This is a genomic window from Pseudoalteromonas sp. APC 3358 (assembly GCF_030408075.1).
GTDB classification, from domain to species: Bacteria; Pseudomonadota; Gammaproteobacteria; order Enterobacterales; family Alteromonadaceae; genus Pseudoalteromonas; species Pseudoalteromonas arctica.
On sequence record NZ_JASDCE010000014.1, the window covers coordinates 1 to 57671 of the forward strand.

45 protein-coding genes, 2 rRNA genes and 1 pseudogene are annotated in these 57671 nt (G+C 39.9%); 22 read left to right on the plus strand and 26 right to left on the minus strand.

The genetic code is table 11. The features are described 5' to 3' along the window. Positions 1-105 (plus strand): 23S ribosomal RNA (locus tag QL995_RS17930); the annotation flags it as partial. Between the two features lie 150 nt (positions 106-255). Then, positions 256-370 (plus strand): 5S ribosomal RNA (gene rrf / locus QL995_RS17935). 351 nt (positions 371-721) lie between these two features. On the opposite strand, the gene QL995_RS17940 is transcribed toward rrf, so the two are convergent. Next, positions 722-1249 (minus strand): sugar O-acetyltransferase, encoded by a 528-nt coding sequence (locus tag QL995_RS17940; protein ID WP_197184210.1) that lies wholly within the window; start codon positions 1247-1249, stop codon positions 722-724. A 159-nt stretch (positions 1250-1408) separates the two neighbouring features. On the opposite strand from QL995_RS17940, the gene QL995_RS17945 reads away from it, so the two are divergent. The 4 genes from QL995_RS17945 to QL995_RS17960 all read left to right on the plus strand — a co-directional run bounded on the left by QL995_RS17945 (position 1409) and on the right by QL995_RS17960 (position 6788). Continuing rightward, the gene (locus tag QL995_RS17945) at positions 1409-2173 is read left to right on the plus strand and encodes a DeoR family transcriptional regulator (RefSeq protein WP_290294754.1); all 765 of its coding nucleotides are present in this window, start codon (positions 1409-1411) and stop codon (positions 2171-2173) included. A gap of 46 nt (positions 2174-2219) precedes the next feature. Beyond that, positions 2220-4040, plus strand: coding sequence for a glutamine--fructose-6-phosphate transaminase (isomerizing) (gene glmS / locus QL995_RS17950; RefSeq protein ID WP_007580413.1), 1821 nt, complete (start codon positions 2220-2222; stop codon positions 4038-4040). A gap of 111 nt (positions 4041-4151) precedes the next feature. Continuing rightward, on the plus strand, positions 4152-5339 hold the full coding sequence (locus tag QL995_RS17955) for an alpha/beta hydrolase-fold protein (protein ID WP_290294755.1): 1188 nt from the start codon (positions 4152-4154) through the stop codon (positions 5337-5339). 147 nt (positions 5340-5486) lie between these two features. Beyond that, positions 5487-6788: a DEAD/DEAH box helicase gene (locus QL995_RS17960; RefSeq protein WP_290294756.1), complete on the plus strand. Its 1302-nt coding sequence runs from the start codon at positions 5487-5489 to the stop codon at positions 6786-6788. A gap of 97 nt (positions 6789-6885) precedes the next feature. On the opposite strand, the gene QL995_RS17965 is transcribed toward QL995_RS17960, so the two are convergent. Both QL995_RS17965 and QL995_RS17970 read right to left on the minus strand, forming a co-directional pair. Beyond that, a complete protein-coding gene (locus tag QL995_RS17965) occupies positions 6886-8283 on the minus strand; it encodes a 5-methyltetrahydrofolate--homocysteine methyltransferase (protein ID WP_290294757.1) in 1398 nt (465 codons plus the stop codon). A 32-nt stretch (positions 8284-8315) separates the two neighbouring features. Further along, a complete protein-coding gene (locus QL995_RS17970) occupies positions 8316-10721 on the minus strand; it encodes a TonB-dependent receptor (protein WP_290294758.1) in 2406 nt (801 codons plus the stop codon). A gap of 141 nt (positions 10722-10862) precedes the next feature. Between QL995_RS17970 and QL995_RS17975 the strand changes: the two genes are divergently transcribed. Together QL995_RS17975 and QL995_RS17980 are read left to right on the plus strand one after the other, a co-directional pair. Then, the gene (locus QL995_RS17975) at positions 10863-11279 is read left to right on the plus strand and encodes a MerC domain-containing protein (RefSeq protein WP_290294759.1); all 417 of its coding nucleotides are present in this window, start codon (positions 10863-10865) and stop codon (positions 11277-11279) included. 146 nt (positions 11280-11425) lie between these two features. Further along, the gene (locus QL995_RS17980; protein WP_290294760.1) at positions 11426-12259 is read left to right on the plus strand and encodes an alpha/beta hydrolase-fold protein; all 834 of its coding nucleotides are present in this window, start codon (positions 11426-11428) and stop codon (positions 12257-12259) included. A 452-nt stretch (positions 12260-12711) separates the two neighbouring features. Here QL995_RS17980 and QL995_RS17985 read toward each other — a convergent pair whose 3' ends face one another. The 8 genes and pseudogenes from QL995_RS17985 to QL995_RS18020 all read right to left on the minus strand — a co-directional run bounded on the left by QL995_RS17985 (position 12712) and on the right by QL995_RS18020 (position 18329). Continuing rightward, the gene (locus tag QL995_RS17985; protein ID WP_290294762.1) at positions 12712-14253 is read right to left on the minus strand and encodes a BCCT family transporter; all 1542 of its coding nucleotides are present in this window, start codon (positions 14251-14253) and stop codon (positions 12712-12714) included. Further along, positions 14240-15145 carry a homocysteine S-methyltransferase family protein gene (locus tag QL995_RS17990; RefSeq protein WP_222713901.1) on the minus strand — a complete coding sequence of 302 codons (906 nt, stop codon included), beginning with the start codon at positions 15143-15145 and terminating at the stop codon, positions 14240-14242. The genes QL995_RS17985 and QL995_RS17990 overlap by 14 nt, the downstream gene beginning before the upstream one ends. Before the next feature lie 168 nt (positions 15146-15313). Beyond that, entirely contained in the window at positions 15314-15562 is a 249-nt protein-coding gene (locus QL995_RS17995; protein ID WP_002963088.1) for a DUF3297 family protein, read from the minus strand. Between the two features lie 231 nt (positions 15563-15793). Beyond that, positions 15794-16003, minus strand: coding sequence for a cold-shock protein (locus QL995_RS18000; protein ID WP_010554515.1), 210 nt, complete (start codon positions 16001-16003; stop codon positions 15794-15796). 187 nt (positions 16004-16190) lie between these two features. Next, the gene (locus QL995_RS18005; RefSeq protein WP_010554515.1) at positions 16191-16400 is read right to left on the minus strand and encodes a cold-shock protein; all 210 of its coding nucleotides are present in this window, start codon (positions 16398-16400) and stop codon (positions 16191-16193) included. Between the two features lie 186 nt (positions 16401-16586). After that, entirely contained in the window at positions 16587-16796 is a 210-nt protein-coding gene (locus tag QL995_RS18010) for a cold-shock protein (protein WP_006792548.1), read from the minus strand. A 425-nt stretch (positions 16797-17221) separates the two neighbouring features. Continuing rightward, a pseudogene (locus tag QL995_RS18015) lies at positions 17222-17338 on the minus strand (putative sulfate exporter family transporter); the annotation flags it as partial. 241 nt (positions 17339-17579) lie between these two features. Further along, positions 17580-18329: a GntR family transcriptional regulator gene (locus tag QL995_RS18020; protein WP_010554517.1), complete on the minus strand. Its 750-nt coding sequence runs from the start codon at positions 18327-18329 to the stop codon at positions 17580-17582. A gap of 183 nt (positions 18330-18512) precedes the next feature. Between QL995_RS18020 and QL995_RS18025 the strand changes: the two genes are divergently transcribed. The 5 genes from QL995_RS18025 to QL995_RS18045 all read left to right on the plus strand — a co-directional run bounded on the left by QL995_RS18025 (position 18513) and on the right by QL995_RS18045 (position 24384). Further along, positions 18513-18683, plus strand: a complete 171-nt coding sequence (locus QL995_RS18025) for a hypothetical protein (protein WP_290294763.1) — start codon at positions 18513-18515, stop codon at positions 18681-18683. A gap of 227 nt (positions 18684-18910) precedes the next feature. Then, the gene (locus QL995_RS18030; protein WP_024607249.1) at positions 18911-20500 is read left to right on the plus strand and encodes an alkaline phosphatase; all 1590 of its coding nucleotides are present in this window, start codon (positions 18911-18913) and stop codon (positions 20498-20500) included. An 11-nt stretch (positions 20501-20511) separates the two neighbouring features. Then, the gene (locus QL995_RS18035) at positions 20512-22302 is read left to right on the plus strand and encodes an alkaline phosphatase (protein ID WP_290294765.1); all 1791 of its coding nucleotides are present in this window, start codon (positions 20512-20514) and stop codon (positions 22300-22302) included. 138 nt (positions 22303-22440) lie between these two features. Beyond that, complete coding sequence (locus QL995_RS18040) at positions 22441-23154, plus strand: hypothetical protein (RefSeq protein ID WP_290294766.1); 714 nt, start codon at positions 22441-22443, stop codon at positions 23152-23154. 273 nt (positions 23155-23427) lie between these two features. Next, positions 23428-24384: a hypothetical protein gene (locus QL995_RS18045; RefSeq protein ID WP_290294767.1), complete on the plus strand. Its 957-nt coding sequence runs from the start codon at positions 23428-23430 to the stop codon at positions 24382-24384. A gap of 120 nt (positions 24385-24504) precedes the next feature. Here the strand turns inward: QL995_RS18045 and QL995_RS18050 are convergent, their stop codons facing one another. The 10 genes from QL995_RS18050 to QL995_RS18095 all read right to left on the minus strand — a co-directional run bounded on the left by QL995_RS18050 (position 24505) and on the right by QL995_RS18095 (position 37649). Further along, positions 24505-26394 (minus strand): monovalent cation:proton antiporter-2 (CPA2) family protein, encoded by a 1890-nt coding sequence (locus QL995_RS18050; RefSeq protein WP_010554522.1) that lies wholly within the window; start codon positions 26392-26394, stop codon positions 24505-24507. 162 nt (positions 26395-26556) lie between these two features. Next, positions 26557-28953, minus strand: coding sequence for a PKD domain-containing protein (locus QL995_RS18055; RefSeq protein ID WP_290294768.1), 2397 nt, complete (start codon positions 28951-28953; stop codon positions 26557-26559). A 220-nt stretch (positions 28954-29173) separates the two neighbouring features. Next, the gene (locus tag QL995_RS18060; protein WP_290294769.1) at positions 29174-30067 is read right to left on the minus strand and encodes a hypothetical protein; all 894 of its coding nucleotides are present in this window, start codon (positions 30065-30067) and stop codon (positions 29174-29176) included. A 206-nt stretch (positions 30068-30273) separates the two neighbouring features. Further along, complete coding sequence (locus QL995_RS18065) at positions 30274-32805, minus strand: TonB-dependent receptor (protein ID WP_290294770.1); 2532 nt, start codon at positions 32803-32805, stop codon at positions 30274-30276. 268 nt (positions 32806-33073) lie between these two features. After that, positions 33074-33919 (minus strand): DUF4198 domain-containing protein, encoded by an 846-nt coding sequence (locus QL995_RS18070; RefSeq protein WP_290294771.1) that lies wholly within the window; start codon positions 33917-33919, stop codon positions 33074-33076. 34 nt (positions 33920-33953) lie between these two features. Next, positions 33954-34463: a DUF2271 domain-containing protein gene (locus tag QL995_RS18075; RefSeq protein WP_010554527.1), complete on the minus strand. Its 510-nt coding sequence runs from the start codon at positions 34461-34463 to the stop codon at positions 33954-33956. After that, positions 34463-35095 carry a PepSY-associated TM helix domain-containing protein gene (locus QL995_RS18080; protein ID WP_007580451.1) on the minus strand — a complete coding sequence of 211 codons (633 nt, stop codon included), beginning with the start codon at positions 35093-35095 and terminating at the stop codon, positions 34463-34465. Before QL995_RS18080 ends, QL995_RS18075 begins: the two co-directional genes overlap by 1 nt. A gap of 124 nt (positions 35096-35219) precedes the next feature. After that, positions 35220-35615: a YbaN family protein gene (locus QL995_RS18085; RefSeq protein WP_007580453.1), complete on the minus strand. Its 396-nt coding sequence runs from the start codon at positions 35613-35615 to the stop codon at positions 35220-35222. Positions 35616-35741: 126 nt separating this feature from the next. Next, positions 35742-37067: a hypothetical protein gene (locus tag QL995_RS18090; RefSeq protein ID WP_007580455.1), complete on the minus strand. Its 1326-nt coding sequence runs from the start codon at positions 37065-37067 to the stop codon at positions 35742-35744. Positions 37068-37166: 99 nt separating this feature from the next. Further along, positions 37167-37649 (minus strand): MarR family transcriptional regulator, encoded by a 483-nt coding sequence (locus QL995_RS18095; RefSeq protein WP_010554531.1) that lies wholly within the window; start codon positions 37647-37649, stop codon positions 37167-37169. A gap of 427 nt (positions 37650-38076) precedes the next feature. On the opposite strand from QL995_RS18095, the gene QL995_RS18100 reads away from it, so the two are divergent. From QL995_RS18100 to QL995_RS18115, 4 genes are all read left to right on the plus strand, one after another. Then, positions 38077-38925: a D-hexose-6-phosphate mutarotase gene (locus QL995_RS18100; RefSeq protein WP_290294772.1), complete on the plus strand. Its 849-nt coding sequence runs from the start codon at positions 38077-38079 to the stop codon at positions 38923-38925. Positions 38926-38961: 36 nt separating this feature from the next. Then, a complete protein-coding gene (locus QL995_RS18105) occupies positions 38962-39495 on the plus strand; it encodes a PH domain-containing protein (protein ID WP_222713915.1) in 534 nt (177 codons plus the stop codon). Beyond that, entirely contained in the window at positions 39488-41035 is a 1548-nt protein-coding gene (locus QL995_RS18110) for a PH domain-containing protein (RefSeq protein ID WP_290294773.1), read from the plus strand. Before QL995_RS18105 ends, QL995_RS18110 begins: the two co-directional genes overlap by 8 nt. 122 nt (positions 41036-41157) lie before the next feature. After that, entirely contained in the window at positions 41158-43974 is a 2817-nt protein-coding gene (locus tag QL995_RS18115; protein ID WP_290294774.1) for a hypothetical protein, read from the plus strand. Between the two features lie 29 nt (positions 43975-44003). Here the strand turns inward: QL995_RS18115 and QL995_RS18120 are convergent, their stop codons facing one another. Further along, the gene (locus tag QL995_RS18120) at positions 44004-45164 is read right to left on the minus strand and encodes a tetratricopeptide repeat protein (RefSeq protein WP_290294775.1); all 1161 of its coding nucleotides are present in this window, start codon (positions 45162-45164) and stop codon (positions 44004-44006) included. Positions 45165-45480: 316 nt separating this feature from the next. Between QL995_RS18120 and QL995_RS18125 the strand changes: the two genes are divergently transcribed. Continuing rightward, the gene (locus QL995_RS18125) at positions 45481-46200 is read left to right on the plus strand and encodes a DUF6445 family protein (protein ID WP_007580474.1); all 720 of its coding nucleotides are present in this window, start codon (positions 45481-45483) and stop codon (positions 46198-46200) included. A gap of 220 nt (positions 46201-46420) precedes the next feature. Here the strand turns inward: QL995_RS18125 and QL995_RS18130 are convergent, their stop codons facing one another. After that, complete coding sequence (locus QL995_RS18130; RefSeq protein ID WP_169045212.1) at positions 46421-47554, minus strand: PepSY-associated TM helix domain-containing protein; 1134 nt, start codon at positions 47552-47554, stop codon at positions 46421-46423. Positions 47555-47844: 290 nt separating this feature from the next. On the opposite strand from QL995_RS18130, the gene QL995_RS18135 reads away from it, so the two are divergent. Next, positions 47845-48459 (plus strand): PQ-loop repeat-containing protein, encoded by a 615-nt coding sequence (locus QL995_RS18135; RefSeq protein ID WP_033010146.1) that lies wholly within the window; start codon positions 47845-47847, stop codon positions 48457-48459. A gap of 72 nt (positions 48460-48531) precedes the next feature. Next, complete coding sequence (locus QL995_RS18140) at positions 48532-49320, plus strand: PhzF family phenazine biosynthesis protein (RefSeq protein WP_169045211.1); 789 nt, start codon at positions 48532-48534, stop codon at positions 49318-49320. A 69-nt stretch (positions 49321-49389) separates the two neighbouring features. On the opposite strand, the gene QL995_RS18145 is transcribed toward QL995_RS18140, so the two are convergent. Further along, positions 49390-51897: a zinc-dependent metalloprotease gene (locus QL995_RS18145; protein ID WP_290294776.1), complete on the minus strand. Its 2508-nt coding sequence runs from the start codon at positions 51895-51897 to the stop codon at positions 49390-49392. Positions 51898-52184: 287 nt separating this feature from the next. On the opposite strand from QL995_RS18145, the gene QL995_RS18150 reads away from it, so the two are divergent. Both QL995_RS18150 and QL995_RS18155 read left to right on the plus strand, forming a co-directional pair. After that, positions 52185-53363, plus strand: coding sequence for an efflux RND transporter periplasmic adaptor subunit (locus QL995_RS18150; RefSeq protein WP_007580481.1), 1179 nt, complete (start codon positions 52185-52187; stop codon positions 53361-53363). A 12-nt stretch (positions 53364-53375) separates the two neighbouring features. Continuing rightward, positions 53376-56498, plus strand: a complete 3123-nt coding sequence (locus QL995_RS18155) for an efflux RND transporter permease subunit (protein ID WP_290294777.1) — start codon at positions 53376-53378, stop codon at positions 56496-56498. 90 nt (positions 56499-56588) lie between these two features. Here the strand turns inward: QL995_RS18155 and QL995_RS18160 are convergent, their stop codons facing one another. Next, positions 56589-57041 (minus strand): cytochrome c, encoded by a 453-nt coding sequence (locus tag QL995_RS18160; protein ID WP_007580483.1) that lies wholly within the window; start codon positions 57039-57041, stop codon positions 56589-56591. 92 nt (positions 57042-57133) lie between these two features. After that, a complete protein-coding gene (locus tag QL995_RS18165) occupies positions 57134-57604 on the minus strand; it encodes a DUF2721 domain-containing protein (RefSeq protein WP_007377300.1) in 471 nt (156 codons plus the stop codon). Between the last annotated feature and the right edge of the window lie 67 nt (positions 57605-57671).

Sequence of the window (57671 nt, forward strand, 5' to 3'; positions counted from 1 at the left end):
AAGTCTCTGAAGGGCCGTTGAAGACTACAACGTTGATAGGCAAGATGTGGAAGTGGTGTGAGCCATTAAGCTAACTTGTACTAATTACCCGTGAGGCTTAACCATACAACGCCAAACGCGTTTTATGTGATAGTGAAACAAGCGAAGAAGTTAATATAACTAAAGTAGAAATTACTTAGAAAGACTTAAAAAATATTATCAGATATTTTCCAAATTCAGTTAGTGCGTAGCGATACGGATTAACGCCCAAATTTGCTTGGTGACAATAGCGTTTTGGACCCACCTGATTCCATGCCGAACTCAGTAGTGAAACGAAACAGCGCCGATGATAGTGTAGCATTTGCTATGTGAAAGTAGGACATTACCAGGCTTCAAATTGTAGAAAGCCCGAATCTAACGATTCGGGCTTTTTTACGTCTGCAGAAAAGTAAAATACGCGCAATTAATACACTTTCACATCAACACCTAGCACGTAGGGCGGGCGAGCGTAGCGACTCCCGACACAATGATAGTGTAGCATTTGCACTGTTGCTCTCCACCGCTGTGGGCACTACGACATCACTAGGCTTCAAATTGTAGAGAGCCCGACTAGAAATAGTCGGGCTTTTTTACGTCTGCAGTAAAGTGAAATGTGCGCAATTAACACACCCTCACATCAACACCCATCACGTAGGTCGGGCGAGCGTAGCGACTCCCGACGAAAAGATAACATCGGTAATAGCTATAATGTTCTTATTTCACGAGCTGGGTTACCCGCTACCACGGTATTAGGCATTACATTTTTAGTAACCACAGCACCCGCACCCACAATACTATTTTCACCAATACTCACACCCGCTAAAATAATTGCACCTGCGCCAACCCATACGTTATTGCATAACGCGATAGGTGCTGCAAAGTTTTCCTTATTAAGCCTTTTTGCTGGATTAGTAGCATGTGACACAGCTAAAAGCTGAACGTTCGGGCCTATTAAGCAGTCATCACCAATGGTGATTGAGTGATTGGCTAATGGCGAGTCGAGAAGTGTGCAATTAATATTCATAAAAGTACGATCACCAATAACTATTTGATTGCCGTAATCGCAATGAAAACCTGATTCTATAATTACACCATCACCCGACTTTAAAAATAACTCTTTGATACGTTTTAAGTTGCCTTTACTTGGGCTCTTATTAAATAAACGGCAGGTTTCACCTGCTTGCTTTCGCTGTGCTAAGTATTCTTTACTGATACTGTTAAATGACTGCATTGTATTTATCTTTATAACTTAATTAGTTATAGCTTACCGTACTTTTAGTTTTATTATTATTAGAATAAAACTGTGTTTTTTTTGCTCGTTCACTTGCCATTTAGGTTGTTTCGTTTAAAATCGCATAACTTTCGAAATGAAACTTAATTCACGAGCTTTATGACTAAACGAAACACACAGCAGCGTCGTCACAATATACTGGTTCAAGTTAATGAATTAGGTGAAGTAGCCGTTGAAAAGTTAGCACAGCAGTTTCAAACATCTGAAGTAACCGTTCGAAAAGATTTAACCTCGCTTGAAAAAAGTGGCTTATTACTTCGCCGCTACGGTGGTGCTATTGCACTACCTAAAGAAATTGTTAGCGATGAAGTAGATTCAAAGCGCAAAGTCGCGATAGCAAAAGCAGCAGCAAAACTAATAAAAGATCATAACCGCATTATTATTGATAGCGGACGCACTACGGCAGCTATGATCCCTGAGCTTGCTGATAAGCGAGGGCTAGTTGTTATGACCAACGCTATTAAAGTAGCGAGTCGTTTATTAGCACTCGAGAATGAGCCAACACTTTTGATGACCGGTGGAACATGGGATCCGCATTCTGAGTCGTTTCAGGGGCAAGTTGCCGAAAACGTATTATGCTCTTACGATTTTGATCAGCTATTTATTGGTGCGGATGGTATAGACGTAAAGCGCGGCACAACGACTTTTAATGAGTTAGTTGGTTTGAGCCAAGTAATGGCAAAAGCCGCTCGTGAAGTAATTGTAATGGTTGAATCAGATAAGATTGGCCGAAAAATACCAAATTTAGAATTACCGTGGAAAATAGTAACCACATTAATAACCGACAATGGCTTAGCAGACGAAAAACGCAAAGCAATTGAGGCGTGTGGTGTAAAACTAATTTGCGCAGAGATTATACAATAGTAACTACAAAGTGAGTTACTAGAATTAAAAAATTAATGGAGACACTATGTGTGGAATAGTTGGGGCAGTTGCAGAACGTCCAGTAAACAAAATTTTAGTTGAAGGCCTTAAACGTCTTGAATACCGTGGTTATGACTCAGCAGGCGTAGCATTGCTTGATGGCAATACACTTAATACTGTTAAAGCTGTGGGTAAAGTAGTTAACGTAGAAGCAGCTCTAGAAAAAGCAGGTGTTAGCGGTCATACAGGTATTGCACATACGCGCTGGGCAACACATGGTAGCGTTACAGAAGCAAATGCACACCCACATGTATCAAACAACCAGTTAGCACTTGTGCACAACGGTATTATTGAAAACCACGCTAGCCTACGTACAGCACTGAAAGCAGATGGTTACGAATTCTTATCAGACACTGATACAGAAGTAATGGTGCATTTAATTCACCAACTTCGTAAACAACACACAACGTTACTTGCATCAGTACAAGCAGCTGTTAAACAGTTTGAAGGCGCTTTTGGTACTGTTGTATTTGATAAAGACAACGACAACGAAATCATTGTAGCGCGCTCAGGTAGTCCTCTTGTTATTGGTTTAGGCCTTGGCGAAAACTTTATTGCGTCTGATCAGTTAGCATTACTACCTGTTACTCGTAGCTTCATCTTTTTAGAAGAAGGCGACGTAGCACGTATTACACGTGACACAGTAGAAATTTTTGATGCAGACGGTAACGCAGTTGAGCGTGAAGTGATTGAATCAAACATTACGCAAGATGCATCAGGCAAAGGCGATTATCGTCACTACATGCTAAAAGAAATTTACGAGCAGCCACTTGCTGTACGTAATACTCTTGAAGGGCGTTTAAACGACGACCGTGTAGCAATTGATGCCTTTGGCGAAAGCGCTCAGCAAATATTTAAAGATGTAAAACATGTGCAAATTATTGCCTGTGGTACGTCTTACCATTCAGGTATGGTTGCACGTTACTGGCTTGAGCAGTTTGCGGGTGTTAGCTGTAATGTAGAAATAGCTTCTGAATTTAGATACCGTCAGTCGTTTGTTCATGAAAATAGCTTACTTGTTACTATTTCTCAATCGGGTGAAACTGCCGATACGCTAGCTGCATTACGCCTAGCTAAAGAGCAAGGTTACATGGCCTCAATGACTATTTGTAACGTACCTGGTTCATCGCTTGTACGTGAATCAGACCTTGCCTTTATGACTAAAGCAGGCGCTGAAATAGGCGTGGCATCTACTAAAGCATTTACTACGCAGTTAGTTGGTTTGTTAATGCTTACTGCGTCTATAGCTCAGGAAAAAGGCCTTGATCAAAGCGCAATTGTAAATGCAATTAAAGTACTTCCAGCTAAGTTAGAAGAAACATTATTACTCGCTGATGGTATCGCAGATCTTGCAGAAGAGTTTGCTGATAAGCACCACTCATTGTTTTTAGGTCGTGGCTCGCAATACCCAATTGCAATGGAAGGTGCGCTTAAGCTTAAAGAGATTTCGTACATTCATGCAGAAGCCTACGCCGCTGGCGAGCTAAAACATGGCCCACTAGCACTTATTGATGCCGACATGCCAATTATTGTTGTAGCACCAAATAACGAATTGCTAGAAAAACTTAAATCAAACGTAGAAGAAGTGCGCGCACGTGGCGGCATTATTTACGTATTCGCAGATAAAGATTCACACTTTGAGTCAGACGACACAATGCGTGTAATCAACGTAAACCACACTGACGATATTATTGCGCCAATTGTTTACACACTGCCATTGCAGCTACTGTCATACTACGTAGCGGTAATTAAAGGTACTGACGTTGATCAACCACGTAACTTAGCTAAATCGGTTACGGTTGAGTAAAATCAATAGGTTGGTAATTACCTGTTAAAGATAAAAAGGCGCTCAATGCGTCTTTTTTTGTACCTCAAAGCCTGTTAGATTAAATAACACACTATTTTCTAAAGGATTAGCATGCGTTTATTCACTGCTATTTTTATATGTAGCTTATTTATAGTTTCTAATAACACACTAGCTGAACCTGATTTAAAACAGCAAACCATTAGCTATACGCAACAAACACATACTATCAATTCTGCAATTTTAAATGAGCTACGTACCGTTGTAGTCCAGCTTCCAAAGAGTTACCAAGCTAATCCAAACAAAGTTTATCCTGTAATTTATCGCCTAGATGGTGCGGGTAACATACCGCTTATAAGTGCTGTAATGGATCGACTGCAAAATAATAATCGTGCGCCTGAGGTTATTATTGTCGCTATTGAAAACACTAATCGCTTAAGAGATTTATACCCCACAGTTAATAAAGAGCCACAAGGCCCGGTAGGTGAAGGCGGAGGCGCAGCAAAGTTTTTAGCATTTATTGAGCAAGAGCTTATGCCCTTGATTAATAAAAGCTATCGTACGCATAACTTTAATGTGATTGCTGGGGACTCAGCAGCAGGCGTGTTTGCACTTTATACTATGCAAGCTAACCCTGAGCTTTTCCAAGCGCATATTGCTTACAGCCCTGCCGTTTGGTGGAACTATGGCGCACCAGTAAAAGCGACTAAGTCGTTTATTAATAAATCAAAAGACCTGAATAACTATGTTTATATAAATATTGGCGAAGAAGCTGGCCTAATGCGTGAGCGATATAATGAGCTGCAGCAAGCTTTACAATCTAATAGCTTGCCAAATTTACGCTTTTTCAGTGACGCATTTGAAAATGTATCGCATAACTTAACATCTGCCGCTGGGGCCTTTAATGCTTACCATCATTTATTTTTACCCAAACAAATGCCCATGAGTGCTTTAAGCGATGATATAGAATCTATTGATGTTTATTATAAAAAGTTATCTCAGCAATGGGGGGAGCAAATAACACCTCCAGAGGCGGCTGTTAGGCAACTTGGTTACAACCTAGTAAATATGCAGCAATATGAGCGGGCTGTGGCAGTATTTAAGCATAATGTTAAGCATCACTCACAATCTGTTGATGCACTATGGGGGTTAGGTTATGGCTATGAATTACAAGGTAATATACAACAGGCACTTATTAAAATAGAGGCTGCTTTAAATGTCGTAGATACCACATACCCCTATTTAGATACCTTAAAAGAGACTAAAAGTAGATTACAAACACAGTTAAATAAAACCCAGTAATATAAAAGGACAATGCGCGGGGGTAGCCTGCGCTTACAGTTACCTTTACAACACGCCGCTGATATTTAAATCACTAATCTCTACTTAATAAGCGCTAAATACGCTAAAATTACAGGCTACTTTTTTAGCAATAAGCCCGTAATAAATATGACCTCAGCCACAAGCCCTAGCACTTTTTCCGAACTTGGCCTTATTCCAGAGCTATTAGCTCGATTAACCGATTTGGAATATACCCAGCCTACACCTATTCAAGCTAAGGCTATACCTAGTGTGCTTGCGGGTAGTGACCTAATTGCAGGGGCAAATACCGGTTCAGGTAAAACAGCAACGTTTGCATTACCTATGTTGCAAAAAGCTTTCCTTGAGCAGGGCGCTAAAAATACTGCCAGCAAAGGTAATTTTGTAACGGGGCTTATTTTAGTACCGACGCGTGAGCTTGCTACGCAAGTGGCCGATAGCGTTAAATCGTATTCTGCTAACTTTAATGGTGCAATTAAAACAGTTGCAGTGTTTGGTGGTGTGTCGGTTAATACACAAATGCAGGCACTGCGCGGCGGCGCCGATATTATTGTGGCAACACCTGGTCGCTTACTTGATTTAATCTCAAGCAATGCGATTAAGCTCGATAAAGTAACTACGCTTGTGCTTGATGAAGCCGACCGTATGCTAAGCCTTGGCTTTACCGAAGAGCTGGCTGAGCTATTAGCGCTTATGCCTGCTAAAAAACAAACCATGTTGTTTTCAGCAACTTTCCCTGAGCAAGTTAAGCTATTAACGCAAGAGCTTTTAAACGACCCAGTTGAAATACAAGTACAAAACAAAGACGAAAGCACCTTAGTACAGCGTGTTTTTACCGTAAACAAAGGTGAAAAAACCACAGTTTTAGCACATTTAATTAAAACGCATAAATGGCGCCAAGCGCTGATTTTTGTCAATGCTAAAAAAGACTGTGAGCATTTAGCGGCCAAGCTTGAAAAACGCGGCGTGAACGCACAAGTGTTTCATGGTGATAAAGGCCAAAGTGAACGTACTCGCGTAATAGAAAAGTTTAAAGCGGGCGAAATCGAAGTACTTATCGCAACCGATATTGCTGCACGTGGTTTGGATATTGAAAAGCTGCCAGTGGTAATAAACTTTAATCTACCACGCAGTCCTGCTGATTACATGCACCGTATTGGCCGAAGCGGCCGTGCTGGTGAAGTAGGCTTAGCGCTTTCATTGGTTGATTATGAAGATTTGCATCACTTTAAAATAATCGAGAAGAAAAACAAACTACGTCTTGAACGTGAGGAAATAGCTGGCTTTGCCGTTAACCAAGCTAATCTTGATGCTGCCGAGGCGCTTAAAAATGAAAAGCCAATGGCAAAACCAGAAGGCACAGGCAAGAAAAAGAAAAAAAATAAAGCCGATGATATAGATGATGTATGGAGTGGCTGGCGCCGTAAGTAACAATAGAGCTAAATAAATAGCTGTAAAAACCCGTAATTAGTAAACCTAATTACGGGTTTTTTGTTTTGTGGCTTTAACTTAAAGCGTTAGTCTTAAATTAATGGTCGTGATCTTCATCTTCTGTTTCTTGTGCAATCCCTAACCAGGTAATGCTTGCCGGTGGAAAAGTTAACTCTAGCTCACTTTCAATTTCTAGGTCTTCTAGGTGCACTTGCACTATGTGTTGAGTAATTGGGTCGGCAATATAAGCAAACTGACCACTTTGCGCCACTGTCATACTAAAGCTCATTCCTTCGGGCATTGTGGTTACGTCTGCTTGAGTAATATCTACTTGGCCTGCAAGCTCCCAGTGCATTTCACCGTCATGTTTATGCCCAGTAAGTACATTTAAAAAGCCTAGGCTGTCGAGTATTAAAAAGTGTTCACCACTGGCTGAAAAAGAATAAGAAACAGCACTTGCGCCATCAGCTAGTTGCCATTCTAGTTCTTCCATTTGTGCTGTTGCTGGGTTAATAGTTACAATTACGGCTTCGCCGCCACCGTGGCCAGACGCTACGCCAATAAAGGTCTCGCTATCTTCGTGGCCATAAATACTACCAATGCGTAAATCGCCAACGGCTGCAATGTTCGCTATTTTTTCAGCTTCGTATTCATCATCGTGCTGGTGGGCTAATAACACACCATCGCTACAGCCAAATACTACGTAGTCGTGGTTTTGTGCCGCGCCGTGTAAATCAGGGCACGTAACTTCTAAGGTTTGTTCAAGCTCATATTCACCATCATGAAAATGATAAACACCTACTTGGTCTGGCAATACTTTAGCAACCGATGTGCTTTCGCTGTCATCACGGCGAATGGTTGATAATAAATGCTCACCGCGAGGCTCTGCTACACCGTGCATATTAATATCGTAGCTAATACCAGGCAGGCTTGCTGTTGCGCTTGTTATGTCGTTATCTGTTAATACTTCAACAGAGGCAATCGTGCCGGTTTCTGCATCGCCATCGTAAAATATTGCTAATTGCCCGTCATGAGTTATTAAGTGTGTAGGGCGACTGCCACTTGTTAACTCATAGCTGCTAGCCGCTGGTCTTTGCTCGTAATCGTGCAGGTGCTCGCCATGGTCTTCACGCCATAAACCACCATCAATAAAGCCTAAGTAATCTTGTGTACGGCTAGCAATAACGGCATAACGAAAATCAGGTGATGACGACAGCGTGTTTGAATCGTTCGTCAGGGTAAATGTATCAAGTAATTCGTTGTTGTCTAAATCAAAAAAGCTAGCTTCGTTACTGTCACCTGCCAGAACGGCAAGTCTGCCAAGTGAGTCTATGGTATAGCCGTCGTCATGGTCGTGATCATCATCATGATTGTGCTCGTCTTCTACAACAATAGGATCTTTTTCCACAATGTTGGTTTCTGCATCGCCACAGGCCGTAATAAATGTAGCGCTAATAGCGAGTGCAATAAGCTTTAATTGATATAGTTTTTTCATGTTTATTTCCTTTAATTATAATTTTTTAACGCTTAAAAATAACCGCGAATACCTAGCGCAAAACTACGTCCTGGACGTGGCGCTATATCCTTTACAAACGAGCTGTGCACGCGTGCTTCTGTATCTGTTAAATTAGTGCCTCGTAGGTACACAGACATATCTTGGTTTAACACTGAAAGGTCGTAAGAGATGCTCGCATCAACTAAGGTGTAACCGTCTGTGGCTGTTTCTTGTGGGGCTGTGCGGTCTTGCTCTTGATAACGAGTTACGTGAATATGCGCACTGAGTTTATCTGTTTGATAGCTTAGCTCGCTGCCAAAACGAAGCGGTGGTGTACGGGGTAAATCGCCGCCGTCTTTAAGGCGTGCACGAACGTAGTCTGAGAATACATCTAGCTTAAACTCATCTGTTAATTGCCACGCAATTTGCGCTTCAAAACCATGTAAAACTACATCATCTGTTTTAAATAAATAAACGGGTAGCTCTGATGAATGGCCGTGTTCGTCAGCGAGTTCTTCTTCATCGCCATGGTCATGTCCACTTTCGGCATATAAACCGGTGTCTATTTGGTAATAATAGTTATCTACTTGGTTGTAAAAGGCATTTAAAATAAAGCCAACATCGCCTTGAGTTTTACGTAGGGTTAAATCGATATTATTGGCTGTTTCTAGGTCTATTGCTTGTTCAGATAAACCCAAATGGCCATCTTCATCTAAATCAAATAGTGCGCCTACTTCGTAAGTGCCAGTGCCAATATGCGGCCCAAACGATAACAACTCAGAGGCAGAAGGTGCACGTTCAGAGCGCGATACCGAAAGCCCTAAGTTATAGTTAGATGTAAAATCCCATACTACCCCTGCTGATAAACTGACTGGCGTAAATTCATGCTCTACATCAAATACGCGAGTGGTTTCTGCGCTTTCTTCATGATCATGCTCGTCGGCTTCTTCTGCTTCATCGTGTGCGTGAGCGTCAATATTTGGCAGTAATACGTCGCCTGCTTCAATTGTTACTCGCTCAATACGCGCACCTACCTGCACTAAAAAATCACCAAAGTGCCTTTCTTCCATTAACGCTACAGCAAAGCTTTCGGTTTCTGATGGAGGAGTAAAGGCCTCTTCACCTTGTGCTTCAACATCGCTTTGCTTGTAATGAAAGCTAATACCGCCATTCCATTCGTTAAATTGGTTATGCAGTAGGTCTATGCGTAATTCGTTGGTTTCGTTTTTAAAGGTAGTGCCAACAGCGCCGCTCTCAATTTCAGCGTGTTCGTAGTCGGTATGGCCAGCGCGGAGATTTATTTTGTTTAGCCATTTATTATCTAGGTTGTACTCACCTAATAACTGCACTTTAGTTTGCTCTAAATCAGCAAATACGCTTTCTTCTTCGTCGTTGTGTTCTTCCTCTTCTTCCTCGCCGTGCGTATGACCAGGAATACCGTATTGACGATTAAATTGCTCTACTGCTAAGCCAATAAAGCCGTTATCCATTAAATAGCTAGCGCCAACAGTAAAACCGTCAGACTCTTCATTACTGTTTTCAACTTTGTAATCGCTACTATGGCCTTCACCGTCGCTATCTATATCGGCAGCTACAGGTACCCCGTAGTCATCGGCCTCACGCCAAAATGCATTGGCGTAAAAAGCCACCGAGTCAGTGCCTGTGGTGGCATTAAACGAGGCCACTTTTTGGTTATCTACCGAGTTATGTTCTAGGTTCCATTCACCACGCGTGGTGCTGTCGGTAGGTACGCGGTTATCTACTACATTAACCACACCACCAATTGCGCCACTGCCATAAAACAGCGTTGCAGGGCCGCGTAATACTTCAATTTGTTGTGCGGTAGACGCCTCCGATGCAACAGAGTGATCGGGGCCAACGCGCGAAACATCACTAACATCAAGGCCATTTTGAGTAATAAGTACGCGAGGGCCGCTTAAACCACGAATAATAGGTGTGCTGGCTACTTTACCGTGAAAATTTGTATTAACGCCTGGGAGTTTTTCAAGGCTGTCGCCAAGAGTTGCAGCTTGTTGTCGTCTTAGTTGTTCGCCAGATAAAACACTAACAGGCGATGCAGATTCCATTGCCGACATATGAATAGGGGTCGCTTCAATATCAATAACTTCAATAGGCGAGCGCTTTAAATTAAAAGTAACCGATTGGTTTTCATCATTAGTTATTGTTATATCGCGATGAAGATGCGCATAACCAGGGGCTACAACGTGAAGCTCTTTTAAGCCATTTTTTAGTTCTGTTATAACAAATTTACCGTTTTCATCGGTGGTTACTTTAAGATCTGAGCCTTCAACTTCTACCGTTGCATTGGTAACTACTTTACCTTTGTTGTTTAAAACAACGCCTTCTATTGTGGATGCAAGCACACTAGCCGGCAATAAAGCTGCTATGAGAACAGCTAATTGTGATCTACGTTTCATTTGACTACCTTGTTAGATGTTATATTATATCAATTATGCGAGTAATGTTATAATATATCAACAGCAATTAACTGATGTTATTAAAATGTCTCCTTAAAAGTAACGTTTTTGAGTGGAGACACTGATTTAGTAGAGGAAATAATGAAGTCGAGTCAAAGTGTTATGGATCGTATGGCAATAGGGTTATCGGTAATGTGCACAGTGCATTGTTTTGCAACCCCGGTTATTTTAGCGTTATTACCAAGCTTTGCTGTAATGCAAATAGATAGTGAGCAATTTCATTTATGGATTCTTGCGGCGGTAATGCCAACCAGTTTGTTGGCATTGAGTTTAGGCTGTAAAAAACATAAACGTACACGTTATATGGTGTCTGGTGTAACAGGCTTAGCTTTTATGATATTTGCCGTATTGCTAGGCCATGAAGTGGTCGAAAAAGCGCTAACCTTAATAGGCTCAGCGTTTATTGCTGTAGCCCATTGGTTTAATTATCAGCAATGTCTTAAACAGAATGACGACAACTGCCCATGTTCAGGCGGTGAGCCAGATCAAGTGGTTTAATGCTATAAGTGCTGGTGGTTTAAACGAAAGCTACACTGGCACTTTATTTTTTATTTAAACTTTGTTTTTTTAGATAGCTTAAATATTCGCTAAAAGTACTTTAAAGTAGGTATTTAATTTATTTTTAGCTTAGGTTAACCAATACAGTGCCTCTTATTTTAAAATCTCTTTTGCTTTTAAGTGCCTTAATATGTTTTAAATTAAGCGCAAATACCCCTTATTCAATACCCCGAAGTAACGTGGTTGAGCTCATTGAGCCCGTTAGCGAGCGGGCGTATCCTGTGTATATTCAGCTTCCTAAATCATACCAAAAGCAGCCTAATAAAACGTATCCAGTTATTTATGTAACCGATGCACCGTATACCTTTCCCATCGTTGCTGGGGCTACACGATTCCCTATGAATAGTGGCAAAATGCAACAGGCTATTATTGTAGCAATTGGCTATGAAAAAGGGTCCGCTGGCTCTAACAGCCGAATTAGAGATTACACGCCTACCTTTGCAAAAGATTGGAAAAAGCAAACAGGTAATGCCAAAGGGCATATTCAGTTTTTACAAAGTACAGTTTTCCCTTTTATTGAAAAAAACTATCGGGCCAGTAACTTACAAAGAACCTACATGGGGCATTCGTTAGGCGGGTTATTTGGCGCCACTATTTTATTTACGATGCCAGATTTATTTAGCAGTTATATTATTGGCAGCCCATCTGTCTGGTTTAATAACAATGCACTATTAGCATTAAAAGTGAATAAACCAAAATTACCTATAAGGGTATATATATCAGTTGGATCTATGGAAACGCCTGCTTTTGGCGAAGGGCAAAATATGATTGAAGGTGCTGCGCAGCTTGTGCAAAAAGTTAATGCACTTAAAAGTGACAATATAGAATTAAAAAGTATTGTTATTGAAGGGGCTAATCATGCAACCGCATTTCCAACAACAGCAATCCAAGGCTTAGATTGGATACTTAGGAAAGAATAGTAGAGCATTAGTTAAATATTACTTAACCCGACATCCTGAAAGCTATTCTTACTTTAGAACCTGTGGATTAGAAATGTTTCGGCTTCACTGGAAAACGAAACATTTAACGAGTTTCAACTTAATAATTTTGAACCGTCAGTTATGTTTAATGGAGTTACTAATTATAAAACCCAAGAATCGATGCATATAATTTGTGATCCAAATACCAAAATTAATACAACTTATACAAGTCAAAGTGCGCAAGTGACGTCTGCAAAAAGCCTAAAAGATCATATAGAAGATGGGTTGTATGAAGCGAATCGAAAGCGTAATTGCCGTATGCAGAAAAATCTTTCAAATTATATACAAGTCGTAGAACAGGTAGGTCAGCTGTCTTGATTTAAAAGTAAAATATTGGCCTTACAAAGTTATACATCTTGTAAGGCCTATGCTGTAATTAATCTAGATTTAGCTTAATTCACTTTAACCGTTTCAGAATTTATACTTTCATACTGCTCAAGCGCTTCTATTTGATTTACACCCTTTAGTTGCATCATTAATTGCTTTACTAAAATCATGTAAATAAACATCATTGGCAGGCCAGCTACAACGCAGAGTGACTTAATGGTATCTATCCCACCACCGCATAAAAATACGCTAAAACTAATGAGTGCAATTGCACCAGCCCATAGGAGCTTAACTTTATGATCGGGGTCGCCATTTAGCTCTAGCTTATTAGTTGTTAACATAGCAGTGGCAACGCTTGCGCTTGACATAGTCGTTAGCATTAAAAAAAACTGAATAACCAAAAATAACACTAAGCCAATATTACCCGATGGTAGAGTTTGAATAAGTGACACTACAGCAAACGTTAAGCCGCCTTCGCTCATCCATTGTTGAACAGGTAAGCCACCAACTAACTGCGCCCATACTGCATAACCACCAAAAATTGATATAAAAAATGCACAGCCGAGCGAACCCATCGAAATAGTGTACAAAATAACTTCTTTAATAGTACGCCCACGTGAAATGCGAGTAATAAAAAGGCCCATCATAATTAAATAAGCGTAGTACCAAAACCAATAGTATTGAGTCCACGATTGCGAAAAACCACTTTTTTGAACTGGGTCGGTCCAAAGTGACATTCTAAAAAAGTTATCGATCATGACACCTATTGAGTCGGTAAAGTTATTTAAAATAAACTGAGAGTCAGCTGCAAGTAATACAAACAAGGCAAAGCATATTGCAGCTATCACCGTATAGTCAGACACTTTGCTAATACCTTTTTTAAAACCAACAAGCATTACCGCAACGAGCATTAAAACAAACAATAAAATAATACTGCCTTGGAGTAATAAGCTATTTTTAATCTCCAACAAAGCAGAAATGCCAGTACTTAATAAAGATACGGTAAGCGCCAGCGAGCTTGCGAAAGCTGCAAGGGTGCCAAAAATTGCCAGTAAGTCGATTGCTTTAGCGATAACTGGATTACTGCCTACTACCGGTTCACAAAGGGTAGAGAGCTTTAAAGTACGTTTTTTTTGTACATAAAATGCGTACGCAAACGGAATTGCCGGAAAGCAGTAAATGGCCCAGCCAGTCACGCCCCAATGAAAAATAGAATAAGTAACAGACCAAGCTGCTGCTGCGTAGCTATTTGGTTCGGCAAAAAGTGGTGGCGATTGCAAATAATACATCGGCTCACCAATTCCCCAATATATAAGAGAAGCACCTACACCTGCGGTAAAAATCATACCGCCGTACGAAAAGTTAGAGTGCTCTTTTTTTTCTTCGCCTAATCTAATAGATCCGTACTTTGAAAAAGCTAACCAAAATAAAAAACCAACTAAAGCCAAGCTCACAAGTTCTACTAACCAACCAAACCAGCCTGTTACAAAATGCATAGCGTTGCTTGCTAATAATTGTGATTGTTCTGGATATAAAGTTGAGATAACTAATAAGGTAATTACTAATGTAATTGCAGGAATAGCCAGCTCAAAGTTAAGGTTTTTCAATGGAATTTCTCCATTGCACGAGTGCTTCGATATGGCTTGGGTTAATTCCGCAGCAACCACCAATAATATTAGCGCCAAGGCTATGCCATTGTTTTGCAAATTCCAGATACTCGTCAGGAGATAAATCACGGTAGTCTTGCACTGCTTCATTTGCTTTGTGAGCACTTGAAATAGGAGTAAAGCTGTTAGCAAATGCGCCTAACGTTACTTTTTTATTTTGCTTAGTTAATACGTTATTAGTATCACGCAGTGCTTGCTCAATAACTTCAGGAATAGAGCAATTAAAGAAAATACCTGCAATGTTTTGCTGCTCAAGTAGTACGGTTATGGCATCGGTTACCAGCTCACCTGAACGCAGCGTTGCCTGCTCAGTTACTTCGTCACTTAGGGTAAATGCGTAATAACATGGCTTAGTTGAGCCTTTAAGTACGCTTGCCATTACTTGTGCTTCTTCAATACTCGATATTGTTTCGCCAAGCCAGAGGTCTACATGGAGATTTTGTGCATTGTATAAGGTATTTAAAATAGTAAAAGCACGTTCACTTTCAAATAAATCGGGACGGTATGAACCAAATGCAGGTGGTAGTGATCCTGCAACCAGTACGTTTTGCTTTGCATTATTTGCTGCTTTATTAGCAATAAGGGCAGCTTGCTCTGCGAGTAACGCGCCTTGGCTTTCGTAGCGTTCTTCACCTAAATGAAACGGCACACAAGCGTAGCTATTAACCGTAATTATTTCGGCGCCAGCATCTATAAAACCTTGGTGAGCTTGTGCTACATATTGAGGAGCTTCTATAAGTGCCTGTGCACTCCAAAGTGGCTGTGAGAACGGAGCGCCAATGCGCTTAAGTTCACGTCCCATGCCGCCATCTAAAATCGTTACCTTTTTCACTTATGGACTTCTATATGTCTAAATGTTATGGCGCTATTCAAACATATTTTTTAAAAAATCATAATGAAACTTCATCAGGTTGGGCATGAAAAAAGCTCAACCTATTAAAAGGGCACAAAAAAAGCGACTACCCAATATGGTGTCGCTTTTTTAGTAAGTAGTATTAGCTTACTTATAAAAGGCTTCAACAGTGCCTTTTCTTGTAAGTAAAAGTGGTTGTCCGCGACGATCAAGGCCTTTTGGAGATGCAAACTTTATCCAACCTTCGCTGATGCAGTATTCTTCAACATCAAAACGCTCTTTGCCGTTGAACGTGATACCAATATCGTGTTCAAAAACTTCTTCCACATGATGTGGGCTACGTGGATTAATAGAAAGGCGATCTGGTAAAGCAGGTTTTGCGGTAGTGTCGTTCATGGTCATATTCTATATTGAATGAAGTATGCGCTATTGTAGGCAATACAAAGCTTTCGCTCAAGAGAGATAGTAGTAAATGTGTTTAAAAATGTACTAATTAATGAGTTGTGTATACAAATGAGATTGCGCTTGGAAAATATTTACAGAGGAGGTTTTGAAGATATTCGACTAAATAATTATAAAGGTAAATATATTAATGGGTTATCTCTAACCCACTAAATTGTTTAGCAATTAGATGCTAACAATGTTCTCAGCTTGTGGGCCTTTTTGACCTTGAGTAACAGTAAACTGTACTCGTTGGCCTTCAGCTAAAGTTTTAAAACCGTCGCCAGAGATTGCGCTAAAATGTGCGAACACGTCTGCGCCAGATTCTTGCTCGATAAAACCAAAACCTTTTGCTTCGTTAAACCATTTTACTGAACCAGTAGTTGTAGTAGACATAATATGTATCCTAAAAAATTAATATAAGTGTGTCTGAAAAGAGGCGATTGAGCCGGAAAAAATAGTTAACTTGAGGATATCGCGTAGGATTATTACTAAAACAACGGGGTACTAACAAATAAAACAAAACTTCTTTCAAACTAGTATTCAAAATGGGTTATTACTAACCCATTAAATTGTGTAGCAATTAGATGCTAACAATGTTCTCGGCTTGTGGGCCTTTTTGACCTTGAGTAACAGTAAACTGTACACGTTGGCCTTCAGCTAAAGTTTTAAAACCGTCGCCAGAGATTGCGCTAAAATGTGCGAACACGTCTGCGCCAGATTCTTGCTCGATAAAACCAAAACCTTTTGCTTCGTTAAACCATTTTACTGAACCAGTAGTTGTAGTAGACATAATATGTATCCTAAAAAATTAATATAAGTGTGCCTGAAAAGAGGCGATTGAGCCGGAAAAAATAGTTAACTTGAGGATATCGCGTAGGATTATTACTAAAACAACGGGGTACTAACAAATAAAACAAAACTTCTTTCAAACTAATATTCAAAATGGGTTATTGCTAACCCATTTTAACGAAAGCAATTAGATGCTAACGATGTTTTCAGCTTGTGGACCTTTTTGACCTTGAGTAACAGTAAACTGTACACGTTGGCCTTCAGCTAGAGTTTTGAAACCGTCGCCAGAGATTGCGCTGAAATGTGCGAAAACGTCAGGACCAGATTCTTGCTCGATGAAACCAAAACCTTTTGCTTCGTTGAAAAATTTAACTGTACCAGTTGTAGTATTAGACATAATAGTATCCTAAGAATTAATAAAAGTGCGCCTTAAATTAGGCAATTTAACAGGAAGAAAACATACATTTAACTGAGGATAACGCGAAGGATTATTACTAAAACAACGTGGTACTTACAAATAAATAGGGTTTTCTGTCAACCCGATGCCAAGCAGGATAACAGTAAATTGAGCTATATACCAAGCCCTATTGTAAATTTATTTTAGAGTAAGTGCTTTATTAGTTTGTTTGTTTTTTAACTAACCAGTCATGATTTAGGTGATCTTTTTTGCGTCTTAATTTAGGTTAATTTTAATTTAATCAATGCTTTATGTTTGTATTAGCATGCGGTTCTAGAGTAGGTAAAATGCAAGTTTTAAGTGGTTAAAACATGACCTAATTATCTACTGATTTTTTTGATATATACCTTAAATAACTTGATTCATTAGCTCCAAATTACAAATCCAAGTATTAATAATGCAATCCAAAGTGTTTCAGCCACAATTAAAATAATGGGTTTCATACCTACTTCGGTAAGCTTTCCTAAATTAGTTTTCATACCGTTTGTACACAATATTCTTACTCTAAGCTTAATAAATAGAACCCTACTGGAAGGAGGGTACTTAATTATTTCAATAGGCATTTATCTCGAAGACGCGTTATGTAATATGTGAATCATGCTGCGTTTACAGCAAAGCGGCAGATTAGTGAATGGAAAGCCAGCAGAAAGCCATCAAGGTAAGGCTTGCTGTCTTTAAAAAATACGCGCTAAGATTGCTAATTAGTAGTTTAAGTACGTTTAACTAGTCGAGCTCAATTTGGTAATGATAGTGATCGCTACGGCATTTAGTTAGGCGGTATTCAATACGTTTACCTTCGATTGATTCGGTAATACGCGATACTAACAGCAATGGATCGCCTGCATTTATAGCAAGCATTTTTGCATCATCTATTGTAGCAAGTACTGCTTTAATACTGTCCTGGGTTTTGTGCACCGTTTGGTTAAATTTACTCTGATAGTAATGATATAAAGTGTGCGGTATATCACTACTTTTATGTATATCAGGAAAGTAGCTTTGCGGTAGGTATATAGTTTCGCTCATGCAAAACTCGTTATCGAGAATACGCCTGCGAACTAGCTTAGTAACTTTGTCTTTTTTATTTAGCTGCAAAGCCTTTATAGCTTCAGCAGGCGCTACACAAAGCTCAACCGATAGCAGTTCCGCCTTTGGTGAGTTGTCACTTTCACCGTCGGCTTGTAACGGAAAAAACCTGAATAAGGCATCTTGCGAGGTATGCTCTGATACAAATGTACCAACGCCTTGGCGACGAGTTACTATTTTATTGTCGGTTAATAAATTAAGCGCTTTACGAACAGTACCTTGGCTTACGTTAAATTCTTCAGCAAGGCGAAATTCGCTAGGTAAAGCCTCGCCGGGCAACCAATGCCGTTTAACAATGAGTTGCTTTATACTATCAGCGACTTGTAAGTAGAGTGGTTGAAAATCCAAGCTTGGGCTACTTAATTTGTGATCAAACATAGAGTTACTCATTGTTATTTACCATTAAATTTAATCCACTTGTAGTTATATCATAGGTGAAGCCTTTTACGCATATTTGCGTTTCTTGATTAAGCGTATGCTACCGCAGTAATTTTCTATTGAGGCAAACTGCATATTATGTTTAATAATCGTCCTTATTCATTTTAATCTCAGGTGGAGTAAGCACATTACTTGATGGATTTTTTTTCAATGGGTTTGCCACTGGTTTTTCAGTGTTATAAATACAATTACTCGATTAAATTTACCCGTAGTACCGGTGATATTACTTACACTAAAGCTGAAATTGACGAATTTAACTCTCCTGCAAAGGTAGTAGTGGTTTCATGTACAGGCGCTCTGGGTTAGATATAGCATTTTCGCCAGATTTTAAATAACTCCCTCAATAATTTCCCTTAAAAGCGCAACGTCTAACACGTTGCGCTTTTTTTATGACTTATTTTTGTAATAGTTTAGTCATCTTACTTTCATCAAAATTACCTTTATCAGTCACATCTGTTTTCTATAGTGCAGCGGTTGATCTTTTTTGTGTTTACACATTTCAAAAAATAACCACTAAACAATGGGAATTACGGATGAAAATTAAAAAAGTCGCTGCGGCAATCGCGCTAACATTTGCGTTTAGCGCAGTTAGCCATGCTGATGTACTACCGCAAAGCCAAAAAGACAGCAGCTGGTATAGCGCTGCGCAAACTAAACTAACAACAAAAACAGCACAAGCGCAGGCTACACAAGCCACTAAAGCTAAAAACGTCATTTTATTTGTGGGCGATGGCATGGGTATTTCTACACTTACCGCCGCGCGCATTTTACAAGGACAGCGTAATAACCAATCTGGCGAAGAAGGTTATTTAAGCTTTGAAGAGTTCCCATACTCTGCACAAGTTAAAACGTATAACGTAGATGCGCAAACTCCTGATTCAGCAGGCACGATGACGGCTATTATTTCCGGTGTAAAAACCGATGTGGGCGTTATTGGTGTAGACGAAGATATTGAACGCGGCGTGTGTTCAACAGTGGCAGGTAACGAGCTTCTTACCGCGACCGAATTGGCTGAAATTAAAGGGCTATCTACCGGTATTATTTCTACAGCACGTATTACTCATGCAACTCCTGCTGCCACATATGCTAAATCGGCTGATCGTAACTGGGAAGACGTATCAGATATGCCAGAAGATGCCGTAACGGGTGGCTGTGAAGACATTGCATCGCAACTGGTTAACTTTGAAAAAAACCTAGAAGCACGATTTGTAGGGACCGACGTAGACGGTCTAGATTTTGTAATGGGTGGCGGTCGTCGTCACTTTTTACCAAAAGACGAAACAGCTAACTCAACAGATGCAGTAAGCGCTATAGAAGGCGACCGCACTGACGAGCGCAACTTAGTAACTGAGTGGCAAACACAATACCCAGATGCTACGTATGTGATGGATCAAACAGGCTTTGATGCAATAGCAGACGACGCCACTAAAGTATTTGGTTTATTTAACGAATCCCACATGCAATACGAAGCTGACCGCGCAAACGATGTAGCGGGCGAGCCTTCACTTACCGATATGACCACTAAAGCAATTGAAGTGCTTGGTAAAAACGATAACGGATTTTTCTTAACGGTTGAGTCGGGTCGAATTGACCACGCGCATCATGCGGGTAATGCATACAACGCGCTTAACGACACCATTGAGTTTGCTAAAGCCGTGCAAGCAGCGGTAGATAACACCAACCCAGAAGAAACCCTTATTTTAGTAACCGCCGATCACAGCCATGTATTTACTATTGCAGGCTACCCTAAGCGTGGTAATCCAATATTAGGTCAAGTAGTTGCAGTAGGTGCAACAACACCAAGCCTAGCCGCCGACGATATGCCGTACACCACCGTAGGTTACGCAAATGGCTTAGGTTTTAGAAATCTAGGCGACGAGACTGATGCTGATGCAAGCTACACAAGTGCTGCTGTAGCAGGGCGTGTTGAGCTAAATGGCGTTGATACAACAACCCCAGGTTTTCACCAAGAAGCAACCGTACCAATGGGGTCAGAAACACACGCAGGTGAAGACATATCTTTGCATGCTAAAGGTCCTGGTGCTCAGCTAGCACAAGGCGTAATTGAACAAAACGTTGTATTTCATTTAATTAATCAAGCTCTTGAACTAACTCAGCAATAATGGCGGCTAACATGAACAAATTAACGGTACTTTCTTTGGCAGTAATGGTCGCGCTAGCAGGTTGCTCGAGTGACGATAACAAAAATGAAAATAATATTATCGCAGTAGATAACGCTATTGCAGTAGGCTCTGAGCAGTGCATTAATGGCGGTGTAGAGACGCAAGTAGGCGCAGATACCAATAATAACGACGTGCTAGACAGCGACGAAGTTAACTCAACTAATTTAGTGTGTAATGCACCTGCAACGTCGTTAACAAGCGAGCAGTTAGCCTCGCTCACTAGTAATACTTGGTTTAGTGAAGCACAAACAAAATTAGGTGCTGCACAAACAGCCAGTAGCAACATTGTTACTGAATCAGGCAAAGCTAAAAACGTTATTTTATTTGTTGGCGATGGTATGGGTATTTCTACCATAACCGCAGCACGTATTTTAGCGGGTCAGTTAGAGGGCGAAATGGGTGAAGATCACCAGTTAAGCTTTGAAACTATGCCTTTTTCGGGCTTTGTAAAAACATACAACGTAGATGCGCAAACGCCAGATTCGGCAGGCACTATGACCGCAATGGCATCGGGTGTTAAAACCGACGCAGGCGTTATTGGTATTGATGAAGCGGTTGAACGTGGTAATTGTGCGTCAGGCAAAGGGCACGAACTTGTTACCTCGTTAGAGCTTGCTGAAATTGCAGGCAAAGCAACAGGGATTATTTCTACAGCGCGTATTACTCACGCAACACCAGCTGCAACGTATGCTAAATCGGCAGAGCGTAACTGGGAAGATATCTCCGATATGCCAGAAAGTGCCGCAACATGTGAAGACATTGCATCGCAACTGGTTAACTTTGAAGCCAACCTAGAAGCACGCTTTAGTGGTGTTGATGTAGACGGTATTGACGTAGTAATGGGCGGCGGTCGTCGTCACTTTTTACCAAAAGATGCCGCGTTTAATTCAGCCGATGCAGTAAGTGCTGTTGAAGGGGATCGAACAGATAACCGCGACTTAACCGCAGAGTGGAAAACGCAATATCCAAATGGTACGTACGTAATGGATCAAACCGGTTTTGATGCAATAAGTGACGACGCCACTAAAGTGTTTGCCTTATTTAACGAGTCCCACATGCAGTACGAAGCTGACCGCGTAAACGATGTTGCAGGTGAGCCTTCGCTTTCGCAAATGACCGAAAAAGCAATAAACGTACTTGATAACAACGAGCAAGGTTTTTTCTTAACGGTTGAGTCGGGTCGAATTGACCACGCGCATCATGCGGGTAATGCTTATAACGCGTTAAACGACACTATTGAGCTTGCTAAAGCCGTTAAAGTGGCGATGGAAAACACCAACCCAGAAGAAACATTAATAGTTGTAACTGCCGATCACAGCCATGTATTTACCATTGCCGGTTACCCTAAACGCGGTAACCCAATTTTAGGTAAAGTGGTTGCAGTAGGCGCAACTGAGCCAAGCTTAGCTGCCGACGATATGCCTTATACAACGGTTGGTTATACCAATGGTGGTGGCTTTAGAAACCTAGGTAGCGAGACTGATGCCGATGCAGGTTACGCCTTTGCGCCAGTGACAGGGCGTGTTGATTTAACAGATGTTGATACAACAACACCTGGTTTTCATCAAGAAGCATTGGTACCAATGGGCTCTGAAACACATGCAGGTGAAGACGTAGGCGTTTATGCAATGGGACCAGGTGCGCACTTGGTAACAGGCACAAACGAGCAAAGCTTTTTATTCCATGTAATGGACTTTGCCGCTGACTTTGTAAAAATAGCAGACGAAAAACTAGCGCAATAAATACCGGCTAGTTATAAATTTAGTTAAATATATCTAAATAAAAACCCCGCCTACTTTGCGGGGTTTTTGTCATTAAACTGACATTTATAATCGTTATGTTATTGCCATAAACCTGAAATATAAATAAGAGATAGCTAAATGAAAAAAGCGTTATTAATAATTGCCACGCTTGTAAGTACAAGTAGCTTTGCCTCGCAATGTGATATTGATGCCAAGCATTTAAAAGCCGATTATAAAATTACCAACAGCCATAAAGCGCAGCAAAGTAGCGAGTCACTTATCCTTTGGCGAAACAACCAGCAAGTAGCGCATCAAAGTGAAGTAATAACCGAGCTTTGGCAGCACTTAGCCAATAACCAAATACGACCAATACGTTACTTTAATGCCCAGCAACGCGGCATTGAATACCAACCATCTGAAGTACGCGGCGTACAAAATTGGAGTGCTAAAAGTCAGCTGGTGGATAACCACCTAATAAAAAAAATGACCTTAGTCAGCACGCAAGGCAAAGGCTGCGGTGAAGTAAAAAACTATACACTGAGCGAAAATGGCAACGACTTTAACCTCGCCTTTTTTACGCATTCAAAATTAGTTAAAACATTTAGTATTAGTAATAAAAAAAGCCAAACAACTACCTTACTTAGCCTTAATAATGTAAGCACTGATGAGCCATTAATTAGTGCTCAATTTGCACAGTGGGATCGCTTTCAAACCACCGATTACGCCGATATTGGCGATAACGAAGGCGACCCATTTTTAGCTAAAATGATAAACCTTGGTTTTATAGAGCACAGCGCAACAGGTTTTTACAACCAGCAGGGCGAGGCTATTCAAGGCGGGCACCACCACTAGGTCTTTAAATGTTGTAGTTCATAGCTAAAAAAATGACAGGCGGCTATGAGCTACAAGCTGGTATTCAAAAGTAGATTAATTTAAGCCATTCCCACCCAAGTAATACTACAAACACTTTTCCATTTTTATAAAACACACACTATCAGCCGCACAATATTTATAGTTGGTAATAATTTACACTATTTGATATTAATAGAAGTTCACACAATAGGGACATTTTGTGAAAGTAAGGAAATGTCCTCAGATAAAGTTGTTAAATTTATAAGAGGTATCATGATAGATTCAATCAATCCTAAACACCCATATATTGGTAAGCAACATGCTAAAGATGAGTATTTAGAATCAGTTAAACTACTGATTGAAACTCTCAGACCGTATTTAACTAAATCTGAGATTCGCAATATACCTAAAAAGCTTCAAGTAGATAAAGCTTCTATAAATGAAGCTCAATATCTACAAGCTGCATGTGAATTAACAGTATGCTTGTATTTCGCTGATAAATATGGAGTTAACTTTATTTATGAAGATAAGGTTAATCCGCCTAAAGACGTCGATTGCTCATTTATTGATAATAATTCAAAGTATAATATTGAAGTGAAATGCGCTGATTTTTCTGTGGTAGAACACATGAAAAATGACGATTCGTTTAAGGTGTCAGCTCTTGGCAGAATGCCAGAATATCGAAGTGTAGTTTCCAACTTACAAGATAATTTTAATGATTTAGGAAAACAGCTAAAAACATATAAGCATCTAGATAATCGCATGAAAGATTACCTCATCTCAGCCCATGATAAATTTTCGGATGAAAATTACGATGATGCAGTTAATGTACTTTTAGTGTGTTGTGATGATGCGATGGATATGACTAAATGGACAAGTTATTTAACTGGGTTGCAAGGACTATTCACAAAGGACTCATTCCACAATCAAGAGTTATTTAATAAAGTCGATGTGGTTATACTTTCAAATTTATACCACAGACATGCTAAATACCAAGAAAAAGTTAACATTATAGATAATTGGGATTTTGCTTCATCTTTCAATATTCTGCTTTGCAATCCCGGACGAAAATCAGACAAGAAGAAAGCTATTGAACATTTTTATGAAACTATTCCAAATTTTAACAAGGAGGTTATGGATTATGCCGTCCCATATGGGTTTGAGGTCCTAAAATTAGCCACATTTGTTAATAAAGAACTTAAAGCTAAAAACAAACATTACTTTAATTAACGTAAATAAAAATTAAAACAGTGGGTTAAGGTTTTTCGCTAAGTATTTTAACCCACAATTTTGATTCGTTTAGCGTAGCGTTACTAGCGCCCGCTAACACTACAAACCCGACTACCTAAACTACTCCAAATGAGCATCATCAGGCTTTTTAGGTTTACTCGCTACTTCTGTTAAGCCGTCTTCGCAATCGCCGCTGTCGCAGGTATTTAAATCGCTTTGTGCTTGTTTATCTTGTTGCAGCACTTGTTTTAAATCTTCCATACGTTGGCGCACGGCTACGCCGTAGCTGGCGTCGTCTCCCCATAATGCAGCAAGTTGCAGTACTGCAGCGCGGTCGTGGTCTCTAAATAATTTACCGGCGCGCTCTGCATCTTGCTTAGTGTTACCTAGTAACTCGAGTGCTTCTACGGCAAGGTTAATAGCCGAGTCGACTGTTTCGCGGTTAAACGCATCTACTTTTAAATTAAGTAACTGATACGCATGGCGGCGGTCGATTGCGCGAGCAACAATTTTTAACTGCGGGTAGTTTTTATGCGCGAGCTTAATTATCTCAATGGTTTTATCGGGGTTATCAATTGCAATTACCAGCATTTGCGCGGTGTGCGCGCCTGCTGCTTCAAGGAGTTCTTGGCGTGCGGCATCGCCATAAAATACGGTATTGCCAAAACGGCGTAGTAATTCTATTTGGCTCGGGCTGTGATCAAGTACGGTAATTTCGTAGCCTTGCGCGTGCAGTAAACGCCCCATAATTTGACCAAAACGTCCGTAGCCCGCAATAATTACGTGCTTAGCGGTGCTAATTTGCTCTGGCTTATCAAACTCAGGCAGAGCACTACTGCTGCGTTTTTGTATTTGCTCATAAACCATAAGTAGTAACGGCGCTATTAGCATTGATACCGCTACAACTAAGGTAACAAGGCTGGTTTGCTCGGGCGTTAAAATACTTAAGGTGGTGGTTACGCTTAAAAGTACAAAGGCAAACTCACCCCCTTGGGCAAGCGCTAAGGCAAATAATAATTGCTGTTTGCTGTTAATTTTAAAGGTAACGGCAAGGGCAAATAAAATGCAGGCTTTAACTACAATAAGTAAAACCACTAAGCCAATAACAGTACTAAACTCGTTAAATAGCAGCTCAAAGTTAATTGATGCGCCAACCGTTATAAAAAACAATCCTAAAAGTAAGCCTTTAAAGGGTTCTATATCGGCTTCTAATTCGTGTCTAAATTCGCTCTCGGCAAGTACAACGCCGGCTAAAAAAGTTCCCAATGCAGGCGATAAACCAATACTTTGCATAACTAGCGCAATAGCGACCACTAAAAACAGTGCAAAAATAGTAAATATTTCACGCATGTGCGTTTGGGCAATGTATCTAAATAACGGGGCCGATACATATTTACCGCCGGCAATAATAGCGGCAATAACCGCGACCGATACACATACTTGTTGCCATACGGGCCAACTTGCAATAATCGAATCGCTGATTTCTTTTGTGCTAGTTTGCGGGGCAAATGCGAGCAGTGGCAATAGGGCTAAAATAGGAATAATTGCGATGTCTTGAAACAGCAATACCGAAAAAGCGTTTTGTCCGGCTTCTTGCTTTAGCCAGCCTTTTTCTTCAAGGCTTTGCAACACAATAGCCGTAGAGGAGAGCGCCAGCATTAAACCAATGGCGAGTGCGGTTTGCCAATGCATGGCAAAAAACCAATAACAAAATGCAAATATAGCCGCTGCCGATAGCACAACCTGTAAGCCACCAAGCCCTAAAATAGAGTGGCGTAATGTCCATAAACGCGAAGGTTGTAGTTCAAGGCCCACTAAAAACAGCATCATTACTACGCCAAATTCAGCGAAGTGCATTACATCTGTTTGATCGCCCACAACACCCAGCGCATAAGGGCCAATGAGTATGCCGGCAATTAAATAACCTAACACTGAGCCAAGTCCGACTCGTTTTGCAATAGGGACAGCTACTATGGCTGCTGCTAAGTAAATTAAAGCAATTTCTAACACGCGTTTATCCTAATAACATCAAGGCTTTTAGAATGGCTTAGCTGCTTATAAAATACAATGGATTATATGGCTCAAAGTTGCTTATTTATCAGTAGCTATAACACTAATGGTTATAACTACTGGGCTAAAAATAGCACTTTATGTTGAAGGGCTTGTTGGGGACTAAATATTACAAATATTTATAATTGCTGAGCTTGGTTGGCCTGAATCAGAATGGTAAATAGTAATGTTTGAGCTGATTGTATTTTCAACGCTTGTTTCAATTACTGTTACTTCAAATTCGGCTGATGCAGGTAGGTCGATATCCAATTCGCTATCGAGGTAAGTACTTCCGCTTTTTTGCAAAGTAAGTGGTTTGGTTTGATCAAAGCTAAATTGAAAGCTATCTGACGCTAAAAGTGTATCTACCATGTTAAAGCGTAGGTTAATGGTGTCGGGGCCTGAAAACTCAGCACACACAAATACCGAAACCTCAACAGCTTGTAAAACGGGCATGCTATTTTGGCCTATATCCACAGTAAAGTTGCTTTGCGTAATCGCTACAGAGTTGTATTCCCCAGCTGCAAGCCTTTGATCTGCTGTTGTTATCGTTATTTTTTCACCTTGCGCTAAATTAACCTCTTCATCAAAAAAGCCGTTTGTGTTGGTGCTGTACTGCTGTCCATTAATTGTTAGCTGTGCATTGCTTATAGCCGCTTTTTGCATATTAGTGAGTTGCCCTTTAATGCGACCGGTAAGTAGGGCAGAGCTGGTTACTGTAATTGAAAATTGCACACTTTTTGAAAAGCCATCAGCATCAGTTGCTATAACGGTTAGCGTATAACTACCTGTCATATCGGCGATAAATTCGGTAATACTTTGGTTTGTATTGCTTAAGCTGGTGCTCGAGCCTGAAGGCGCTGATAGCGTCCAAGCGTAATCCAGAGTGGTTCCTTCTGGGTCGTAACTTTGGCTTACATCAAATTTAACTACATTGCCCACTACATCGTAGCGTGATTGCTCCCCCGTGAAGCTAATTACTGGCAATGCGTTTTGTATTACATCAATTGTTAGGGTTTTTGTGTCAGAGAACTGCACGCCATCGTTAGTGCGTAACGAAATAACCACTTGTCCCTCTACTGATGCACTAAACGTTGGTTTTGATATTGTATTACTGCTAAGCGTTGCTTGGCTTTGCGACGAAATGATTTCCCATTGGTAGCTTAGTGGCTGGCCCTCTGGATCGTAACTAGTTGAGGCATCAAGTAAAACCTGTTCATCAACCGTTATGGAGGTTTCATAAGTTACCAAAGTAATAGGCTTTTTATTGCTACTGGCGTGCAGTACTGAGGTTGCTTGGTTTGAGCTTAATTGCCCATCAGACACTGTAAGCACTACAACGTAGTCGCCTTCTTTATCGGCAACAATAGAGGGCGTTGCTGATCTGTTGTTAGTGAGTTGCGATGCACTATTTACAGGCTTGGCTTGTAACTGCCAGTTATAACTCAGCGTATCTCCGTCTGGGTCGCTACATTGTTGGCACTGCAAAGTGGTTGATTCGTTTAACGTAATATCACGTTCGGATTCAAGTGTTGCTATTGGGGCTTTATTACTTGTGGTAACAGTTAAAGTAACTGATGCGGTATCACTTTCGCTTTGTTGATCGGTAACAGTGAGTGAAAGCGAGTAATCTCCAGCTGTTGACGCTGAAAATCCAGCGGTATGATTTTGCATGTTTGAAAGAGCAGGCGTGCTGCCCTGGGGTTTTGATGTAATTGCCCACGCATAACTAAGCGTATCGTTTTTATCGGGATCAGTGCTTTGGTTACCATAAAGTGTAACAACTTCATTTGGGGCAATTGTTTTATTTTCTACGTTAATAACCGCTTGTGGCGATGAGTTAGAATTAAGCGATTCACTTTTTATGAGTACGACAGTGCTTGCTGTATCACCTTGTGAATCAGTAACGGTAAGCTCAACTTTAAACTCGCCTATTTCGTCTGCAACAAACTGGCTTTTAACTTGAGTCGCATTTTCAAGCGTTGCATTACTTGCTACAGGCTTAGTAATAAACTGCCATTTGTATTGATTAATGGCGCCGCTGGTTGTGCTACTTTGCGCGCCATTTAAAAGCACAACATCACCTTGCTTAACGGTTTGTGTGCTACCTGCGTTAGCAATTAGTTGGGTATTTGCAGTAACGGTGAGTTGTTTTTGTGCAGGTGTGCTTGAAAGCTTGCCGTCACTCACGGTTAATACTAATTGGTACTCTTGTGCTTCAGATACCGAAAACTCAACGGTACTTTCATTATTAACCGTAATCGGTATTTCTACTTGTTCGTTTTTGCTGGTTAATTGCCATTGATAGGTGAGTGCATCGCCATCGGGGTCACTACTTTGTGCTGCGCTAAAAACGAGGGTGGTATTTACTTTAAATCCCGATTGCTCGGTAGTAATAACTGCAATAGGCTTTGTGTTAGTACTGACTGGTTTAGTTACTGTTTTGGAGTCTGAACCTCCAGAGCCACAAGCTACGAGGGTGAATAAAGCAGTAATTAAAATTAATAACTTCCATTTCATAATATTAATATCCTTTTAAAAAGTTGAATATTAATATGTACCCAAATTAGCTATAAAGCAAAAAAATAAATCAAATAAATACTTTTTCATTATTTTAGGAAATAGTTAACGTGAAACAGTGCTGCTTTTAAATAATTTATACTTTGAGGGGAGTGCTTTATGCCCAGATTGATAGGGCATAAAGTATATTAAATGGCAGTTAAATAACGCTTAAATAAAGTTAGTCTGCTACTTTTACTGAACCGCTAATATTATCGATACTTACATCGCCCGAGCCCGACTCAGTAATAGTCAGCCCCTTTGCATGATTAACGCGAATATCACCCGAACCGTCTTCAATTGTTACGCTTGAGCCAATATGCTCAATGATCATGTCGCCAGAGTTATCATCAACATTAACTGCACCGCTTATATGGCTTATCACTAAATCACCCGATCCATCTTCAACGTTTAGCGAACCGGTTATGTTGCTCACGTGCATTTCGCCAGAACCATCGTCAATAGTTGCATTGCCGCTTACGTTGTTTATATGAATACTGCCAGAGCCGTCGGTTAATTCTAAATTACCTGCGATGTTTTCAAGGGTTACTTCACCTGAGCCATCGTCAACAGTTAGGTTTTTAGCACCGCTTATAGTTAAGTCCCCCGAGCCGTCTTTTACATCAATATTGCTTTGCATAGCATTTATTAAAATGTCGCCAGAGCCATCATCAATATCTAAATTTAGATTACTTGGCACAGTAACCACTAAATTAATACTTGGAGATTGGCCACTGTAAAAGCTAATGCCATTACGGCTTTTATTTTGGGCAACAAGCTTTGCCTGTTTACCGTCTTGCTCGAGCGTTAGCTCGTATTCGTCTTCAATGTCGGCTGTGTAAATAGTGGCATCAACACTAATGCTGGTGGCCGTTTTTGAGCCTTTTATTTCAAGGCTACCTGCGCCGCTTAACACATTTAAATACTCAAGATTATTGCTTGGCAGTGATAGCTGTTGAGTTTGCTTTACTGAGGCAACGCTTGGCGATATATGAAATACACAGCCACTTAATAATAAAATTCCGCCAATAAGTGAAAGTGGTTTTGCAATGCTTAATTGTGTTGATGAGCTCATGTTTAGTCCTTTGGTATTTATTGTTTGTATTTATATAAACAATATAGAGCAAAAATGAGGCCGAAATGTAAGCTGTTGTTTTATATAGGGTGGTGGTTTTTTATGAAAGTTGAAATACTAATAAGTGGTGAAAATAACTAATTATTAATATAAAAGGATGCGCGATGCATCCTTTTATAATTACTCAGCTTTTATTAGGGAACTAATTAAAAGCTGTAAGTAATATTACCGTATAAAAAACGCCCGTCTAATCCGTAAGGCGCATACGGTGTGTACGGGAATATTTGGCCAAAGTCAGAGTAACCAATGTTATCCACGGTGGCTTGTGGGTACTGATCGAACAAGTTGTTTGCACCAACGGCAAATTTCCAATATTCGTCTGGACGGTATGCCACTTCTAAGTCGGTGATCCATTTAGGGTCTAGGTATTCATCGCGATCAGCTGTAGTTGATATATCAGCGACTTCACCATAACGTGTGGCACGAAGCGTTGTTTGCCATTCGTTAAAGTTCCACACTGCTGATAGGTTCCATTTGCTATCTGGCGTGCCTTCTTCAAAGCGACCTACTTCACGACGTGCAAACACTACGTAGTCGTCACCTAGTGAGTTAAGCTGTGCTGGGTTGTCGTTTACGTGCGTTACTTCGGTATCGTTAAAGTTAGCTGCTACGTTTAAACGTAAATCACCTAAGTTGTCTAAATCTAAGTTATAAGTGGCAACTATATCTACACCTTGCGTGCGTGAGTCGATAGCGTTGGTAAAGTAACGTACGCTTTCGGTATTTAGCTCACCGGCATTTTGTAGTATTTCAACAACTGCATCGCCTTCTAAGTTTTCAGACAATACAATACGGTCATCAATATCAATACGGTATGCATCAACAGTTAAGCTAAAGCTGCCTTGAGTGTAAATAAAGCCCGCAGTAACGTTTACTGACTCTTCAGCATCTAACGGCTGTGCACCTAGCGCTTGCGCTGCTGCAGAATCGGTTGGGAATAGACCAACTTCAAATGGTTGGTTGTTTTCAAGTACGGTTGATATTTGGCGGTACGAGCTTTGCGCTAAAGATGGCGCACGGAAACCTGTGCTAATTGCACCGCGCAGCGATAGGTTTTCAGTAATGCTGTAACGCGAAGCAAGCTTAGAAGTAAATGTGTCACCAAAGTCGCTGTAATCTTCATAACGACCCGCTAAAACTACGTTCCATTTTTCTGTTAAGTAGGTATCAAACTCAACAAATAAAGCGATGTTATGACGGCTTTCGTCAGTCGCACTTTCTGGTCCAAAACCAGCAAGTACTTGCGCGCCACCGGCTGCAATTGGGTTACCATCGCTATCAAGTGCGGTGATGTAAGACGCTTCTTCGCCTTCTTCTATTTTGTAGCTTTCGTGGCGATATTCAGTACCTACGGTAAAAAATACGTCATCAGGTAAGCCTAAATCGAGAGTGGTATTGGCTGTTGCGTTTACTAAAAACTGATCGTAAACCAATGCACCGTTGTCAAATTCGGTTGGGCTGTCGGCACCTAGTGATGTATTAATGCTATTTACAACACCGAAACCAAAGTCGTTGCGGCCGTAGTTGGTACTTACATCCCATGTCCAGTCGTTAGTTTCGCCTTGTAAGCCCAGTGCAAATGAGTAGTCTTGTACGTCTGTTTCAATTTGCGGCAAAAAGCCATCTGGGTACACTTCTAAAACGTTACGGCTGTCTTTTGCTCGGCGGTAAAAACCACCTGAATTACCTTCACGCTTTGAGTAGCTACCAAATGAATAAAGGTTTAAGCCGTTATCTAAATCGTAACCCATGTTGTAAAACAACGCGTAATCTTCAAGGTCTGCTTTACCAAAGCGGTGGTTGTAACGATCGATAGTAAATTCACGTGGGTCTAGGCTGCCATCATCAAGGCGACTGTATTGTTCGCGTGGGTCAAAGCCTGAGCGTTGCGTTGAGTCGTTATCACGGTATTCAATTGATACGTTTACAAAGCCGTTATCAGATAACGCAAAACCAGAGTTTGCACTAACAGTGCGTGTTGCACCGTCGTTTACTTCTCTGTCGCCACCGGTATTAAACGCTAAGTCGCCGTTTGCATCTTCATAGGTGCTGTCTAGCTGAGATACACCAGCCATTTGAGTATCGTATTTACCGTACGTTACGCTTACGCTACCGCCTTCTGAGGCATCTTTAAGTACAATGTTAATTACGCCAGCAATTGCATCAGAACCGTACTGTGCGGCTGCGCCGTCACGTAGTACTTCAACACGCTTAATTGCAGAGGTTGGAATCATGTTCAAATCAACAGCTGTAGAGCCTCGGCCAACAACACCTGCTAAGTTTAATAGCGCACCGGCATGGCGGCGCTTACCGTTTATAAGTACTAATGTGTGATCGGGTGCTAATCCACGTAAAACAGCTGGTTTTGCATGGTCAGTACCATCACCCATAGTGGCACTTGGGTAGTTAAAGCTAGGTACTTGGTTTGCTAGTATTTGGCTTATTTCTAGCTGACCCGTACTTTGCATATCACCGCTGGTAATAATGTCTACGGGTACCGTACTTTCGGCAATACTGCGTAAGCTTCTGCGAGTACCGGTAACCGAAATTACTTCGATATTCTTTTCTGCTTGATTATCTTGCTCTGCGGCAACGGCCATAGAGTAAGGTGTGCTAAGTGCAGTGGTAACGGCCAAGCTAAGTGCTAGTTTATTTGCAGATAAACGCTTAAAAGTCATTAATTGTTCCCCAAGAGCTGCTAGTCGAAAAGGAGCGCATCATATAGAAGCGACTACCCTAGTGCAAAGATAAAAACTATCTAAGATATTCTAAGTTGTTAACATATAAGGTCACTGTTTACGCGCGATATAGGCGTTTGGATCGTTGTAGTTGCAATCTTGTGTCGAATGGTTGCGAATTCAAGGGAATTTTAGATAAAAGTTAGTAAGACGTAAAAAGGCCAAGCAAATGCTTGGCCTTTCAATTTTTTAAATTTAGTAATTTAAATTATTCAGGGGCAACTTCAAGCGTTGTAAATAATGCATAACGTCCTGCATCTACGCCTTCTTCATTTACGGTAACCTTGTTAGAAGTTTCGATTAGGTATAGGCCTGGTTCTTTCCATGTAATTGTAAACATACCTTCTTTATCGGTCGTTACTTTTACTTCTCCACGGTCGTTACGGTAGCGTGTGTCGCCTTTTAAAATACTTACTTCAATGCCTTCACCAGCAGATTTACCATCTTGTAGTAATTGAAAACGTGCTTGCTCACCTACAAATAAATCGTTTGGATGCGTTGGACCGCTAAGCTCTAAGCCAAAACCTAACAGGGCAGGCTTTGAGGTGCCATTTCGGCTTACAAATGTGTCTACTGTTGAAACAACCTTCGTTGTAGTTACATCTTTTGCATTGCTAGGTAACTCGGCGTCTGTTTTCTTACCAAATACACGCTTGCGCTTACCTTCTTCGTTTTTATAGAAGGTCATGTACATTGGCTTTTGGGTCATTGCAATGTGGTAAGTGCCTTGCTCTGTTAAGCTTACCGCAGCTGAGCTTTTACGTTTTAAGTAGTAAGCACGGATCGTTTCAGATACTGGCTCACCATTAGGCGCAAGTGCCATTAATAATGTGTCGTCGTACTCGGCGCCTTTTTCTTTAGGTTTAAAGGCTTTGTCAGGTGCAAAAATTTCGTTTGAAATACTTGCGTCAATCATTACGTAATGCGCTTTATCGCCTGATAAAGATGTATGCGAAGGTAGTAACCAACGTCCGTGTGCACTTGCCGAAGTTGACACTAAAGCAGATAAGCTCAATGCGCCGATTAATGCGGTTTTTAATAAATTAATTTTCATTGTATTTCCTTAAATTTAAATGATTAAGTAGCAGCTACTTAGTGCTTACAGTGACGAAACTTTGTGAAAACTCGTTTTTACCATCAATTGTAATTTTTCCCGACTTTGTTAAATCGAGCTCAACGCGGGTGTAATCTCTGCCGCCTTCTTCGCGTACAACTTCAATATTTAGTAAGTATTTACCTGGTTTTACTGGGTTACCGTCTAAATCGTTACCTTGCCAATTTATAGTGTAAGTACCCGCGCGTTTTGTTGCGCCGCTAATGCCGTCAAAGTTGGCATCGCTTTTACCGGCTTTACGCCACCATTGGCGTAAGTCTTTAAACCATTCTGCTTTTTGTACCCAAAGTGCAAGCGTTGTAACGTGTTTGCGCTCTGGTGTTTCAAGCCAAACTGCAACGTATGGACGGTGATACGGTTGTACTTCTAAGTCGGGAAGCGTTAATTCAACCTCTAGCTGTGGTGTTTGTGCATGCGCTGTTGTTTGAAAAAACGCAGCTACTAGCAGTAATGCGGCGCTTATAAATAATTTAAATTTAACCATTAAGACACTCCTTTTATTTGTGGAACCCAACATAAATAAATAACCAGTGGAGTTGCGACTCCTAGTAAGGTTATCCATATTCCTGCTAAGCGTTTTTTTCTATTTTGAAACAAAATAATCATGCCGGTGATAGCAAATAAAATCATTAGTACGGCAGATATATCAATCACCCAACTCCATACTTCACCGCTGTGGCGGCCTTTATGTAAGTCGCCAATGAGGCTTAAAAAGCCACCTGTTTGGTAATCAAGGTTTAACTCGCCAGTTGTAAAGTCAAGCTCTGCGTAAGCAAACCCAGCAGGCAGTGGGTAGTCGAGCATGACAAGCGCGTCTTCTTTTTCCCACTCAATGCTTTTTACTTTAGTAAGTGCATATTGCTCGGCTAAGTAAGCTTCTATTTCTGGGTAAAGCGTTGGCAAGGTATTTAGCTGCTCATTTGCTTTGGTAACTAGCTCAGCTGGAATTACCGCCGTTACTTGGCCGTTATTTTTGTCGTTTTTAAGCCAATCAATATGGTTGAGCACAATGCCGCTAACACAAAATAAAATAAGCAAAAAAAACAAAGCTGTAGAAATATAAATATGTAGAGCTCGGCTTGTGCTATACAAAGCCCGCTTATTAATAAACGACATAAAAACAGTAAATAAATTAAATTTACAACATGATAATGATTTGCATTAGCTATTACAAATTTACTTACTTATCTTTACATAAAAACTTTAAAACAGAGGTGGTATGCAGGTAAAAAATGAATATTTAATGCTTAGGGGGGCTGGAAGGTCTTAAAATAAGGTAAATCATTACCGATACTTCTATTACTGCAACGAGATAAATAACCCAAATAGGGGCGGCTGAATACAGTAAAAATATAAATCCAATTAACATGCCAATGGCGGCGTAGCATTTGGCTTTAACAGGCACTACTTTATGGGCTTGCCATTGCTGCAGAGTTACACCGTAACGAGGGTGGTTTAACAGCCATTGTTCAAGCGCGGGTGATGAGCGAGTAAAGCAGGTGAGCGCTAAAATAAAAAATATAGTGGTAGGCATGACCGGTAACACAATGCCAATAATACCCAAGGCTACAAGTATTAAGCCAAGCGCTTTAAACCATAAGTTTTTATAACAAATAAACACTGCTTTTATATTCACTTAGGCTCTTTTAGGCGTGTTATGGTATCTCTAATTGTAGGCTAAATAGCTATTAATTCGAAGCTTAAAATCAATAAAAAAGGGCAAACTAAGTTTGCCCTTTTAAAAATAAATGCGGTTAACAGTTTAGAAGTAGTAACCAATATTTATGTTGAAGCGACGTTCTGTATCGCCATCACCAATAATTGTTCCGCCAATAAATGGCTGGTTACGTGCTTGAATAAAGTCGAAGTAACTAAAGAAACCACCTGCAGCAACACTCATACCCGTTACGTTCATCCATGTATCTGCGCTATCGTCAGACTTGTCATAAATAATGCCGTAATCGTTGTAAAATTGAATGTCGGTAACTGGGCCCCAATCAAGCGAGTAATTATAAGCAACGTTAAAGTTAGTCATAGTTGCTTCGCTAGATACAGTATCGTAATAAGCATACGCACCAACAACAAAGCGGTCGCTGCTGTCGTCTAGATCGTAGTCGTATTCACCGTGTTGAAATTGGATATTCCAGTTGTTAATTGTGCTATCAACATGAAATGCCCATGCACCGTAGTTACCTGCACGATCGTTACCGTCATGTAAACCACCACTTAATAGTGATACACCCACATCGGTAGTTATATTTTTGCTGTGCTCAATTTGATATGTTGCACGCCCGGCAAACGTATTGTATTCGCCTATGCGAGAGCCTGGTGCATCGTATGTACCTTCCTCTGCTGAACGACTACCAATAATGTCGTAAGAGTAACGATGGTTAATATCTGAAGAGCCACCGTCTATACCACCTAGCTCATCATTTTTGAAAAAGCCTAGGTCTAGTTTCCAGTTATCTTTAAGTTTACGTTTTACTACTACACCTAAATCAAAATCGTCTTCTAGACCTACGTAATAATTAGTACTGAAAAAGTAGCTGTGTGAGTTGTATGGGCCATTACCAAAAGGCACGGGTGCAATACCTGCTTGTCCTTCCCAGCCATCTGCAAACTCGTAACCTAAGTAAGCATACTTAACAACGGTCATGTAATCGTAAAAACGTATTTCGCCGTTAAGTGAAATATCGTTAATCTCACCAGATACATTTATACGGAAAATATCAAAATCAAAATCGCCACCGCGATCTTGGGTATCTTCATCGTATGTGTTGGTGCTGTAATTAAAGCGTATTGCTCCACCAACTTTAATGCCTTCATCTTTTTTCTCAGGTTCAGCTGCGGCAACTTCAACTACTTTTTGATCAGATTTTTTACTGATGTTTGCAACTTGTTGTTCGTGCTGCTTATTAATTTGCTGTTGTTTTGTTTTTTCATCAGCTAACTTATTTTCAAGCAATTGCATTTGTTGCTTTAGCTGTTTAAGTTGGCTTTGTAGTGTGTCTAGATCATCAGACGCATAAGAAGTGCTTGTAACACCACCTAGGACTAGTGCTAGTGTTAATTTTGAGAGTTTAGTCATAATAGCCGCTCTGCTTGTGATTAAAAAATAAAAAATTCAAGACGTCAAAAAACGCCTTACGTTTAGAGTAAGTACAAAACTATGTATTTTTTTTATTGTTTATTCTTTAGGAGCTTGAGTAAGTGCACCAACTTCTAGAAGGGGCGATGCATCTAATTTATCTGCATCCATCATCGCGGCTACACGCTGCATTGATGAGAGTAAAAGGCTCTGTTCCCACTCAGCAAGCGCAGAAAACTTTTCAATAAAGTGTTCTTGCAATGGCTGAGGTGCTTTATCAAGTAACTCTTTTCCTTTCTCGGTGAGGTATAAGCTCACTCTGCGTTTATCCATTTGACTGCGTACGCGTGTTACTAAGTTTCTGCTTTCTATTCTGTCGAGAATATTGGTGACCGTTGCTGGGCTTAAATTTACGTTTTGAGCAATACGGCTCGCCGTTATTCCATCGGTTTTTTTAACTTCTTGCATTATAAGCAATTGTGGGCCAGTTAAACCCGAAGTTTTATTTAGCTGCTTAGAATGTAAGTCAATCGCGCGGATCACTTTACGTAAAGAAACCAATAACTCGTCATATTTTTGCATTTGCTTATCTCATCGATGGGGCGGTAGTTTGCCGTAATCGCGAAATGTTACACATCAAATAAATTGAATTCAAACAATATATTGCACATTAGGCCGCTTTTGTTGGTTTTTAATAGTTAGAGCAGTAACTAATGTAAAATTATATTGTTTAAATTATAGTAAATTTTCTTAGCATCTTGTGTGCATTAAGTTGCGCACAGTACGTATGTTGTGAATAATTGGCAAGTCTTATTGTATAGACTTTAGTATTATTCATTTACAGCTGTTAGTACAAAGTAATTGTTTGTGAGTTTACTGTATATGTATTAATCGGCAATGAACAAATTCAGCAATCAATATTTAATATCAATAGCGTATACTTTAAGCATGCATTATTGTTTCTGCACAAATATTAAAAATCTTTAGTATCAGTATTATAGGGGAAGGTATGAAATTATCGCCATCAGTTAGCATTGAGCAAAGCGAAACCGGTCTTGAGTTTATTAAAATAGCTAGCTCAAAGTGCGATGCAAAAATATTTTTGCAAGGTGGGCAAATTACCGAGTTTATCCCTAAAAATAACAAGCCACTTATATGGGTATCACAAGACGAAACCTATCAAGAAGGGGCAAGTATTCGAGGTGGTATTCCTATTTGTTGGCCGTGGTTTGGTACACACGCTAATGATGGCTGGCCTGCCCATGGTTTTGCGCGCACAAGCGTGTGGCAAGCTGATGAAGTACACGAATCTGATGAGCAAATTACAGTTAGTTTAAAGCTACCCATGAAGCTTGTTAATACAACGTATTGGCCACATCAGTCAGCATTAAAAGTTGAATTTGTATTAAGCGATAAATTACAGGTTCGCTTAACGACCGCTAACTTAGGGAGTGCGCCATTTAGCTTTACTCAAGCGCTGCATACCTATTTTCCTACATCAGACATTACAAAGACCCATGTAGATGGTTTGCAAGGCGCGCAATATATTGAGTTTAGTGAAGGGCCATTTGTACAAAATGATGTTGTAAGCTTTACTCGCGAAACCGACATGGTTTATACACAAGCAAGTACAATGCAAAGCATTAATACGCCAGAAGGTGTTATTAATGTGAGCCGCGAAAACTCCAGTTCGTGTGTACTGTGGAACCCATGGATAGAAAAATCAAAACGCTTATCTAACTTTGCTGACGATGAGTATAAAACCATGCTGTGTCTAGAGGCCGCTAATGTACTGACAGATAAAGTAACGCTTGAGCCAAAACAAAGCCACACCTTAATAACCACCATTAGTTGGTAAGCTAGTCATAATTAAAAGCAGAAATAGGGACAAATAGTGTTTAACAATCAACAAATAATGGATTTACCAAAGCATAGTGATATTAGCTTTAAGCCATTGGCTGATAAAGCCTTATTACATACACAACTTAGCTCGCTTCTGTTTTATGTACCGCTAATTGGAGCGCTTATTGCTGTTTGTTATTTTAATGAAGCCTTTGCTAATAATGCACAAACGTATTTGCTAATTGGTATGCCAATTTTGGTGGCCGTATCTATGGCGTACAACATAATAAGTGTGAGGTTGCGAGGTTTTGCAGTGCGAAATCATGACATTGCTTTTAAAAAAGGCGTTATTTGGCAACAAGTGACGGTATTACCTTTAGCGCGTGTACAGCATATGGAAATACACCAAGGGCCAATAGAGCGAAAACTTAGCCTTGCGAGTATTAAATTATTTAGCGCTGGCGGTGTAAGTGCCGATTTACAAATTAGTGGGCTAACCCATGATGATTGTAAAAATATGCGCCAATTTGTACAAAACTACCGCCAAGACGACGCAACTACTCAGGCAACTTTAGTCGATGAGTAATGCAACTATCGAAGATAAAGCGAGCCCTATTTACTGGCAAAAAGTATCGCCCTGGGCGCTTTTATACTTTGTTGTGCACTTTAGTGTGCGCTTTGTAAAAGATGGCCTTTTAAACTTACTGCCTATGCTTGTCGTGTTTGTTACTCAAGTAGAAAATAAGTTGTTTTGGGCGCAGGTTGCAGGTGGGATTGCGCTAATTTCGTTGCTTATTTACTCATTTTTATATTATTTAAATTTTAAGTTTTGTATTAGTAGCGACAACGAAATATTGCTTAACAAAGGTGTATTTAAAAAAGAGCGACTTACGCTTAAATTTGGCCGTGTGCAAAACGTTAATATTGCCGAGCCATTTTATTTTACCCCCGTAAACTTAGTTAATTGTATTTTTGATGCAGCTGGCAGTGTGTCACAAGAAGTTGTTTTACCTGGCGTCACAAAAGATTACGCACAGCAAATGCGTAAACAAATATTTGATTTTAAAGCGCAGCAACAACAAGAAGCACCAAATACTGAACAAAGCGAAACAGACACTATCGAAAACAGCCTAAGCATTAGCAATAAAGAAATAGCCAAATTTGGTTTGATGTCGAATATGGCTATTTTAGCAATCGCTGCTTTGGCCCCTTTTATAAACCTGATTGTTGATTTTTTAGAGAAGCAAATTATTGCGAAAGTAGAAGGCTTTTACCAACAAGAGCTTGGTATGCTGGCAAGTGCTGCTACCTTTGCGATGATCACCTTAATTGTTTTGTTAGTTTTGGTGGCTGTAATGCTATCGGTGACTATGTCGCTTATTCGTTTTTATAACTTTGAGCTTTATTTTAAAGGTCAAAAATTTAAACGTATTGCTGGCTTGTTAGAGCGCCATCAGCTTTCTATGAGCATGGATAAAGTGCAATCTATTGTTATTAAGCAAAACTTAATGGGGCGATTACTAAAGCGATTTACCGTTGAGTGCTTGCAAGCAAGTAGCGGCGGGATAGCAGCCGGTGTTGCGGCTAAAAAAAATAAACAAACCTTAGTATTACCTGTATTAAATAGCGAACAAGTTGATAGTGTATGCCAATGGATTTACCCGTGGTTTAATAGTAAAAAACTCGCTTTTAAGCGCGCAGAGCGAGCGCTTTTGTATAAAAATTTAGGCTTTTATTCACTGTTACCCAGTGTATTAGTGTTTGGCTTTTGTTTTATTGCTGATATTAATACTTTGATTAGCCTTGGTGTTTTGGTGGTGTTTTCTGGCTTGGTAACTTTGTCGTATCAGCGTTATGGTTATTACATGCATGAGGATAATGGTCGATTTTACATGGTTGTACGCAAAGGTATGATTGGCGTTCATTACCGTGTTTTTGAGCTTTATAAAGCGCAAAGTGCACGCAGTATAAGTACGTACTTAATGAGAAAATCAGGCTTAAAAAGCCTGTATATACAACTTGCTTCTGGCTTTGTATTTATGCCCTACATAAAGCAGCAAGATGCTGACTTTATTATTGATTTTACAATTAAGCAGATTGAGTCAGATACTCGCAGCTGGATGTAAACTCCCCTAATAAAACATGTGTAAATACACATTTGCACATGCTTTATTACACTTTCTTACTGCCCATGAAAGACATTTAATAATACCCTAGATGGTATTAAGGAATTCTTTTAGGGACGCTCATGAAAAAAACACTTATCGCATCAGCTTTATTACTAGCAGCACCAAGCTTTGCAGCCGATTGGCAAACTATTCATACTGAACATTTCAACATTCACTACAGTGTTGAGCATGCTGATTTTGCTAAATCAACTGCAACAGAGCTTGAAATAGTACGCACCAAAGTGCTTGAGCAGCAAAACAGAGCACTTGATAAAACAGTTGATGTAGTGGTGTTTGATCCCCTAAATGCAGCAAACGGCTTTGCGCTACCTACCTCAAGTAACCCTGTAATGGCACTTTTTACAACCCCACCACAATCCGACACCGTTATATCAAACAGCGCTGGCTGGCAGCAATTACTTGTACTGCATGAATATATTCACTTAGTGCACTTAGCACAGCCTACACGCAATGACTGGCAGCAGAAAGTACGTGGTATATGGGATTTATACGACTTAACCTACAGTGATACGCCGCGCTGGGTAGCCGAAGGTTATGCCACATTGATTGAGTCTAAAATGACGGGTCGTGGGCGTTTGTTTGATAACTACTCAGAGTCAATACTGCGAGAATTTGCTCAACAGGGCGCACTGCCAACCTATGGGCAGTTAAATGGCGAGCAGGGCTTTATGGGCGGCTCAATGGCGTATTTAATGGGTAGTCGCTTTTTAAATTGGTTAGAGAAAAACTATTCAGAACAAACACTCGATAGTGTTTGGACGCGAATGCAAGGCGTAAAAACGCGGAATTTTGATGAGGCATTTAGCGGTGTGTTTGGGCAAAGTGCAGCCAAGCTATATCGCCGATTTATAGCTGAATATACCTATAAAGCAATGCAAATAGAGCAAGGGGAGCCGTTACTTAATAGTGAACTTTGGCTTGAGCTTAACTTATATGCAAGTAACCCAGTACTTTCAAAAGATGGTAGTAAAATTGCGATTGTTGAGCGAGATAAAGAGAGTAATACCAAGCTTATAATTTATAGCACGGATGACAACATTAAAGCGCAAGAAGAGTTTACTAAAGCGCAAAAAGAGCTACTCGAAAACGATGCACAAGATATTCCCGATACAGCGCCCAGTGTGTTTAAGCGCGAACAAAAACAATTGCTTAATCAAATTAACCGAGCCGGTATTGCAAATCCTCAATGGGTAAATAGCACAACTTTATATTTCAATGCGTACAGCAATGAAGAGTCGGGTATTTATAACAAAGTGTCTGACATATTTAGCTATAACACTGACACTGGAAATATTACACAACTTACCGAACTTGCTGGTATACGACGATTTAGCGTAACCAGTAACGGCGAAACCTTGTATGGCGAGCAAATAAGAGATGGCTACTCTGAATTAGTAAAGGTTGATCTCAATACGCAAACCATCACACCATTATTTACAAAAAGCCTTGAGACAACTTACGATTACCCAATACTCAGTCCTGATGAAACTAAATTAGCTTATTTATCAACGTCATTAAATGAAAATTGGCAATTGTATATACAAGGTGTAAACGGCGAACAACAGCTGTCAGTACCTATGCCAAACGGGTATCAATATTTAAGTCAGCCAAGCTTTAGCCATAATGGCGAGTCACTTTACTTTGTTGCAGGTTTAAATAGCGCCACCGATATTTATAACTACAACATAGAGAGTAAAACACTCACCAAGTTAACCCAAGGGCAAGATGCCGTTGCCCACCCAATTGAAATGGCTGATGGCTCGTTACTCTATTTTTCGATAACTGCAGATGGGCCAAATGTAAAAACACTGCCAAAAGCTATAAAAAGCACTGTAGTTACTGAGTTTGCAGCTAACAAAAAAGCACCGCTGCTAATAGTAAACGAACATACACTTCCAAAAGCTAAAATATATAAGCACGAAACTACAGCGCAAACAAATTACAACGTGCTCGACCAGCACGCTACCTTTGCGCTTGGCTCTCAGTATTATTCGGCTTCTACCAGTTTGTTAGATTTAAGCATTAAAAGTAGCGACTTATTAAAGCAGCTCGACTTACAAGCGGGTTATAGCACTGATTTACACGATGGGGCATTGCACGGTGGTTATGTGCAGGCAAAATATAATGCGCTTGATGTAAAACTGAAACTTGCACTGTTTGACTACAATTTAGATACATCGCGCCAGTATCAGCAAAGTCTAAGTGCAGACATGGATGCCCGTGGTGGTTTTGCCGCAATAAGTTATCCCGTTAAATTTGGACAGTTAAGTTTAATGCCAGAGCTTGCCTACAATTACACTGATTATAAGCAAAGCCATAAAAGTTGGACGCGTTTAGGTATTGCTCAAAATTGGCAATATGATCGTCAAGACTTTGCTATAGGCCAAAGTATTTATGCGAGTTGGTACGATGGCAGTAGCAAAAGTAATAATTGGCAAGGTTATGATTTAGCAGCCAAAATTTTTGGTAAAGCGTTTGGTATTCCTCTTTATGCAAACTTTGATCAAAAGCAACGTGACGACAGCAGCCTTGCATTAGGTGGCTTTAGCTCAAATCTTATTAATCAGCAGCAAAATAGTGAATATGTACTTTCATCTGAGCTGCCTTTTTACAGTGCAACTGCAAAGCGCTATCAAGGCTACGGTGGCGGCTTTAGCTTTAAAGAAGGCATGCCGTGGCTTTATTATAAGCAACATCAACTCGACGACACCGTATACGCACAAAGCTACGGCTTAAAATACCAAGGTGATTTTAGCTTTGGAATGGGGCCTGCAGGCGTAAACGATTTAACGTTTAATATGGGACTGTCGCAAGTAGAAGGCGACAGTTTTGAAGATGAAATGCGTGCGTGGCTGAGCTTTTATTATTCCCTTTAGCGTTTAAAGTTAACCACGGTTTGGCTAAGTTATTTGTCCATTTGTAACGACAGTAACTTAGCTTGATATACATCGAGTTTTTGATTATCACGTTCTAGTTCAATTGCTTTCTCAAGTAAGGTTTGTGTTTGTTTAATATTACCTTGTTGATAGCGAACTTTTGCGAGTTCCAAGTATAGCTCAGCAATGTAAGGCGCTTTAGTAATCGCTTGCTCAAGGTGTGCTTTAGCCTGATGAGCGTGGCCAGCTTGTAAGTTGTTTTTAGCGATCACTAGTAATTCGTATGGGTCTTTCTCTTTATTAATTAATTGTGAGGTGAGCTCTTTAACAAGCTCTTTATCGCCTAATTTTTTAGCTAAAAGCTGATAGTTGCTGATTAAATTAATACTTATTTCATTATTACTAAGTGCTGTTTGATAGATGTTTTTAGCGCTTTGTAAATCACCAGCCCGACGATGCAAAACGCCCGCTATATTAAATAATTCAGGATCATTGGGAGTGTATTTGTTTGCTTGTAAAATAAGTGAGTAAGCAATATCCAGCTGTTTGTCTGCCAATGCTATGGCAGCTAAATTACTATAAAACTTAGAAACTAAATCGTTATAGTCTGCGCTGCTTGAATAAAAACTGCGACGGGTAGGGAAGTAGTCGATTAATGTGCCCGCTCTGAAAAACTCAATAATATTATCATCTTTTTTCTCTACTTTTGGAGCATATACTTTTGTTCTAAAGTGATTAGCGACATAAACAACATTATTTTCTTTTGCGTATATGGGCTTACTTGTAACTTCTTGAAAGCTTGTTTCTAACCCAAGAGCTTGTGCGTAGCTTTGCGTTAAAATGGCTAAACTAATGCAATTACCTTGCGAACGCTTTAGGGTTTGAGCTGAAGTAAGTGTATCGCCATGGTATTTAAAGTTAGCTAAGTTGCTTTCGAGGTAGTTGTAAATAATGCGGTCATGACGGATTTCAGACTGTTTTTGTTTTTCGGCATAAGCTAAAAATTTTTCTTTTTCAGCATTTGGCAGCTCGAAAATACTGTACTCAGAAGGAGTGTCGAGTTTATTAAACAAAGAATGGTTTAATAGTTGTTCAAGCTCTACTTGTTGTTCTACTTGCTGAACCTTGGTTGTGTTACATCCAACTAAAAATAAAAAGGTAATACTAATAACTATTTTGATAAATATCATAACCCACTCCTTTGTTAATTTTTACATTACAATGTGGTGGGTTTTTAATCAATGTTATAGATGTTTTTTCTAAAAATTTTATAAATGGACTAATGCTAAATTTACGATGTATAAAATCTTGGCTCAAATACTAATGTGAGCATAGTTTTATAATGAAACACGAATAAACTAAGTCCTCAGCCCTAATACAGAGCTGTAGGCGAAATAACTGTAGTAGCTTTGGGTATGCGCTAAGTAGAGTTTTATTATTCACTTTAAATGACTGTTAAGTAAATGTTATATTCTGAGCTGTTTTAATAAAATAAGTATTTTGACAATGTCATTTAAGCATCAGAAAGTTCCCAAGAGCGTTGTACTTCCAAGCGTCCCCTCCGACGCACCTGGTTTAAGGTATGAAAAGCCAGAACTAGGTAGTAACTATTGGGTTGTTGATGAGTTTTTTAAACATGAAGAAGCAATGGCTATTCGTTCTTCATGTTTAAAAAAAGAGGTTTGGAAGTACGGTAAACCGTATACCAAAGAACTTTGGCCTGGAATGCGCACTCCTAATGCTCTAAATAGTAAACAGCTTAAAAAAATAGAAAAATATGTTAAGTCAGTTATCAAAAAAAATAAATTATGGGTTGCTGATTCCAATAAGGTTGTAGTTGATACCAATACTGCAATTTTAGTGGGGGCTGAAGAAGGGGCTTCTAGGCCTCATGTAGATAATCGTTATTTATGTAGATACGCTGCTGTTTTGTATTTAAACCCTGATCCAATTACCTCTGCCGGTACCTCTTTTTATCGTTTAAAGTATGCAAATGAAGCGGCAGGAGGAAATATTGTCGATCCTCCTTATGCTAACCTTGTTGATGCACTTAATGTAAGTAGCCTTCCATATAGCGCATGGTATAAAGACATAGATATTGAGAATCGCTTTAATCGTTTAATTATATTTAAAGGTAGTATTGTTCACAGTGCATCTGAGTATTTTGGAGATGATTTAAATACTAAAAGGCTGGCGATAACATTTTTTTGGATGTGCGAAGATTAATTAATAATTCTTTTTAGGCAGAAAAATCTTGTCGATAGTAAGGCAAAAATTCCGTTATTTAGTTGTTCTAAATGAGACGCTTTTAATGCAACTAGCGTTAGGTTTACTCCCTCAAAATGACTAAGTATTATTGCGCACTCTCTTCTATAAATAATATGTAGAGTGCTGTTTTTATAATTTATAAATAGCTTATTATTAAATGAATCATAAGCTATTATTTTTAAACGTTAGTGACTTGGCGTTTATTTAAACGGTTTTTTTGTGATTGTTTTTTACGTTTTCGGCGAGTAAACCATAAGTAAAAACCAGTACCTGCTAGCCACACTGGGCTTAAACCAATTACGCACCACAGTATTTTACTTATTAGCCCTGCAAAGTAGCCAAAATGAAGCTTTCTAAAGCTATCAATTACCTGCCAGCCAACGCCTACTTCGCGAATATCCCAGTTAGCTATGTGCTCGCCTGTTAGCTTGTTATAGCTAACCGTATTGGCATACTCACTAGCAAGTGGGTTGGCGGTATCGACTTCGCCGAATAAAGTAATATTTTCGTCAGGTTCGAGTGGCATAACTAAAAACGTGCCGTTAAAAGTGGGTATTTGTTTTTTACTGTCATCAAGTATGTGTTGGAACGAAATCTCGCTACTGTGTAGGTTTTTGGTTAGTACAAAGTGCTCTTCCTCTGCGTGTTCAATAACTTCGTGATACCACACCGCCCAGTTAAAGTAGCCACCTGTGATAGCTAAAATAATAATGATGGGAGATCCTATAACCCCCGTCATTTTATGAATGTCGCTAAGTACAATTTGCAGTGTTGAACGCCAGCGCACACTAAATAGACGCTGCCAAAATTTACGATAAATAATAAGCCCAGTAATACCTAATACCAATAAAAACAGAGCAAAAAAGAAGCCTAGTACAGTGCCTGTTTGCCCTGGCAGGTTTTTAAAGTCGTTCAGTAAAAAAGTGTAATGTAGTTCTAAAAACCAATCGGTAAAATAATGGCTGGTACCAACAGGTTCAGACAAAATGTCACCCGTATACTGGTTTAAATGAAACTTATACCATTGCTCTGTGCCGCGTTTGACTAAGTAAACCCGATCAGCTGTATCATCGTTAAATATTTCCCAACTACCTACTACATATTCAGGGTAAGCATGCTCTGTTTTTGCAATTAACGTGTCGATTGGCATGCGCTCTGGCAGTGCATTTACAACAAAGTGGCTGCTTGGCATAAGTAAGCCATCTATTTCACTTTTAAAAACTAATACGCTCCCTGTAATACTAATAACAATCAATGGAATGATAGCTATTAGAGCGATCCAACTGTGAATTTTAAAAAGAGTTTTTCTCATAGGTAGTTTTATATACAGCAGTTAATGACTTGCGCATGATAACAACTATCATTTTTATTTAATAGTTAGGCGGTGAGGCTTTCTATTAAACCGGTAAACCGTGAACTTAATTCTACGGTTTTTGTATACCTAGCTTGCCAGTACCTAAAACAAGAATTTCTTATTTAGTTGAGTTAAATTTACGCGGCTCTACAATGCCGCGCTCATAGTAAAAGCCTTTTAAAACAAATGTTTATTAAATGTTTTTATTTCTGTGTTTAATTAACATTTATGTAACGAGCGAGGTTGCTTTGGCGCATTATTTGCCTATATTGTCTTCATTTATTTTGGTTTTTAGTTTTTTACCATTACTAAACAAAATTCGAAAAAATCGTAGTGTCTCAGGTTTATCACTATTGATGATGACGTTTGGGTTAGCACAAAGCCTTTATTTTATAACCTACAATATTTATTTTGAGCGTTTTTATATTGCGTTACCATTTATTGTAACTGGTGCGTTAAGCGGACTTATTTTGTATTTTTTTGCACGTTATAACGCAGCTAAACGAGAACGGGTACAGTTGTTTACTATGCTAGGTTTTTCGTTACTGCCTTTTTCACTGCTTTTGAATTCAAGCCTCGATACTGCAACGGTATTAAGCGCTTTAACGTATGTTGGCCTTGTGATGAGTTCGGTACGTGTTATGCCGCAAACTTATAAAACATTGCGTACGGGTAATGTAAGTAATTTAAGCGCGCGCTACTTTAGCTTGCAGTTTATTGCTGGTATTTGCGGCTTAGCTGTTGAGCTTACAACAGCGGCTCCAAGCACGGCGCACTTACTTATGTTTATTATGCTGTTGCTTACCAATGCTGTGCAATTTGGTTGTATGCAATATTATAGAATGCGGCCTGTAATGGCTTAAAGCCAAAATAAAAGTGCTAATTTAGTTTAGGTATGGCAGTTTTAAGCTATTAATCATTACAAAGTTTAAACAATGCAATTAGCTATTCATCAAATTGATGCGTTTACGAATGAGTTATTCAAAGGTAACTATGCGGCAGTGATCCCACTAGAATCGTGGTTAAGTGACGATTTATTGCTAAAGATTGGCGCTGAGAATAACGTATCTGAAACTGCTTTTACCTGCCTGCAAGACGATGGAAGTTTTGTTATTCGTTGGTTTTCGCCGTTAATGGAAATCGATTTTTGTGGTCACGCCACACTTGCGGCTGCCTATGTTTTATGTGAAGAGCATAACATATCGCAAATTCGCTTTATTGCTGATGCGGTGGGCGAGCTAATCGTTAATAAAAACGCTGATGGCAGCTTTGCAATGACCTTTCCAAAACAAGCACCGGTTGAAGTGCAAAATGTGCCTCAGCAACTGCTTGATGGCCTGTCTATGCAACCGAGTAAAGTGCTTAAAAATCGCCAAGCCTACTTTGTTATTTATGAAAACGCCGATCATATACTTGAATTAAAAACTAGCTCAGAGCTTTTAAAAACGCTTTATCCACTTGATGTAGTGGCCACTGCTCCAAGTGCTGAATATGATTTTATATCTCGTTATTTTTGGCCTGCAAGCGGTGGCGACGAAGATTATGTAACAGGCTCTATTCATACTGGCTTGGCACCTTACTGGGCGCAGCAATTGGGTAAAACTACGTTAAGCGCTTATCAGGCTTCAAGCAGAGGCGGGTATTTACTATGTGAAGTGGGTGATACAACCGTCACCTTAACGGGGCATGCTGTAAGGTATTTAAAAGGCACTATTTATATTTGATCTGTGAATTAAGTTATAAAAAAGGCCACGTTAAACGTGGCCTTGGTTTACTCAATTTGTAGAGATATTTTACGCTTCTAGTGCTTTTGCAATTAAGCGATCAATATATTTTTTATGCGCTTTAGTTGCTGTATCTGCACCCCAAGCAGTGCTGGTATCGGCTATTTGAGTTAGCTGATATAACGCAGCTGTTTTAGCTAAGTTATCGTACTTACTTGCTTTGCCAAGACCTGCAATTGCGATTAGCTGATTAACATACTCAATTTGTAAGTTGTGACTAATAGAATTTGCGTCTTTGCTTTTCACAAAAATATTAGCGGTTAAATCTTGCATAAACTGAGTTAGGCTATATTCATTGCCGTACAAAGCAGTATCAGAAATACGCAGTAATACGGCTGGGTGTAATAGCTGCGCAAGTACAGACTTTTGCATACCTAAAATCATTTTGTGTGCTTTAGGGTCTTCATTTTTACCAAAATGATTAAAGCCACGACGTTGCAGTTGCAAGTAGCTATATAGAGGTTGCATGTTTTGTAGTACGTCTGGTGCAAATACAAACTTTGCGAGTATATCCATCGCTTGTGTTTGACGTTCAAGAGATACCGGTGTAAATGGCTTATCTGCGTTTGCATCACCCACTACAGCACGCTCAACGTACACACCACCAATTTGGCGAGAAACAACACCTGCTTGAGCTCTGTACTGACCAAATAAGCTATTAGCAGAGGTAACAAGCTGTTGGTAAGACTCACCTTTAACCGTTGCTTTATCTTTTAGCTCAGTAAATAATTTATTAATTAACGCCATACGATCTGCGCCATAGGCCGCAGGATTTGACGACAAATCACCAATCATGACACGTGGATCGATATGGCGACCTGGTGCGCGCATATCGTCTGCATCGTTACCAAAGGCAAGGGCATGTTCACTTGAACGAGCAAGTATTTTTTCAAGTCTAGCTTGCTCAGCAGCTTCATCTGCAAGTGCTACGCTGTAGCCATAGTTAATAGCCCAATCATCGTAAGGGCCTGGTTTTGTTTGAAAAATATCACCTTGCTGCATACCAATTGGGGCAATGTTAGCTGGTGCATAATCCATAACAGAGCCGGTTACTATGCCTTGGGTTTTGTTTTTGTCGTGTACTTCTTTTTCATCCCACAAAATTGATGATTTCATATTGTGGTTAAGACCTAAAGTATGGCCTACTTCGTGAAGTACCAATTGCGTTAGACCTTGGCGAAGCATTTCTTTATCTTCAATTTTGTCGCCGCTAGCAAGGCCTTTGGCAAGCATTAGATTTTGTTGAATCTCATGCCCTAGTGAGCAATTCAGCTCACCGGTATTTGTTGCTTCACCGTGGCTCATTGTTCCTTGAGTGAAAAGTGTGTCGTAAATCCAGCGGTTTTTCATAAATACAAACTCAAGCATAATATCTGAGCCCAGTATTTCGCCTGTTAATGGGTTAGCAAGTGCTGGTCCGTATCCGCCAAATGGAGGCTTAGGTGACGAAGTCCAACGCAGTACGTTGTAATTAATATCGCCCGCATCCCAGTCTGCATCATCTGGTTGTACTTTTACCTCTAAGGCATTTTTAAAACCGGCTTTTTCAAAAGAAGTATTCCACGTTAAAACAGCGTCACGAATAGTATCGCGCCATTCAATGGGTGTGGTGTTTTCTATCCACCAAGTAATTGGTTTTACTGGTTCTGAAAGTGCTGCACTAGGGTCTTTCTTTTGTAGATCCCAACGTTTTATAACATCTTCATAAGGTGCCCAATCGGCAGATGTCATTTGATCAAATTGATTTGTAAAATAACCAATGCGCGCATCATCCATACGTGGTGCGTAGTTATTGCTAGGTAAAGCAACAAACGAGTGCTGAACCTTTACCGATACGCTACGTGGGTCGCTTACTGCATTTGAGCCACGTACCGTTGGGCTTGGGTTAGTAAATACGTAATCAACAACCACGTCTAGATTATTAGGGTATGGACGCTGTTTAATAATGCGTGATTTTTTATCGTCTAATTTGCCTACTTTAAAGCGCTTTTTAGCATTTTTATCAGCTGGATTTGGCGTAGGTGATACTTTATGAAGTGCTTCGCTTAAAAATAACTTATTTACGTTAAATGCTATTTTACCGTCTTCTTCTTTTTCTATTTTAATGCTCGCAAGTACCGCTTCACTAATATTGGCATCACTCGCTTTTGAAATTGCACTGTTTTCGTCAAATTTGTAGCGAGGTGTTTTGCTAATGATATCGATACGATCAAAGTATTTTCTAAATTCAATTAACTTAGTTTCACGGTACGAACCACGATAATGGCCTGCATCTGTAACGCCATCGACAGTGTGCGCAAAATATACAAACGGCGTATTAAGTTGGGACTCGTTAATCACCATAAGGTGCTTACCGGTTTTTTCGTCTTGATAAAGGCTAAATATACCGGCAAATTCGGTTTGTCCTTTGATCATTTCGCTAAGTGTTTTTGGCTCTTTTTCGTCTTTTTTATCGGCTGCAAATGCATGGCTGCCAAACGCTAAGCTAAGCGCAAGGGTGATGGTCGTTAATTTCATTTTGAGACTTTTAATATTTGTTAATTTAATTGGACTGTACGTAAATTAATTTAATTTCGCACATCTTCGCGACGAAATTTAAGTGTACAACGCTAATTAACTGATATTAATAGACAAAAGTTTGTAACAAAATATAACAAATGAGGTGAGCTGCATGCAAAGTTATTTTTATAGCCCTAAATAGCAGTGGTTTATATGTATTTGCAACAGTTGCTTACAAATGTCACCTTAATGTTTCATATGGCTCTGGTATTATGATGCTAATAGAATTTTGGGGATAATAGGATATGCAAACAAATTCACTTAGATGGGTTTTTCCATTTGTAGCGCTAATTGTTGGTGTTGTTGGCTTTATGGGAATAAATGCCATTGCACAAGAGCCAGAAAAAAAAGAAGTAATTGATACTCGTCCAACAGTGCAAGTTGAGCCAGTGGCTGCAAACGATCATCAAGTTATTATTAATAGCTACGGTGAAGTAAAGCCTCTTGAAAGTACACAGCTTTCGGCGCAGGTGTCGGGTGAAGTGTTAAGTTGGCATCCTAATTTTGTAGCCGGCGGCATCGTTGCTCGCGGTGAAACGTTATTCACTATCGAAAAAGACAACTACGAAGCAGCAGTACTTGTTGCAGAGGCAGAAATTGCTCGTGCACAAGCAGGCTTAATTGAAGAGCAGGCCCAAGCTCAAGTAGCCGCAGATGAAGCAAAGCGTTTTCCAAGTAAAGCGCGTACCGACTTATTTTTACGTAAGCCTCAAGTGTTAAGTGCGCAGGCATCTGTAAAGTCGGCGCAAGCTGCATTAAAACGTGCACAACGTGACTTAGATAATTGTGAAGTAACAGCCCCTTACGATGCATTGGTTATTAGCCGAAATGTAGGTGTTGGTCAATTTGTCACTATGGGTTCGCAAGTTGCTGAGCTCAATAATATTGAAACTGCTGAAGTGATTATCCCTATAGCAGGGTTCGATAGCGTTTTTTTGCCAGAACGTATTAAAGGCATTACCGCGACGATTATTCAAAAGGGCCTAAACAGCTTCACCCGTGAAGGTGTAATTGACCGCGACCTAGGGATTGTTGATAACGCTACGCGTATGAGCAGTCTAGTAGTGCGTATAGAAGACCCATACGGTCTTAAAAACATACAACCAGCCATTAAGTTTGGTAGCTACGTACAGGTAAATTTTGCAGGTGCAATGCTTAATAATATTTACCGTTTACCGCAAGCTTTGGTTAACAACCAAACTGTGTGGGTAGTAAACGAAAATCAAGAACTAGAGCCTCGCAAAGTAACGGTTATTCGTGAAGAGGGTGAGTATTTTTATATTAGCAGTGGTTTAAATGCCGATGACAAACTCGTTATTACTCTACCTGAATACCCGCAAAAAGGAATGCAGGTTAAAATTGCAGGTGTAGCTGCAAAACCTGAAAGCTCAGAAACGAGCACTTCAAACACGCAACAGCTGTAGGGTGTAATAGTTATGAGCGAGTCAACACAACAAAAACAAACAGGGCTAATTGCCTACTTTGCTAATAATTCAGTAGCCGCTAATTTAATGATGTTTTTTATCATTATTATGGGGGCTATAAGTTACTTTACGATTCAGCGTCAAATGTTTCCTAATGTAGAGATTAACTACATTAATATTGAGGCTAATTACCCAGGTGCCTCTCCTCAGGAAATAGAAGAAAGTATTCTTATAAAAGTTGAAGAGTCACTTAAAGATATAACCGAAATTAAAAAAGGCGTGTATCGCGCATTTAGAAATGGCGGTACAGCCAGCCTGGAAATAAACACCGATGCAAAACTTACCGATGTGCTTGATAAAGTAAAGTTGCGTGTTGATGGTATTGCGACTTTTCCGGCAGGTATGGAACCGGTCACCATAAGTCAGGTTGAGTTTAGGCAAGACGTAATAGGTATGACGCTCGTTGCTGACTTACCACTTACAGAGCTTAAGCCTATAGCAAACCAAATAGAAGATGAGTTACTACAGTTATCTAACGTGTCATTAGTGGTAAACGATGTTCCTCTTGATGAAATAGCAATTGAAATAGAGCCCGATACGCTGCGCCAATATAATCTAACCCTTAGTGATGTAATGAATGCAGTGCGTCGTTATTCAGCTAACTTTTCGGCGGGGCAGCTAAAAACAGACGCAGGTGTTATTTCTGTTCGCGTCGAGAATCAGTTTTACTCAGGTGAAGAGTTTAGGCAAATTCCGGTAAAAATTGGCGAGTATGGCGCTAAAGTTTTACTGCAAGATATTGCAGTTATTAAAGATCAATTTACCGAAGGTGAGCGCTACTTTAAGTTTAATGGCGAAAACGCGGTGTATTTATCGGTAAAAGCAACGCAAGAGCAAAACATGATTCCCGTTGCGGATTCGGTTAAAGCGTTTATTGATCAAAAAAATAAGCAGCTACCGCCAGGTATTCGATTAGAGCCATTAATGGATATGACCTACTACCTAAATGCTCGCCTTGATATGATGAAAGCTAACCTGTTTCAAGGTGCCATTTTGGTGGCAATTATGTTGTCGTTATTCTTGCGTTTTAAACTAGCGCTCTGGGTAATGATTGGCTTACCTGTTTGTTTTTTAGGGGCCATGATGATGATGCCACTATTTGGCATTAGCATTAATATTATTTCGTTATTCGCTTTTATAATGGTGCTCGGCATAGTGGTGGATGATGCCATAGTGATAGGGGAAGCTGCCTACACCGAAGTTGAAAAAAGCGGCGGTGGTGTAGAAAATGTTGTTCGTGGCGCTAACCGAGTCGCGACCCCTGCAACCTTTGGTGTGTTAACAACAATTGCTGTATTTGCACCATTCACAATGTCGAGCGGGCCAGAAAGTGCCTTCTTTTATGGTATAGCCGTTGTAGTAATGCTGTGTTTAGTATTTAGTTTGATTGAATCAAAGCTGATACTGCCAGCTCACATTGCTCATACGCACTTTTCGCCGATTAAAAAGGGTGGTTGGCGCGATCGCTTCAATACACGCTTTTTTGGTTTCGTAAATGGCCCATACAAACGTTTTATTGCTAAGTGTGTTGATTGGCGCTGGACTGTTTTGTTTGCTTTTATTGCAATGTTTATAATCAGTATTGCACTTATTACGTCTAATAAAGTACGTACAGTTCCAACTCCTAAAGTGCCGCACGACTTTCCACAAATTCAAGTAGAAATGAACGACAACGTTTCTGACTTACAAACCATTGCTGCTATTCGTGAAATAGAAGCTATGGTACTTAGAGTCGATGAAGAGACTGAACGTGAATTTGGTCAAAAAATTATTCGTGATGTATTGGTATTTAATCAAGGCAGAACCGAGTCGCAGTTACTAGCTCCATTAGTTGACGAAGATTCACGTCCATACAATGCATTTGAACTTTCGCGTCGCTGGCGTGAGGCTATGCCGACTATTGCTGGTATTAAGTCGTTAACTATTCAAGACGATGTTGGTGGCGGCGGTGGTAATGGCGGCGGCGAGTTTGGCTATTTACTGTATGGCTCAGACATAGATACTTTAAATCAAGCGGGTCGTCGTTTTATTCAATTACTTCAACAGCAAAAAGGGTTGTTTGATATTAGCTCAACCATAGATCCTGCGAGCAAAGAAGTGCAAATGAGCCTTAAACCCGTTGCTTACGATTTAGGCTTAGATTTAGCCGGTATTGCAAATCAAGTGGGTGCTAGTTTTTATGGTGGCGAAGCACAGCGTGTAATCCGAAACGGCGAAGAAGTACGCGTAATGGTACGTTACCCTAAGCTGACTCGTGAGGCATTTTCATCGCTTAAACACACCGTTGTTACTACCCCACAAGGGCGAGAAGTACTTCTTGGTGATGTAGTAGAGCTAACAGAAACGCCAGGTATTAGCTATATACGCCGCGAAGGTGGTTACCGTACCGTGTATGTTTATGGCAATATTGATGAAGAGCAAATTGAGCCAGGCGAAGTGGTTAAGCAAGTAAAAGAAAATCTACTGCCACAGCTAATAGAAGAATTCCCAAGTGTTAAATCAGAGCTTGGTGGCGCAATAGAAGAGCAGCAAGCTCAAGCTAATGAGCAAATAATGTTTTTTATTGGCGGAATGATTTTAGTATACATACTGCTAGCTGTGCCGCTTAAAAGCTATTCACAACCGCTTATTGTAATGTCGGTTATTCCGTTTAGTTTAACCGGGGCTATTTGGGGTCATTACTGGTTTGATTTAGATATGAGCTTAATGTCGGGATTTGGCTTAATTGCCGCAGCAGGTGTTGTTATAAATGATTCACTTGTAATGACAGATTATGTAAACCAAGTTCGCCGCGAAGGTGTTAGCGTTAAAAATGCAGTAATAGAAGCTGGTTGTGCCCGCTTTAGAGCAATACTATTAACGTCTATAACAACCTTTGCTGGTGTATTACCTATTATGTTTGAAACAAGCCTGCAGGCTAAGTTTGTAATACCTATGGCAGTAGCACTTGGCTTTGCTGTTATGTTTGCAACGTTAATAACGCTTATATTAGTACCGTGTTTATATATTATTCTAGGCGATATTGGTGCGTTATTTAAGCGCCCTTTTAAAAGCCGAGCTGCTAAAGTCTCGTAAATATAAAGCATAAAAAAAGCACTGACCGTTATTAACGCTCAGTGCTTTTTTATTATCTATTTATTGTTGTTAAACTGGCTACAACAATAATTAATCTTTAAATTGCTTATGGCAATCTTTACAGCCTTTAGCCCATGCGCCAAAAGCTTTACCAATTACGGCTTTATCGCCCGATTGGGCTGCTAACGCTAGCTTATCTGCATTTGCTGCAAAAGCATTCGCTTTTTCAACAAAGGTTGCATTTTCGGCCCAAACAGCAGCAAGTGCAGCTGTGTCGCCTTTATCTGTTCCTTCGTAAAACGCTTCCCATGGCATTTTTGAAAGTGCAGCAGCGTTGTTAGCACGCATTTTAAATTGCTCTGCGTCAAAAGGTACTTTACCTTTTAGCATTGCGCCCATGTCACCAATTTGCACTGAAATCATTGAAAACGCAGCTTGGCGGTATTCAATCGCGTCACTTGGTTCTTTAAATGCAGAATTTGCCGATACGCTAAATGCACACGTTGCCAGTGCTATTGTTGCTAATACTTTTTTTAATTTCATGTTTGCCCCTGTTGAAAATTGTAATTCTTAATTCGGTATCTTGTATCTAACATCGTATTTATTCAAGTGAATACGATAGATTTAACTAAAACTTAATCGTTTATATCAATATCTGCAAATATCATCCCGCGACGCATGCTTCTAGTTGCTAAGAATACCTCACCAAGTAACGACATAAATGCACATATAAGTAATGCCATTGCTGCTACAAAACAACAGGCAATTGTAACGCCTAAGTTTATAGATTGAATATGCGATAAAAATAACAACATAACCACAGCGCATACAAGTAGTGCGCTTAATACACTCAAACTAAAAGCAATATGTATACATCGAGAACGCTTTAAAAGGGCGCGCAGCTCTGTAGCGAGTGATTTATTAAAGTCCTCGTCAGTACTTACTTTTAGTCTGCGTTCTAGCTGACGTGCCCTATCGGTAATTCGTGCTAAACGATTAGACAAAACACCTAAAGTAGCAGCAATACCCGTGATTAAGAATACAGGGGCAACGGCCGTTTGAATTACTTTAGCCATGGTTAAAATGTTAATTACTTCGTTATTCATTCATTTCTCAAGAAAAAGTTAGAGTTGTTTACATTAGTTCACAAATATGATTTTTTAACTTTATTGT

What these genes read in the sequence shown, in the direction of transcription:
- QL995_RS18095 (WP_010554531.1), bottom strand. Translation starts at nt 37,649, where the DNA reads ATGCAAAAATATGACGAGTTATTGGTTTCTTTACGTAAAGTGATCCGC.
- glmS (WP_007580413.1), top strand. Translation starts at nt 2,220, where the DNA reads ATGTGTGGAATAGTTGGGGCAGTTGCAGAACGTCCAGTAAACAAAATT.
- QL995_RS18160 (WP_007580483.1), bottom strand. Translation starts at nt 57,041, where the DNA reads ATGAAATTAAAAAAAGTATTAGCAACAATAGCACTGGCAACGTGTGCA.
- QL995_RS18100 (WP_290294772.1), top strand. Translation starts at nt 38,077, where the DNA reads ATGAAATTATCGCCATCAGTTAGCATTGAGCAAAGCGAAACCGGTCTT.
- QL995_RS18080 (WP_007580451.1), bottom strand. Translation starts at nt 35,095, where the DNA reads ATGTCGTTTATTAATAAGCGGGCTTTGTATAGCACAAGCCGAGCTCTA.
- QL995_RS17940 (WP_197184210.1), bottom strand. Translation starts at nt 1,249, where the DNA reads ATGCAGTCATTTAACAGTATCAGTAAAGAATACTTAGCACAGCGAAAG.
- QL995_RS18125 (WP_007580474.1), top strand. Translation starts at nt 45,481, where the DNA reads ATGTCATTTAAGCATCAGAAAGTTCCCAAGAGCGTTGTACTTCCAAGC.
- QL995_RS17975 (WP_290294759.1), top strand. Translation starts at nt 10,863, where the DNA reads ATGAAGTCGAGTCAAAGTGTTATGGATCGTATGGCAATAGGGTTATCG.
- QL995_RS17955 (WP_290294755.1), top strand. Translation starts at nt 4,152, where the DNA reads ATGCGTTTATTCACTGCTATTTTTATATGTAGCTTATTTATAGTTTCT.
- QL995_RS18115 (WP_290294774.1), top strand. Translation starts at nt 41,158, where the DNA reads ATGAAAAAAACACTTATCGCATCAGCTTTATTACTAGCAGCACCAAGC.
- QL995_RS18150 (WP_007580481.1), top strand. Translation starts at nt 52,185, where the DNA reads ATGCAAACAAATTCACTTAGATGGGTTTTTCCATTTGTAGCGCTAATT.
- QL995_RS18110 (WP_290294773.1), top strand. Translation starts at nt 39,488, where the DNA reads ATGAGTAATGCAACTATCGAAGATAAAGCGAGCCCTATTTACTGGCAA.
- QL995_RS17960 (WP_290294756.1), top strand. Translation starts at nt 5,487, where the DNA reads ATGACCTCAGCCACAAGCCCTAGCACTTTTTCCGAACTTGGCCTTATT.
- QL995_RS18035 (WP_290294765.1), top strand. Translation starts at nt 20,512, where the DNA reads ATGAACAAATTAACGGTACTTTCTTTGGCAGTAATGGTCGCGCTAGCA.
- QL995_RS17970 (WP_290294758.1), bottom strand. Translation starts at nt 10,721, where the DNA reads ATGAAACGTAGATCACAATTAGCTGTTCTCATAGCAGCTTTATTGCCG.
- QL995_RS18145 (WP_290294776.1), bottom strand. Translation starts at nt 51,897, where the DNA reads ATGAAATTAACGACCATCACCCTTGCGCTTAGCTTAGCGTTTGGCAGC.
- QL995_RS18040 (WP_290294766.1), top strand. Translation starts at nt 22,441, where the DNA reads ATGAAAAAAGCGTTATTAATAATTGCCACGCTTGTAAGTACAAGTAGC.
- QL995_RS18010 (WP_006792548.1), bottom strand. Translation starts at nt 16,796, where the DNA reads ATGTCTAATACTACAACTGGTACAGTTAAATTTTTCAACGAAGCAAAA.
- QL995_RS17995 (WP_002963088.1), bottom strand. Translation starts at nt 15,562, where the DNA reads ATGAACGACACTACCGCAAAACCTGCTTTACCAGATCGCCTTTCTATT.
- QL995_RS18075 (WP_010554527.1), bottom strand. Translation starts at nt 34,463, where the DNA reads ATGGTTAAATTTAAATTATTTATAAGCGCCGCATTACTGCTAGTAGCT.
- QL995_RS18025 (WP_290294763.1), top strand. Translation starts at nt 18,513, where the DNA reads ATGGATTTTTTTTCAATGGGTTTGCCACTGGTTTTTCAGTGTTATAAA.
- QL995_RS18045 (WP_290294767.1), top strand. Translation starts at nt 23,428, where the DNA reads ATGATAGATTCAATCAATCCTAAACACCCATATATTGGTAAGCAACAT.
- QL995_RS18070 (WP_290294771.1), bottom strand. Translation starts at nt 33,919, where the DNA reads ATGAAAATTAATTTATTAAAAACCGCATTAATCGGCGCATTGAGCTTA.
- QL995_RS18060 (WP_290294769.1), bottom strand. Translation starts at nt 30,067, where the DNA reads ATGAGCTCATCAACACAATTAAGCATTGCAAAACCACTTTCACTTATT.
- QL995_RS18165 (WP_007377300.1), bottom strand. Translation starts at nt 57,604, where the DNA reads ATGAATAACGAAGTAATTAACATTTTAACCATGGCTAAAGTAATTCAA.
- QL995_RS18120 (WP_290294775.1), bottom strand. Translation starts at nt 45,164, where the DNA reads ATGATATTTATCAAAATAGTTATTAGTATTACCTTTTTATTTTTAGTT.
- QL995_RS18140 (WP_169045211.1), top strand. Translation starts at nt 48,532, where the DNA reads ATGCAATTAGCTATTCATCAAATTGATGCGTTTACGAATGAGTTATTC.
- QL995_RS18155 (WP_290294777.1), top strand. Translation starts at nt 53,376, where the DNA reads ATGAGCGAGTCAACACAACAAAAACAAACAGGGCTAATTGCCTACTTT.
- QL995_RS18030 (WP_024607249.1), top strand. Translation starts at nt 18,911, where the DNA reads ATGAAAATTAAAAAAGTCGCTGCGGCAATCGCGCTAACATTTGCGTTT.
- QL995_RS18065 (WP_290294770.1), bottom strand. Translation starts at nt 32,805, where the DNA reads ATGACTTTTAAGCGTTTATCTGCAAATAAACTAGCACTTAGCTTGGCC.
- QL995_RS18130 (WP_169045212.1), bottom strand. Translation starts at nt 47,554, where the DNA reads ATGAGAAAAACTCTTTTTAAAATTCACAGTTGGATCGCTCTAATAGCT.
- QL995_RS17965 (WP_290294757.1), bottom strand. Translation starts at nt 8,283, where the DNA reads ATGAAAAAACTATATCAATTAAAGCTTATTGCACTCGCTATTAGCGCT.
- QL995_RS18005 (WP_010554515.1), bottom strand. Translation starts at nt 16,400, where the DNA reads ATGTCTACTACAACTACTGGTTCAGTAAAATGGTTTAACGAAGCAAAA.
- QL995_RS18020 (WP_010554517.1), bottom strand. Translation starts at nt 18,329, where the DNA reads ATGAGTAACTCTATGTTTGATCACAAATTAAGTAGCCCAAGCTTGGAT.
- QL995_RS17945 (WP_290294754.1), top strand. Translation starts at nt 1,409, where the DNA reads ATGACTAAACGAAACACACAGCAGCGTCGTCACAATATACTGGTTCAA.
- QL995_RS18055 (WP_290294768.1), bottom strand. Translation starts at nt 28,953, where the DNA reads ATGAAATGGAAGTTATTAATTTTAATTACTGCTTTATTCACCCTCGTA.
- QL995_RS18090 (WP_007580455.1), bottom strand. Translation starts at nt 37,067, where the DNA reads ATGACTAAACTCTCAAAATTAACACTAGCACTAGTCCTAGGTGGTGTT.
- QL995_RS18000 (WP_010554515.1), bottom strand. Translation starts at nt 16,003, where the DNA reads ATGTCTACTACAACTACTGGTTCAGTAAAATGGTTTAACGAAGCAAAA.